The organism is Collinsella sp. HCP28S3_E9 (genome assembly GCF_052065455.1).
Taxonomy (GTDB): domain Bacteria; phylum Actinomycetota; class Coriobacteriia; order Coriobacteriales; family Coriobacteriaceae; genus Collinsella.
Genome location: NZ_JBQHTZ010000002.1, coordinates 171,813 through 220,055, shown reverse-complemented (window position 1 = coordinate 220,055; position 48,243 = coordinate 171,813). Strand labels below are relative to the sequence as shown.

Annotated in this window: 34 protein-coding genes and 1 tRNA gene (1 of these 35 cut by a window edge); 22 read left to right on the top strand and 13 right to left on the bottom strand. The window is 58.3% G+C overall.

The features are described 5' to 3' along the window. A partial coding sequence (locus ACTNA2_RS02085; protein ID WP_441048463.1) for an IS256 family transposase occupies positions 1-920 on the top strand: 920 nt, incomplete at its 5' end. Positions 921-1,099: 179 nt separating this feature from the next. Here the strand turns inward: ACTNA2_RS02085 and ACTNA2_RS02080 are convergent. From ACTNA2_RS02080 to metK, 6 genes are all read right to left on the bottom strand, one after another. Next, positions 1,100-2,314 (bottom strand): ABC transporter permease, encoded by a 1,215-nt coding sequence (locus ACTNA2_RS02080; RefSeq protein ID WP_441048462.1) that lies wholly within the window; start codon positions 2,312-2,314, stop codon positions 1,100-1,102. Beyond that, the gene (locus ACTNA2_RS02075) at positions 2,311-3,084 is read right to left on the bottom strand and encodes an ABC transporter ATP-binding protein (protein WP_427717357.1); all 774 of its coding nucleotides are present in this window, start codon (positions 3,082-3,084) and stop codon (positions 2,311-2,313) included. The genes ACTNA2_RS02080 and ACTNA2_RS02075 overlap by 4 nt, the downstream gene beginning before the upstream one ends. Then, the gene (locus ACTNA2_RS02070; RefSeq protein ID WP_441048461.1) at positions 3,084-4,517 is read right to left on the bottom strand and encodes an efflux RND transporter periplasmic adaptor subunit; all 1,434 of its coding nucleotides are present in this window, start codon (positions 4,515-4,517) and stop codon (positions 3,084-3,086) included. Before ACTNA2_RS02070 ends, ACTNA2_RS02075 begins: the two co-directional genes overlap by 1 nt. A 129-nt stretch (positions 4,518-4,646) precedes the next feature. Beyond that, a complete protein-coding gene (locus tag ACTNA2_RS02065) occupies positions 4,647-6,104 on the bottom strand; it encodes a L,D-transpeptidase (RefSeq protein ID WP_441048460.1) in 1,458 nt (485 codons plus the stop codon). Positions 6,105-6,520: 416 nt separating this feature from the next. After that, complete coding sequence (sdaAA, locus tag ACTNA2_RS02060) at positions 6,521-8,128, bottom strand: L-serine ammonia-lyase, iron-sulfur-dependent, subunit alpha (RefSeq protein ID WP_441048459.1); 1,608 nt, start codon at positions 8,126-8,128, stop codon at positions 6,521-6,523. 343 nt (positions 8,129-8,471) lie between these two features. Next, positions 8,472-9,752 (bottom strand): methionine adenosyltransferase, encoded by a 1,281-nt coding sequence (metK, locus tag ACTNA2_RS02055; protein ID WP_427747377.1) that lies wholly within the window; start codon positions 9,750-9,752, stop codon positions 8,472-8,474. Between the two features lie 326 nt (positions 9,753-10,078). Here metK and gltX point away from each other — a divergent pair, with 326 nt between their 5' ends. The 5 genes from gltX to ACTNA2_RS02030 all read left to right on the top strand — a co-directional run bounded on the left by gltX (position 10,079) and on the right by ACTNA2_RS02030 (position 17,331). After that, the gene (gltX, locus tag ACTNA2_RS02050; RefSeq protein WP_441048458.1) at positions 10,079-11,554 is read left to right on the top strand and encodes a glutamate--tRNA ligase; all 1,476 of its coding nucleotides are present in this window, start codon (positions 10,079-10,081) and stop codon (positions 11,552-11,554) included. 88 nt (positions 11,555-11,642) lie between these two features. Further along, a complete protein-coding gene (gene priA / locus ACTNA2_RS02045; RefSeq protein WP_441048457.1) occupies positions 11,643-14,096 on the top strand; it encodes a replication restart helicase PriA in 2,454 nt (817 codons plus the stop codon). An 18-nt stretch (positions 14,097-14,114) separates the two neighbouring features. Then, positions 14,115-14,651: a peptide deformylase gene (gene def, locus ACTNA2_RS02040; protein WP_441048456.1), complete on the top strand. Its 537-nt coding sequence runs from the start codon at positions 14,115-14,117 to the stop codon at positions 14,649-14,651. A 362-nt stretch (positions 14,652-15,013) separates the two neighbouring features. Further along, entirely contained in the window at positions 15,014-15,934 is a 921-nt protein-coding gene (gene fmt, locus ACTNA2_RS02035) for a methionyl-tRNA formyltransferase (protein ID WP_441048455.1), read from the top strand. Further along, entirely contained in the window at positions 15,931-17,331 is a 1,401-nt protein-coding gene (locus ACTNA2_RS02030; protein WP_441048454.1) for an RsmB/NOP family class I SAM-dependent RNA methyltransferase, read from the top strand. Before fmt ends, ACTNA2_RS02030 begins: the two co-directional genes overlap by 4 nt. A gap of 460 nt (positions 17,332-17,791) precedes the next feature. Here the strand turns inward: ACTNA2_RS02030 and ACTNA2_RS02025 are convergent, their stop codons facing one another. From ACTNA2_RS02025 to glgB, 7 genes are all read right to left on the bottom strand, one after another. Continuing rightward, on the bottom strand, positions 17,792-18,028 hold the full coding sequence (locus ACTNA2_RS02025; protein WP_154518065.1) for an FmdB family zinc ribbon protein: 237 nt from the start codon (positions 18,026-18,028) through the stop codon (positions 17,792-17,794). Positions 18,029-18,116: 88 nt separating this feature from the next. Then, complete coding sequence (locus ACTNA2_RS02020; protein WP_441048453.1) at positions 18,117-21,413, bottom strand: 4-alpha-glucanotransferase; 3,297 nt, start codon at positions 21,411-21,413, stop codon at positions 18,117-18,119. 219 nt (positions 21,414-21,632) lie between these two features. Continuing rightward, positions 21,633-24,050: a glycogen synthase GlgA gene (gene glgA / locus ACTNA2_RS02015; RefSeq protein ID WP_441048452.1), complete on the bottom strand. Its 2,418-nt coding sequence runs from the start codon at positions 24,048-24,050 to the stop codon at positions 21,633-21,635. Positions 24,051-24,140: 90 nt separating this feature from the next. Beyond that, positions 24,141-25,268 carry a glucose-1-phosphate adenylyltransferase subunit GlgD gene (gene glgD, locus ACTNA2_RS02010; RefSeq protein WP_441048451.1) on the bottom strand — a complete coding sequence of 376 codons (1,128 nt, stop codon included), beginning with the start codon at positions 25,266-25,268 and terminating at the stop codon, positions 24,141-24,143. Between the two features lie 4 nt (positions 25,269-25,272). Beyond that, on the bottom strand, positions 25,273-26,421 hold the full coding sequence (locus tag ACTNA2_RS02005) for a glucose-1-phosphate adenylyltransferase (RefSeq protein WP_427747384.1): 1,149 nt from the start codon (positions 26,419-26,421) through the stop codon (positions 25,273-25,275). A 105-nt stretch (positions 26,422-26,526) separates the two neighbouring features. Beyond that, positions 26,527-28,953, bottom strand: coding sequence for a glycogen/starch/alpha-glucan phosphorylase (locus ACTNA2_RS02000; protein WP_441048450.1), 2,427 nt, complete (start codon positions 28,951-28,953; stop codon positions 26,527-26,529). A 94-nt stretch (positions 28,954-29,047) separates the two neighbouring features. Next, positions 29,048-31,333 carry a 1,4-alpha-glucan branching protein GlgB gene (glgB, locus tag ACTNA2_RS01995; protein ID WP_441048468.1) on the bottom strand — a complete coding sequence of 762 codons (2,286 nt, stop codon included), beginning with the start codon at positions 31,331-31,333 and terminating at the stop codon, positions 29,048-29,050. A gap of 331 nt (positions 31,334-31,664) precedes the next feature. Between glgB and ACTNA2_RS01990 the strand changes: the two genes are divergently transcribed. The 16 genes from ACTNA2_RS01990 to ACTNA2_RS01915 all read left to right on the top strand — a co-directional run. Further along, entirely contained in the window at positions 31,665-32,354 is a 690-nt protein-coding gene (locus ACTNA2_RS01990; protein ID WP_441048449.1) for an HAD family hydrolase, read from the top strand. 9 nt (positions 32,355-32,363) lie between these two features. Further along, positions 32,364-33,032 (top strand): thiamine diphosphokinase, encoded by a 669-nt coding sequence (locus tag ACTNA2_RS01985; protein ID WP_441048448.1) that lies wholly within the window; start codon positions 32,364-32,366, stop codon positions 33,030-33,032. Between the two features lie 254 nt (positions 33,033-33,286). Then, positions 33,287-33,362: transfer RNA gene (locus tag ACTNA2_RS01980), tRNA-Ala, on the top strand. Positions 33,363-34,150: 788 nt separating this feature from the next. Continuing rightward, positions 34,151-34,696: an antiterminator LoaP gene (gene loaP / locus ACTNA2_RS01975; protein ID WP_441048447.1), complete on the top strand. Its 546-nt coding sequence runs from the start codon at positions 34,151-34,153 to the stop codon at positions 34,694-34,696. Between the two features lie 103 nt (positions 34,697-34,799). Beyond that, complete coding sequence (locus ACTNA2_RS01970) at positions 34,800-35,513, top strand: sugar transferase (RefSeq protein ID WP_441048446.1); 714 nt, start codon at positions 34,800-34,802, stop codon at positions 35,511-35,513. After that, positions 35,513-36,265 carry a WecB/TagA/CpsF family glycosyltransferase gene (locus ACTNA2_RS01965; protein ID WP_441048445.1) on the top strand — a complete coding sequence of 251 codons (753 nt, stop codon included), beginning with the start codon at positions 35,513-35,515 and terminating at the stop codon, positions 36,263-36,265. Before ACTNA2_RS01970 ends, ACTNA2_RS01965 begins: the two co-directional genes overlap by 1 nt. Positions 36,266-36,267: 2 nt before the next feature. Beyond that, entirely contained in the window at positions 36,268-37,485 is a 1,218-nt protein-coding gene (locus ACTNA2_RS01960) for a nucleotide sugar dehydrogenase (protein ID WP_441048444.1), read from the top strand. Positions 37,486-37,527: 42 nt separating this feature from the next. After that, positions 37,528-38,622: a non-hydrolyzing UDP-N-acetylglucosamine 2-epimerase gene (wecB, locus tag ACTNA2_RS01955; RefSeq protein WP_441048443.1), complete on the top strand. Its 1,095-nt coding sequence runs from the start codon at positions 37,528-37,530 to the stop codon at positions 38,620-38,622. A gap of 35 nt (positions 38,623-38,657) precedes the next feature. Beyond that, on the top strand, positions 38,658-40,484 hold the full coding sequence (locus tag ACTNA2_RS01950; protein WP_441048442.1) for an alginate lyase family protein: 1,827 nt from the start codon (positions 38,658-38,660) through the stop codon (positions 40,482-40,484). Between the two features lie 13 nt (positions 40,485-40,497). Then, entirely contained in the window at positions 40,498-41,814 is a 1,317-nt protein-coding gene (locus tag ACTNA2_RS01945; protein WP_441048441.1) for a hypothetical protein, read from the top strand. Then, complete coding sequence (locus ACTNA2_RS01940) at positions 41,804-42,838, top strand: glycosyltransferase (RefSeq protein WP_441048440.1); 1,035 nt, start codon at positions 41,804-41,806, stop codon at positions 42,836-42,838. Before ACTNA2_RS01945 ends, ACTNA2_RS01940 begins: the two co-directional genes overlap by 11 nt. A gap of 48 nt (positions 42,839-42,886) precedes the next feature. Next, positions 42,887-44,233: a hypothetical protein gene (locus tag ACTNA2_RS01935; RefSeq protein ID WP_441048439.1), complete on the top strand. Its 1,347-nt coding sequence runs from the start codon at positions 42,887-42,889 to the stop codon at positions 44,231-44,233. After that, complete coding sequence (locus tag ACTNA2_RS01930; protein WP_441048438.1) at positions 44,223-45,269, top strand: glycosyltransferase; 1,047 nt, start codon at positions 44,223-44,225, stop codon at positions 45,267-45,269. Before ACTNA2_RS01935 ends, ACTNA2_RS01930 begins: the two co-directional genes overlap by 11 nt. Beyond that, positions 45,259-45,996 carry an acyltransferase gene (locus tag ACTNA2_RS01925; protein WP_441048437.1) on the top strand — a complete coding sequence of 246 codons (738 nt, stop codon included), beginning with the start codon at positions 45,259-45,261 and terminating at the stop codon, positions 45,994-45,996. The genes ACTNA2_RS01930 and ACTNA2_RS01925 overlap by 11 nt, the downstream gene beginning before the upstream one ends. Then, on the top strand, positions 45,968-47,476 hold the full coding sequence (locus tag ACTNA2_RS01920) for a lipopolysaccharide biosynthesis protein (RefSeq protein WP_441048436.1): 1,509 nt from the start codon (positions 45,968-45,970) through the stop codon (positions 47,474-47,476). The genes ACTNA2_RS01925 and ACTNA2_RS01920 overlap by 29 nt, the downstream gene beginning before the upstream one ends. After that, positions 47,476-48,243 carry the 5' portion of a polysaccharide pyruvyl transferase family protein gene (locus tag ACTNA2_RS01915; protein WP_441048435.1) on the top strand. 366 nt of this gene lie beyond the right edge of the window, so 768 of the gene's 1,134 nt are visible here — the first part of the coding sequence; its start codon is at positions 47,476-47,478; its stop codon lies beyond the right edge, outside the window. The genes ACTNA2_RS01920 and ACTNA2_RS01915 overlap by 1 nt, the downstream gene beginning before the upstream one ends.

Here is a 48,243-nt window from a genome sequence, read left to right as displayed (position 1 = left end):
AGATGGGCGTCTCCAGGCTCTCGAAGGACCAGGTGAGCGCAATCGCCTCGAGCCTGGACGCAGACATCGAGGATCTGTGCGGAAGGCCGCTCGACGGCTCGCCGGTGCCCTACGTCTGGCTCGACGCGACCTACGTCAAGTGCCGCCGCGAGGGGCGCGTCGCCTCCACCGCCGTGGTCACCGCCATCGGCTGCGATGCGGGCGGCTGGAGGCGCGTCCTTGGCGTCGACGTGGTTGACACCGAGTCTTACGACTCGTGGCTCGCCTTCCTGCGGGCTATCCGCTCGCGCGGGGCGGCGGGCGTGCGGCTCGTCGTCTCGGACGCCCACCCGGGGCTCGTCCGGGCGCTCGGCGAGGTCTTCCAGGGCGCCGCGCGGCAGCGCTGCGCGGTCCACCTCATGCGCGACTGCATGCGCGAGGCCGGCTCCTGGCAGCTCAGGCGCCGCGTGGGCAGGATCGTGTCGCAGGTGTTCCGCGGGCGCGACGCCGCCACCGTGACGGCCATGTACCACGCGGCGTGCGACATGCTGGCGGGGTGCTGCCCCAGGGCGGCGGCGGTGCTGGAGGAGGCCGAGCCCGACGCGCCGGCCTACCTCGACTTCCCGCCGGCCCACTGGAAGCGCCTGCGCACCAACAACGTGCAGGAGAGGACCAACCGAGAGATAAAGCGCAGGTCGCGCGTCGTGCAGGTGTTCCCCTCCACGGGCTCGCTGGTGCGGCTCGCGGGCGCGGTCATGTGCGAGCAGGACGAGATATGGCAGGAGTCCAGGTACTTCTCGGAGGCGAGGATGAACGAGCTCTACGACGACGGTCGCACCCGGGGGACCGACGGTCCCGTCGATTGGGCGCGGCTCGAGGCGGAGGCAAGGAAGATGCTCGAGTCCGGCCTCGAGCTTGCGGACAGGGTCGAGGCGGCATAGGATATCAACCGTATTCCAGATTCTGGGACGCCGGGCCGACTCGCTTCGGATCGGGCACTACACCAACTTTCTCGACACTACCGCCTTATCCCCTCCGAGTTGCGGTGAAATAAGGACTGAATAGGCCTTTTAACGGCTAAAACACTCCCTATTTCACCGCAACTCAGGGGGGGATTGCATTACTGGTAGCGCAGGCACTCCACGGGGTCGAGTTTTGCGGCCCGGCGGGCGGGGTAGAAGCCAAAGATTACGCCGATGCCGACGGAGACCGCAAAGGCCAGCAGCACCGTGGCGATCGAAAAACTCGGCGTTATGGTACCGCTGGCACCGAGTTCGCCAAGCACGCCGGAACCCGCGGCGAACATCGCTAGGCCCCAGGCCAGAAGATAGCCAATCACGACACCCAAAATGCCGCCGGTGATGCACAGCGCCGAAGACTCGGCCAAAAACTGTGCGGTGATATCGCGACGGCTGGCACCCAAGGCTCGACGAATACCGATCTCGCGGATGCGTTCGGTCACATTGGTGAGCATCATGTTCATGATGCCGATACCGCCCACGAGCAGCGAAATGCTGGCAACGGCGCCCATGATGAGCGAAAACGCGCCCATAAAGGAGTTGAGGGCGTCGATGGCGCTTTTCATTGAGGTCGCCGACACGCTGTCATATTCGTCGTCATCCGCGATGTCCTTCATGCTGCGCACCTTGGATTCAATCATCTTGCACAGCTCATCCATGTCCGTACCCTCGGCGGCGAGCGCCGTTACGCTGGGAAAAGACGGGTTCTCGTCGCCAAAGAGGCCCGAGATGGTCTCGCGCGGCATGTAGAGCGTGAGTGAGCCCATGGAGTCGCTGCCGCCGTCGATAACGCCGATAATCTGCACCTCGCCGTTCGACACCTTGATGGTCTTGCCGAGCGCGTCCTGTTCGTTGCCGTACAGCTGGTCCGCGCCGCCGCGGCTGATGAGCGCCACGCGTGCGCCAGATTGGGACTCAGCCTGGGTATAGGTGCGCCCCGCGACGAGCTTGCTGGCTCCCACTGCGTCGAGCATGTCGCTATCGACGCCCTGCGCCATGACGTTATAGCTTTTGTCACCGGCCTTGTACTCGGTATAGGCACTGTCCACGATACCGATCTGCTCGATCTGCGGCACCATCTTGCGAAGCTTCTCAACGTCCGACTCGGTGAGCTCTTGCGACGAATAAATCTGCACCATACGCGCGGCGTTGAGGCCCAGGCTGTTGACCAGGCTGTTTTGGATACCGCCGATAAGCGAGGTCATGGCAATGACGGAGGCGATGCCAATAACAATGCCCAGGATGGTGAGTAGGCTGCGTCCCTTGTTGGCCTCGAGGGAGTGAAGGGCTTCTTGGATAAGGTCGCACGTGCTCATGCCTTCACTCCTTTCGTCGGATTGGCGTGTGCGGAAATCATGGGCAGGTTATCAATGGCGCCGTGCAGGGTCTGCGGTGCGTGCGCGATGTACGCGCCGTCGTGGATTCGGCCGTCGCGAATGGTTACGGCACGGTCGGCCTCGGCGGCGATACCGGGATCATGCGTGATGAGCACAATGGTCTTGCCACGTTCCTGGAGTTTGTGGAAGGTCTCCATCACGAGCGCTCCGGTGGCGGAGTCCAGGTTTCCCGTCGGCTCGTCCGCCAGGATGATGGGCGGGTCGTTGACGAGGGCGCGCGCGATGGCAACCCTCTGCATCTGTCCGCCTGAGAGCTCGGAGATGCGGTGGTCCCAGTGGTCGACCGGCAGCGTGACGGCTTGCAGCGCATGAACGGCGCGCATCTCACGCTGAGCCCGCGGCACGTTGGTGTACGACAGCGGCAGCATGACGTTTTCGATGACCGATAGGCGCGGCAGCAGGTTAAAGCTCTGAAAGACAAAGCCGATGCTCAGGGCGCGGACTTCGGTGAGCTCGTCATCGTCGAGCTCCGCCACGTTGAGGCCCTGCAGGTAATAATCGCCTGCCGTTGGCTTGTCCAGGCAGCCCAGGATGTTCATGAGCGTTGACTTGCCCGAGCCAGAAGGGCCGGTAATGGCCACGAATTCGCCGGGATTCACTGCCAGGCTCACGTTATGCAGGATATGGGCGCAGCCGGCCTCGCTCTCAAAAATGCGATGCACGTTGCGGATGTTGATGACGGGACGCATTACAAGCCCTCGTCGGCAGACATGCTGCCAGAGTCGTCGCCGTCGGCCGTCATGCCTGCGCCGGTGTCCACGATGAGGGTGTCGCCGTCGCGCAGCTTGGTAACCGGTACGTCTGCGTTGATCTCATTGCCCTGGTCGTCGCGCTTGACCTGCGTCTTGCCGACCACGGCGTCGTTATCGTTTTGCGTCACAATGGTCACCTTCACGCGGCGCATCTCCTTGCCTTCACCGTCGGTTGCCACGTTGACGTAATAGTGCTCGCCATCCTCGGTCATGAGCGCCATGGTCGGCACCATCACCACATCGTCGAGCTGCTCGGTTACCACCGAGACCTCGGCGGTCATGCCCGGCTTGAGGCGCGCGTCGGGCGCGTCGATCAAAATATCGACGTTATAGGTCACGCTACCGCCGCCACCGTAGGTGGAGTCGGAGTTTGCCACCGAAGCGATTGTCGTGACCGTTCCCTGGCTCACGATATCGGGAAAGGCCGGATAGGTAACGTTGGCGCTCTGGCCCACTGCGATCTTGGCGATATCCTTTTCGCCCACCTGAACGGTGACCTTCATCTTGGAGAGGTCAGCGATCTGCATGCACTGCTTGCCGCCGGTCGTATCGCCTTCGCCCATAATCATGCCGCCCGTCACCGTGGCGCCGACCTTGGCGTTGAGCTCGACGATGCTGCCCGAGCTGGGCGCGGTCACAGTGCGCTCGGCGGCTTTGGCGTTGGCCTGGTCCAGGGTCGCCTGGGCCGAGGCCAGGTTACGTTGGGCGCTCGAGATGGCGCTCGTGTCGGCACTCGTGCCGGTGCTACCGCTGGCGCCACTTGCGCCTGCCGCATCTGTGTCAGTCGCCGGAGCGGCTTGGGCGGCAGCTACCGCTTTCTGCGCGTTGGCGAGGTCTTCCTGTGCCGCCGCCACCGCGCGCTGCGCCTCGGCAACGTTGCGATCGAGCTCGTCATTTTTAATGGTCATGAGCACATCGCCCTCGTTAACGGACTGGCCGGCTGATACGTTGATCGATGCCACCGTGCCGTCGACAGAAGGGGAGACCACCGAAGCCGAGATAGGCTTGAGCTGGCCTTTAGCCTCGACGGTGGTCGTAAATGTACCCTCGGTGACCATGTCGGTCACCGGCCCGTTGGTACCTGCGGGCCGTGCGTTAATGACGAAGGTTACGACAACGGCGATGAGCACAATGGCGGCCACGACGCCGGCCGCAATGCCGCGTCGGATGAGCTTTTTGCGCCGACGCTCGGCACGCTTCGCCTTGAGTTTGGCGTAGGCCTCTTCGTCAGAAATCTCGGTTGCATCGCTTGTGCTGCCGTTTTGCTGTGTGGCGCGCATGTTTGTTATGAGGGGAAGCGTTTCGGTGGCACCCTCGGGCGCTCGCTCGGTATCATTCGGTCCCGGGGTGATGGTGGGGACATTCGACATGGCGTCTCCTTTATAGAAAGTTCTTCGATAAGTATATGCGCCCGTCGCGAGAAGCGGGCGCATATGGCGGATTCTTTCGGAACTGTTAGATTGGAGCGTCAGTTCCCCGTTGTGCGAAGGCGTGTTTCCCTATGAGTGCACGACCACGCATAGGCCTACGTTGATGCAATCGTGGAGTGCCTTGGCATCGGCCAGGCGCAAGTTGATGCAACCGTGGCTGCCGCACCATTTGTACGAATTTGGGTCGTCAAAGCTCTGATCGTTTTGCCATGTTGCATCATGGAAACCAACCATGTTGCCTTCAAACGGCATCCAATATGACACGGGGCTTTCGTATTTTGGTTTTCCGGTCTTTGGGTCTTTGGCACCGATGAGCTTGCTTGCGCCGTCATTGCTATTGATCTGCCAAACGCCCTCGGGAGTGGCATCCTCTCCCGGTTTGCCCGAGATAAAGTTGGCTTCCCACACGATATTACCGTTCTCGTCATAGTAGCGCGCGTGCTGCTCGGACAGGTCGACGTCGATATACGCCTTCCAGTCGGGCTCTCCCTTTGCGGTATAGGTGTCGGCCTTCTGGGAGTACTTAATCTCGATTTCGCCGGTCTGCTTGTTGTTAATGGCGTCCTCGACCTGCTTGGCGAGTGCGTCGCTATCGACGGACCAGCCAAAGTCACCGCCCTCGACGGCACATTCTTTGCCGTCGGCACGCGTCCACCAGCGGGTGGTGCCCACGGTATTAAAGCCGTTGGCGAGCTCGGCTGCCCAGCTACCGATCTGCGACGTATCGAGTGTGGGGTTGGCCGGATCGGCAAAGCTGATCCACTGCAACACGGAGCTGCCGTCGACCTTGCCGGCATCCTCGCCGTTGAGCTTGAGGGTCACGTTGACGCCCAAGAAGTTGTTGGCGGCATCGCATGCGGCCTGAATCTGATCATTGGTCAGCGTTTCATTGAGCGGCTCATAGGCATCGTTGCCGAGCTTGGAAAGATCTACGGTCTCGGCCAGCGAGGCAAGCTCGAGCTCGGCATACTTAATGACATGCTCGCGGTTGAGTTTTTCGTTGGAGCGCGCCTTCTCGACGGTAAACTTGCCGGCTTGCTCGTCATAGGAGCTATTGGCCTCGAACGTGCCCGAACGGCCCTCGTTAAACTCGTCAATGGCGGCGCCCAGATCCTCCTCAAACTTCTTTTGGTCAAAGGTGTCAGAGAGCATGGACAGGTCGACGTCTTGTTCAAGATCGACTTCGTTGGAGGTAGCGGTTGTTTTGGTCTTGCCGCTTAAGGATTCCACAAGGCGGACCGGCCATATAAAGGCTTCGTTGCGGCTGATGATTTCTTTTGCGGCAGCTTCGCCGTCGACGATGGGTTCATCGGACTCGGGCTGATAAGTCCAGTTAAAGTCATCGCCGGTCACGGTGAGCTTATAGTGCTTCCATGCTGAGTTGACCTTAGTGGCAGCAGACGAAGCGTTGGAGAACGAGACGTCGACGCCGGCAATGGTGGTGTTGGGGTAGGCTACCTGCGAAAATGCGACAACGCCAACAATGTAAACGACAACAATGAGGCCCAGAGCAACGAAAAGGGTCATTTTGGCCCCGGATTTTTTCCCGTTGGCGTGGTTCTCTGACCCACGGGGGCCCTTGTGATGGTTTTGCGTGTGTGAAGGCGCGTGCTTAGTCGCTTTATTGCTCTGACGCTGCTGATACGCATGAGGGTTCTGGCGCTGTGAGGTGTTTCCCGAACCATGCTTTGTGCTACGCGTTGGCGTAATGGGGCGCGGCGACTGGACGCCGTCGGTAGGCCTAGAAGGCTGTTTAGGATCGGGAATCAGTTGGGTGCGGTCGTTTTGCGACATCGTATGCATATCCTTCGAATTTCGCCTTGCGGCTCATCGTGTTTTTACTGGGCTTGCATTATAGCGATTACCTAGTTGTTTGTGGTATTGAAACGGTGGCATTGGCAAGAGGTTGGACATTTGTCCCACCTCTTGTTTTGGACTGGTCTTTATCCGCACACACCGCATTTAGCGCAAGCCGAAAGTGCTGCGGGAGCTTGTGCGATGCCGCCCTTGGCCGTCTCGCGCAGCGTGGCCGGCAACGCGTGGCCCACCGAGAGCATCACGTGTGCCATCTGGTCGAAGGGCACAAGGCTTTTGATACCTGCAAGGGCGAGCTGCGCCGAGCTAAATGCGGCCGCCACGCCGATCGCGTTGCGGTTTTGGCATGGCACTTCGACAAGGCCGCCCACGGGATCGCATACAAGACCAAGCAGATTGCTCAGTGCGATAGAGCTAGCGTCGAGTGCCTGCTCGGGCGTGCCGCCCAGCATCTGGACTAGCGCGGCAGCGGCCATGGCGGCGGCGCTGCCCACCTCAGCCTGACATCCGCCTTCGGCACCGGCGACGCAGGCACTTGTGGTGAGGTTGAGACCAATCGCGGCAGAGCAGTAGAGTGCGTCCATGACCTGTTCGTCATCGAGCTGTAGATGGTCGGCGAGCGCCAACACGCAGCCGGGCACGACGCCCGCAGAGCCGGCCGTGGGGGCGGCGACGATGACGCCCATCGTGGCAGAGCGCTCAAGCACAGCCATGGCGCGGGCTACGGCTTCGGTTTGGACGGCGCCCATCAGGTTTGTGCTCAGATCGTTGCGGCGTGTTGCGTCGACGAGTTTTGCCTCGCCGCCGATAAGCCCGCCGAGCGAGCGCTGCGGTGCGGCGATGGGCGCCGTTGTCTCCTCGCGCATGACCTCGAGTACGCGGCGCATGGCGGCGACGGCGTGCTGCTCGCCGGTCAGGCGGGCTTCGCGTACGGCCATGACGGCGCCAATGTTGAGGCCCAGTTCGGCGCAGGCGTCGAGGAGCTGTTCGCCATCGTCGAAGATTTCCTTGGCGGAAACGCCGGGGGAGAGCGATGAGGCCGAGCCGGGAAGCTCAATGAAGGTGGCGTAATCGACATGGTCGAGCATGCGTAGCATGGGAACGACGATGTCATCGGGGGTGCCGTCGGTCTCAAAGACGGAATAAGCTTGGCCGCCTACCTCGGTGCGGTAGGTGCGGCAGAAGGCAATGTTTACGTGTGCGTAGGCGAGCTGGTTCGTGAGCGCGGCGAGAACGCCGGGGACGTCCTGGTGCGCCACAAACAGGGTGGAATACATGCCCGAGATATCGACGCCGACGCCGTTGATGCGGCTGATGCGCATCTTGCCGCCGCCAAGGCTCTCTCCGCGGACCTGCGCCGTGGCGCCCGTGTCATCGACCATGTCGATGTCGACGGTGTTGGGGTGGATGGAGGCGTCGTCGCCCTTAATGTCAAAGTGATAGCTGAGGCCCCGCTCGCGCGCGAGGTCAAAGGCCTGCTTGATGTTCTCGTCGTCGGTGTCGATGCCCAAGATGCCCGCGACGAGTGCGCGGTCGGTGCCATGGCCGCGGTAGGTGTGGGCAAAGGAGTTCCACAGGCCAAAGGTGACCTTGGTGATGCGGCCTTCCAGCAGGCTGGCGGCAACCTGGGCGCAACGCAGGGCGCCGGCGGTGTGCGATGAGCTGGGGCCGACCATGATGGGGCCTAAGATCTCGAATGCCGAGGTCGTAGCTAGTGTTTGCGGCTTGCCTGCCATGGCTGCTCCTTTTCTATACCGTCGTCCCGAGGGGCGGGGCATACGCTGTCCCGCCGTTCCGAGGGCTTTAGTATTTGGTCGCCTGCTCGGACAGTCCTGCTCGCACGGAGAGCACATTAAGTGCTCTCCGGCTCGTGCGGAACTCGCGATCGACCAAATACTAAAGTCCTCGGAACTTAGGATACATGGTTGGAGTCGCTCTGCTGCAAAATTTATCGGCCTGTGACCTATTCCATGTCCCAGGTCGGCTCATCTTCACCACCTTTAAATAAAAAAGAGGTACCGGTTGTTCCGGTACCTCTTTTTGGTGCGTTTTTATTTGGCTGTGGTTTTTCTCGTTAGCTTACAGGCCGCAGGCTGCTTTGAGTTCGTCGATGCGGTCCGTTTTCTCCCAGGTAAAGTCGGCGTCTTCGCGGCCAAAGTGACCGTAGGCTGCCGTCTTTTCATAGATGGGGCGACGCAGGTCCAGGTCGCGGATGATTGCGCCCGGGCGCAGGTCAAAGGTCTTCTCCACGGCCTCGACGATCTTGTCCTCGGCAACATGCGCGGTGCCAAAGGTGTCGACCATGATCGACAGCGGCTTGGACACGCCGATGGCGTAGGCCAGCTCGACCTCGCAGCGATCGGCCAGGCCGGCGGCGACTACGTTCTTGGCGACCCAGCGAGCGGCGTACGCGGCAGAGCGGTCGACCTTGGTGCAGTCCTTGCCGCTAAAGGCGCCGCCGCCGTGACGGCCGTAGCCGCCGTAGGTGTCGACGATGATCTTGCGGCCGGTCAGGCCCGTGTCGCCCATGGGGCCGCCCACGACAAAGCGGCCGGTGGGGTTCACATAGATATCGGCGCCATCCCACGGCATGTTCTCGGCATCCATGACGGGTGCGATGACATGCTCGATGAGGTCGGCCTTGATCTTGCCCATGTCCTCAACTTCGGCAGCGTGCTGCGTGGAGATGACGATGGTTGTGACCTCCACGGGCTTTCCGTCCTCGTAGCGCACGGTGACCTGGGTCTTGCCGTCGGGGCGCAGATAGGGCAGGGTGCCGTCGTGGCGCACGGCGGACAGGCGTTCCGCCAGGCGGCTTGCCAGGTAGTGCGGCATGGGCATGAGGGTCTTGGTCTCGTTGGAGGCGTAGCCAAACATCATGCCCTGGTCGCCGGCACCGATCAGGTCGATCGGGTCGGTGGTAGCGCCGGTCTGGGTCTCAAATGACTCGTCGACGCCCTGGGCGATATCGGGGGACTGCTCGTGGATGAGGCTCATGACGCCGCAGGTATCGCAGTCAAAGCCAAACTTGGCGCGGTTGTAGCCGATGCGGCGGATGACGCCACGGGCGATTTCCTGCACGTCGACGTATGCCTGGGTGCGAATCTCTCCGGCGACGATGACGGTGCCGGTGGTCACGAGGGTCTCGCAGGCGCAGCGGACGTTTTCCACGTTGGCGGGCACGCCGTTGGGCGCAATATAGCCCTGCTCCTGCAGCTCTATTTCTTTAGCGAGGATTGCGTCGAGGACGGCATCGCTGATCTGGTCGGCAATCTTATCGGGATGGCCTTCGGTCACCGACTCCGACGTAAACACAAAAGACCCCTGCTGGGGCGGGATGGAACGAAGTTCTTCTGACATGATTGTCCTTTCGAATAACGTGTCCCAGCGACCGTTACCATTCCGCTGGGCTCTGTATGCAGGGGCACATCATAGCGCGTAAATCCAACATTCACACCCTTTCCGCACCTACTCATGAGGTAGCTAATTTGGGACGGGGCTTTTTTAGCTACCCCGGCTGATTGTTTGCTGGTTTAGCCGATAGCCTGCCGGGGCAGCTAAAAAAGCCCCGTCCCAAATTAGCTACCCGGCTTCGATGACTGGGTCGGTGCCCTTTGTGCGGAGGTGGGCATTGTTGCTTTATACTGGTGCGGTTAGACATCCATCCTGCAATCGAGGAGATTTCCATGGCATCAGACGTTCGCGTCCGCTTTGCACCCTCACCGACGGGCAAGCTGCATATCGGCGGCGCCCGCACCGCTATCTATAACTGGGCTTTTGCCCGCGCAAACGGCGGCACGTTCATCCTGCGCATCGACGACACCGATCCCACCCGCTCTACCGACGAGAACACGCAGATCATTCTGCGCGCTATGCGTTGGCTGGGCCTGGACTGGGACGAGGGCCCCGAGGTTGGCGGCGACTTTGGCCCCTATGCCCAGACCGAGCGCCTGGACCTGTACAAGCAGGCCGCCCAGAAGCTTTGGGACGAGGGCAAGGCCTATCCCTGCTTCTGCACCAAGGAGCAGCTCGAGGCCGACCGTAAGGCCGCTCAGGAGCGTAAAGACCCCTTCCAGGGCTATCAGCGCCGCTGTCGCGATCTCGATCCCGAGGAGGCACGCCACCGCATCGAGGCCGGCGAGCCCTACGTCCTTCGCATCAAGGTGCCCGAGGACCGCGGCGATGTCGTCATCCACGACGCCGTCCACGGCGAGGTGACCTTCGACGCCAAGGAGCTCGACGACTTCGTCATCTTCCGCTCCGATGGCACGCCCACCTATAACTTCGCGACCGTCGTCGACGACGCCATGATGAAGATCACCCATGTCATCCGCGGCGACGACCATCTGTCCAACACCCCGCGCCAGGTCATGGTTTACGAGGCCCTCGGCGCGCCCGTTCCCACGTTCGCCCACATCTCCATGATCTTGGGTGCCGACGGCAAGAAGCTCTCTAAACGCCACGGCGCCACCTCGGTGGAGGAGTACCGCGACGCCGGCTACCTGTCCGACGCGTTCGTTAACTACCTGGCGCTGCTCGGCTGGTCGCTCGACGGCGAGACCACGATCATCCCGCGCGATGTCCTGGCCAGCAAGTTCTCGCTCGACCGCATCTCCAAGAACCCCGCGACCTTCGACCCCAAAAAGCTCGACTGGGTCAATGCCGAGTACATCAACAACATGTCCGACGCCCAGTTTGCCGACGAGGTCATGATCCCCGAGCTGCACGAGGCCGGCATGATCGAGGGTAACATCGAGTACGGCGAGGACTGGATCGACGCGCTTGCCGCCATCGTCAAGCCGCGCACCAAGATGCCGGTCGACGCCGTGACCGTCGCCGCCCCCATCTTTGCCACGGCCGAGACGCTCGAGTATGACGAGAAGTCTGTCAACAAGGGTTTGGCCAAGGAAGGCATGGGCGCCATTCTGGATGCCGCCAAGGCCGCGCTCGAGGGCGTGGATGAGTGGACGGCTGCCAACATCGACGCCGCGCTTGAGCCGCTGCCCGAGCAGATGGACCTCAAGAAGCGCGTGGTGTTCCAAGCTGTGCGCGTCGCCGTCTGCGGTAACATGGTGAGCCCCCCGCTGGGCGAGACCATGGCGCTCGTCGGCCGCGACGACTGCTTGGCGCGCATCGACCGCGCCCGCACGATGGCGCTGTAGCAGCTGCGTAAACGCATGTTTCTGAGCCCCGTTCACCCGAGCGGGGCTCTTGTTTCTAAAGACGTATGGGATGGGAGGTACAGAGACCATGGCCGAGCAACTGTCGCTGTTTGGTTCGCCGGAACCGGATGAAGCTCCGAGGTCCGCGGTCCCTGCCGCCGCCCCGGCGCAGCCCGAGCTCGCACCCGAACCCGTCTCCGCCTACGCGAGCGTGGTCCTCGACATCCCGACCCGTGCGCTCTCCGAGCCCTTCGACTACGGCATCCCGCAGTCCTTTGCCAACGATGCCCAGATCGGGTCCACGGTCCTGGTCCACTTTGGCAACCGTGCGGCCGCGGGCTATATCGTCGATATCGCGCCCGGGCTGGGCGACCTGCAAGGCAACGACACTCTCGACCCCTTGCGCATCAAGCCCATCGAGGCCATCCTCAGCAAGCCGCTCTTTACCGCCGAGGCTGCACGCATTGCGCGCTGGATGAGCCACGAGTACGTCGCGACGCTTTCCGAGTGCCTGCGTCTGTTCTTGCCTCCGGGAGGCAGCCCGCGTGTCGTGAAAGGCGATGACGGCGTGTGGGCCGTTGAGCGCCCCGCCGTAAAACCCATCCAAAACCGTTGGGTCATGCTCACGCCCGAGGGATTCGACTACACGCCGCCCAAGGCAGCGGTCCGTCAGCGTCAGCTCATCGACGCGCTCCAATGCGGCCCGGTCACGACGCGCGACCTCAACCTGCTCTACAACAGCATGTCGGCGACTATTAAAGCGCTCGAAAAACGCGGCGTCGTGGTGGTGGAGGAGCGCCGCGCCTGGCGTGGGTGTAGCGAGCAGACCACGTTGTCCTCGGCAAGCGGCAAGGCGCCGGTCTCTCTCACCAACGGCCAGCAGCAGGCGCTCGCCCAGATTGAACGCGCCCGCCTTGATGCCCATGGCGACGTGGTCCTTGTCGATGGCGTCACCGGTTCCGGTAAAACCGAGGTTTACCTCTCGGCGATTGAGCGCGTGCTGGCGGCCGGCCGTTCGGCCTGCGTGCTCGTGCCCGAGATCTCGCTGACGGCCCAGACCGTCGGCCGCTTCCGCTCGCGCTTTGGCGAGACGGTCGCGGTCTTCCACTCGCGTCTTTCGGCCGGCGAGCGTCTGGACCAGTGGGATATGGTTGCCAGCGGTGCCGCGCGCGTGGTCGTGGGCGCCCGCTCAGCGCTCTTTTGCCCGCTCAGCGATCTTGGCCTCATCATCATCGACGAGGAGCACGAGACCAGCTACAAGCAGGGCTCCAGCCCGCGCTACCATGCGCGCGAGGTGGCTGCCGAGATGGCGCGCCGCTATCGGTGCCCGCTCGTGTTGGGCTCCGCCACGCCATCGGCCGAGGCCCTCGACCGCTGTCGCCGCGGTATGTACAACGGTGCCACCTGGACGCGCGTCGAGATGCCCGAGCGCCCGGGACACGCCGTGCTGCCCACGGTCCGCATTGCCGACCTACGCCGCGAGTTCGCGCACGGCAGCCGCTCCATGTTCTCTAAACCGCTGATGGAGGGCTTGGAACGCGTGGTCGAGCGCCGCGAGAAGGCCGTACTGCTGCACAACCGCCGCGGTTTTGCGCCGTTTTTGATGTGCCGTGAGTGCGGCTGCGTCCCCACCTGCAACCACTGTTCTACCGCGCTCACGTACCACGAGCGCACGCACACGCTGCAGTGCCACACCTGCGGATCGTCCTGGCGCGTGCAGCCCTATCCGGCGCCCACGAGTCGTTGTCCCAAGTGCGGCAGCCGCTACCTGGCAAAAATGGGCCTGGGTACGCAGCAGATCGAGGACGCCCTACACCAGATACTGCCCGAGGATGTCGCCATCATTCGCATGGACGCCGATTCCACACGCGGCAAGGATGCGCACAAAAAACTACTCGAGCAGTTCGATGCCGCCGATTGTGCGGTACTGCTGGGTACCCAGATGATTGCCAAGGGCCTCGATTTTCCCGAGGTCACGCTCGTGGGCGTGGTCAATGCCGACTTTGCGTTAAAGCTGCCCGATTTTAGGGCGGGGGAGCGCGCCTACGATTTGCTGGAACAGGTCGCCGGTCGAGCCGGTCGCGGCGATCGTCCCGGCGAGGTTATCATCCAGACGTATCTGCCCGAGGACCCGGTCATTCGCGCCGTCGCCGAGCACGACCGCTCGATCTTTACCGACTACGACCTGGACCAGCGCCGCGACGCCCTGTATCCGCCGTTCGTGCGTCTTGTCAACATTTTGGTGTGGTCGGCGAATCGTGATAATGCGCAGGACTACATTGGGCGCATAGCAAAGCTTCTCAAGCGCCGCTGGCATGCCGCCGCGCCTGACTTTTTGCGGGCCGGAAGTGTCGTGCCGCAGGTGCTGGGCCCCGCTTCGTGTGTAATCGAGAGAGCCAAAGACCGTTACCGCTTCCATCTGCTTGTAAAGTCGCCGGTAGGGTACCATGTCTCTGATGATATCGACGCCTGCCTCAAAGAGGTGGGCTCCGTGCGCGGCGTGAGCGTGAGCGTTGACGTCGACGCCTATGATTTGATGTAACAACCCGAAAGGATGGCCATGGAAGCCAACGGAATCGTATTGTCGCCTGACCCTCGTTTGCGCCAGGAGTGCGCCGTCATCGATGAGATCACCCCGGCGATTGAGGCGCTTGCCGAGAAGATGAAGAAGATGATGTTCGACAACGGCGGTTGCGGCCTGGCTGCCCCGCAGATCGGCGAGCTCATCCAGCTCGTCACCATCGACTGCGACTACACCGACAAGAACGACTATGACCCGTACGTGCTCATCAACCCTGTCATTGTTGAGCAGAGTGACCATCTGGTGCCGTTTAGCGAGGGCTGCCTTTCCATCCCTGGCATTAGCTGCGAGATCGAGCGTCCCGACCATGTCGTTGTCGAGGCATACGATCTGGATGCCAACCTGATTCGCTATGAGGCCTCGGGCGACCTATTCTGCGTGTGCCTGCAGCACGAGATCGATCACCTGCACGGCAACACCATGTTCGAGCGACTCAAGCCGATGCAGCGCATCAAGGCCGTCAAGGAGTACCAGGACGCCCTGGCCCGCGGCGCTCGACCGGGCGAGACGGAGTAGGTCCCACCGTCCCCTTCCGCCGCAGGGCTTAGGTTTTGCTCCATGCTCAAACAGTCCTGCTCGCACGAAGAGCACATTAAGTGCTCTTCGGCTCGTGCGGAACTGCGCGTGGAGCAACAACCTAAGCCCTGCGGCGGAAGGGGACTGCGTTTTCGTGCTCCTTTTCGCTCGGGTGCCGTCGGGCCAGGGAGGGGCGTCTTCGCTGATAATTGCTTTGTCGGAAGAGCTGCTTTTATTGCGGCTCTTTCTTTGGTTTTGGGTATATTTGTTCTTGTTGAATTGTTATTGCGGATGGGCTGGCGACTTGGCTTTCCGCTGTTATTTGTAGCCGTCTCGGTTTTGTTTGAGGGGAGACGTTCTTTATGCGTATTGTGTTTATGGGTACGCCCGATTTCGCGGTGCCGTCACTTACTTCGCTTGTTGAGGCTGGGAATGAAATTACGCTGGTAATTACGCGTCCCGATGCTGTTCGCGGGCGTGGTAAAAAGCTGGAGCCGTCTCCTGTTAAGGCCAAGGCGCTTGAGCTTGGTCTGCCCGTTGTTGAGGCAAATCGTATGACGCCGGATGTTATTGATCGGCTTAAGGCTGCTGATGCCGATATTTTCTGTGTGGCTGCCTATGGCTGCATTTTGCCCGATGAGGTGCTGCATATGGCGCCGCTCGGTATTGTGAATGTTCATGCTTCGCTGCTGCCCCGTTGGCGTGGCGCTGCTCCCATTCAGCGTGCCATTCTTGCTGGTGACGAGGTTGCCGGCGTTTCCATTATGCGCATTGGGCATGGCGTGGATACGGGCGCTTATTGCGCGCAGGTGTCGACCTCGGTTGCCGGTAAACATGCCGAGGCGCTCACGATGGAGCTTGGTGAGCTGGGCGGCAGGCTGCTGGCCGATACGCTTCCCTCGCTTGCCGATGGCTCGGCTGTTTGGACTGAGCAGGATGAATCACTCGTCACGCATGCTGCCAAGATTTCCAAGCAGGAGATGCGTCTGGATCCGCAGATGGGGGCACTTGATTGCGTGCGTCATGTGCTTGCCTCTTCCGACACCGCTCCCGCTCGCTGCGTGATTGCCGGCAAGACCGTGCGCGTGCTCGATGCCGCGCCGGCAGATGTATCGCTTGGCGAGGGGCTCGTCGCTGTTCAGGCCAAGCGCGTCTACCTGGGCCTGTCCGATGGCGCGGTCGAACTGCTCGAGGTTAAGCCCGATGGTAAGCGTGCTATGGCTGCTTCTGCCTGGGCTGCCGGCCTGCAGGGTGCGGATCTTTCGTGGGGTGTTTTGTCATGAGTAAGCTTTCCCCCGCGCGCAAGCTCGCGCTTGATGTTTTGATGGAGGCCGATCGCCGCGGCATGTACGCGCGCGACGTGCTCTCGTCCCGCGCCTCGGCCAAGGCCATCGACCAGCGCGATTCTGCTTTCGCTGCTCGTTTGGCACTGGGCGTTGCAGCCACCCAGGGCATTTTGGATGAGCTGCTCGACCAGTTTCTCGATAAGCCCAAAAAGGTTGCGCCTCGTGTGCGCATGGCACTTCGCATCTCGGCCTTCGAGATGCTCTACCTGCATACCCCGGGTCGCGTTGCGGTGAGTCAGGGCGTTGAGCTCGTGCGCAGCGGTGCTAAGTCTGCCGCCGGTCTGGCGAACGCCGTGCTGCATAAGGTTGCGAACAACGTCGAGGACTTTGCCACTGCGGCGGATGCCGATGAGTCCGAGCGTCGTTTGGTTCGCCTATCTCGCCTGATGGGCATGCCGCGCTGGCTGTGCGCTCGCATTATGGCGTCGTTCGATACACCCGAGGGCGCGCTCGGCTTTGCCGGCAATCTGGCGCCCGCGCCGCTGGCTTTGCACGAGAATGCCTTTGCAGCCAAACCCGATCCGTACATTTCGCAGCTTGTGGCACCCGTGTTCCCGGGTTGCCATGCGCCGGTCGACGCGCAGGCCACGGTTGCGTCGGGTGTGTTTGAGCGCGCAGCCGCCGTGGCCTCGGACCTTAACGCCCAGCTCATCGCTACCGCGGCGACGCGTCCCGGGCGTTGTCTAGAGATTGGCGCCGGTCGTGGCACCAAGACCTATGTGATGATGTGCCAGGCCAAACGTGCCGGTTACGACCGTCAGCACACCGCACTCGATTTGCACGACCGCAAGTGCGACCAGAATCTCGCACGTCTGCATAAGGCGGGTATTACGGGTGTTCGTACGGTGTCGGGCGATGCCTGCGAGCTCAATGAGGTGCTCACGTCCTTTGACGCGATGCTTGGCGAGCCTGCCCTGTTCGACACGGTGTTTATCGATGCTCCGTGCTCGGGCACCGGCACCATGCGCCGTCATCCCGAGATACCGTGGCGCCTTGCCGAGGGCGACATTACGACTGAGTTGCCCCGCCTGCAGCTGACGATGCTCAAGGAAGCAGCCGCGCGCGTGGCTGCCGGCGGTGAGCTTATCTATGCCACCTGCTCGGTCTTCGACGAGGAGAACACGCAGGTCGTTGATGCCTTCCTAGCCTCTCCCGAGGGCGCCGGCTTTAGCGTGGCACCGCTTTCCGAAGCCCAGATTCTGCAGCTCCCCGAGTACGACCATGCCAAGAGCCTCGTCACCCTGCGCCAAAACGCTCGAGGCCTCTTCCAAAGTGTGCCCGTTAATGCGGACTCCTACGACGGCCACTTCTGCGCCAGACTGGTCCGCAAGTAAAACGGATTCCAAGGGTAGCTAATTTGGGACGGGGCTTTTTTAGCTGCCCTGGCCGTCAGTCGGCCAAACATTTGCGCCATCAGCTGGGGCAGCTAAAAAAGCCCCGTCCCAAATTAGCTAAAGAGTGGGAAAAATAGCCCCTTTTCATACTTGCTGCTATCAAAAGTAGAGCGGATTACGGGGCAAGATTGGTGATGCCTGACCACAGCAAAAATGGCCTAAATAAAACCGCAGGTAGATGGTTTGTTGAAATTTGCAAATTACCGGAATGGATAGAGGTTGCCAATTCGGCCCCGTAATCCGGCAGGGTTTTGAAATGTTACAAACTTAGCATCAGCCCGAAATCCGATCTAAAGAAAAGTTGCGGTGAAATGGATCCTGTTTGGCCGTTGAAAGGGCTGATTCAGGAACTATTTCACCGCAACTCATCAGGAAGCCTGGGTGTCGGGACCGCTTGTCGCTAGTGGTTATGTGGGCAGTCGGCGCAGCAACCGCTTGTGGCGCTGGTGCTGGACCCGCCACTGCGCTGGTCGGTGTTGTAGAAACCGCTGCCGTCGAACTTAATGCCGCTGGCCGAGAACGTCTTGGATGCCGGGGCGCCGCAGCTGGGGCATACAACCTCGGGAGTCTCGGACATGGGGTGCTCAACCTCAAAAACGTTGCCGCAGCTCGTGCACTTATATTCGTAGCGCGCCATAATACTTCCTTTTCAGCACAAAGCGGGCAGATCGCTCTGCCCGCAAAAATTCAAACGTTTGTAACTGTACCCTATATCGGGGGTTTTATCACGCTTCGCCCCAGAATCTATGGGTGCTGCGCAGGAGCTTCGCAGTTTTCTCTTCGGCCTCCGCAACGTCTGCCTCTTGTGCCTGCCACGTCCAGTTGCCTGTGGCTACTCCCGGCACGTTCATACGTGCGTCGTCCCCCAGCCCCAGCACATCCTGCAGCGGCATCATCACCAGGGGGGCGTCGCTTGCGAGCGCGTCGCCCATCAGCTTGGCCGCCACCTCAGCACCGCTCGTCTCGTCGCCGCCTGCAAAGGAGCGCGTGCACCAGCCAGCGAGCGTCGAAGTGTCGTGCGTCGAGGTGTACAGGATTTTGCCCGGCGTGGGATGAATTCCACAGCGAACGTCGTAGTCGCTAAACTCCAGTACGTCCATGCCGGGAAAACCGCAGGTCGAAGCCATAGCTCGAACGCCAGGCGTCAGATAGCCCAGATCTTCGGCAATAAAATTGAGCGGACCCAGCTCGTCGTAGGCGGTCTGGAACAGGTCCTTGCCCGGACCAGCAAGCCAGCGGCCGTCGGCACAGGCTTTGCCAGCGGGAATGCTAAAGTAGTTGTGGAAGCCCAGGAAGTGGTCCAGGCGCACGCGGTCGTAGAGCGCGAACGCTCGGCGCAGGCGATCGAGCCACCAGCGATAGCCGCTCTCCTTCATGTGATCCCAGCGGAAGGTGGGGTTGCCCCACACCTGACCTTCGGGCGCAAAGTTGTCGGGCGGCGCACCGGAGATCTCGATTGCCTTGCCGGTATCGGACAGCCAGAAGTTCTCGGGCTCGCTCCACGCATCTGCCGAATCGTCCGATACATACATCGGGATATCGCCGATGACCTCGATGCCCTTCTTGTGCGCATAGTTCATGAGCTCGCACCAAGCCAGGTCAAAGCGGTACTGCATGTAGGCCTGAAGCTCGGCCTCGTCGTGGAAGCGCTTGTCGTCGATCAGATGCTCGTTGTAGCGCGCGACATCTGCCGGCCAATTGTGGCGCGACTCGCCCTCAAAGTATTTCTTAACGGCCATGTAGACGCAGTACTTCTCGAGCCAATCGGCATTGCGATGTTTAAACGCGGTGTACAGCGGGTCGGCATCTTCGCCACCGTGGGCCTTCCAAGAAGCGAAGTCGGCGGCCAGCTCCTCGTGACTCTCGGGCAGCAGGTCGATGTTACCCGCAAAAGCCGAGGGTCCGGCATAGGGGGAGCGGAAGAAATCCGTCGGGTTGACGGGCAGGACCTGCCAGTAGCGCATGCCCATGGCGGCCAGGTGGTCGATAAAGCGGCGCGTGGGTGCGCCGATCGTACCCGGCTTGCCATCGTCAGTCGGCACCGAGGTGATGTGGCACACGACGCCCGCACCATGATCGAGCGGCTCCTGCAGGCGCCTCTCGGCATGGTGATAGATGATCGAAGAGCCCAGCGGGTACAGGTCGAGCGTAACCGTGCCGTTGTGGATCTCGCACTCGTGGCCGCTGATCACGTCGCTCGCGCATTCACCGAGCGCCGGAATCGTCACGCGGTGCGAATTGCGCAGGCTGCGATTGATGATAACGGTCGCAGCCTCGCCGTCTTTGCCCGTGCGGGTGTAGGCTAGGACGTCGTCGTTAAGCGCGAAGGCCTTGATCTCGCCGTCAACCATAAACGGCAACGCGCGGCGCAGGGCGGATGCGTTCTTCACGATGGCCAACGTATCGAAATCGTGGAGCTGGTCCTTAGTCGGCAGGGTACGGCGGTTGCCCGGATCGGTGAGGCCCTCCAGGCCGTACTCATCGCCATAATAGATCGAGGGCACGCCGGGGAAGGTCATCTGCATGAGCGTCGCCAACCAAAAGCGCCTCTTGGCCAGGTCCATGGAGTTCTCGTCCAAGCGCCATTTGCTACGCTCGCTCTCGGGTAGCTGCGACTCGTCGGGACCACCGCCGAGCACCGAGATAATGCGCGGACGGTCGTGGCTCGAAAGCAGATTGAGTGCGCAGGCAAGTGCCTCGCGCGGGTAGTTCTCGCGCAGTGTCTCGATGTCCTCGGCAGCCTGATAGGCGTCCTTGTAGCCCATCAAATAGCCGATGACCATGTCGCGGAAGGGGTAGTCCATGGCGGAATCGAGTTCGGAGCCCTGCAGATAACGGCGCAGATGGCCATAGCTGATCTTGTTGGAGGCGTCCTCCCAGACTTCGCCGAGCAGCAGCGCATCGGGCTTCTCTTCGAGCACGGCGGCCTTGATATCGGCCAGGAAGTCATCGGAAAGCTCGTCGGCCACATCGAGTCGCCAGCCGTGGGCACCGGCGCGCAGCCACTTGCGAATGACGCCGTCCTTGCCCAGAAGCTTTTTACGCACGAGCTCGGAATTCTCGTTGAGGGCGGGCATGTTGCTCACGCCCCACCAGCAGTCATACGAACCGTCCTCGTGGAAGGTAAACGCATCGCGCCACGGGGAGTCCTCGCTCTGCCACGCGCCGACGCCGGGATAGTTGCCGTAGCGGTTAAAGTAGATCGAGTCGTCGCCCGTATGGTTGAAGACGCCGTCCAGGATGATGGAAATGCCGAGCTTCTCGGCCGCCTCGCACAGCTCCGTAAAGTCCTGCTCGGTTCCCAGAATCGGGTCGATCTTGGTGTAATCGGCCGTGTCGTAGCGGTGGTTGCTCGCGGCCTCAAAGATCGGGTTGAGGTAGATGGCCGTAAAGCCCAGCTCGGCGATGCGGGGCAGGTCATTTTGGATACCCTTGAGCGAGCCCCCGTAAAAATCCCAAGTCTTGATGGAGCCGTCCTCGGCACGCTCGTACACAGGCGGCTCGTTCCAGTCCTCGACCATGCGACGCTGGATTCCCTTACGCGGTTTTTCGACCTCGGCCAGCGTGCGTTCGCGCCAGTTTTCGTCGCGGGCGTAGCGGTCGGGGAAAATCTGGTAGACCATGCCGTGCTCGTACCAGGTGGGACGGTTTTCGCGGTGCTTGTAGACGGTAATCTGGAAGGACGGAACCTCGGCGTAGTCGTATACAACGCCCTCGCCGCCGGTGCGACCCTGCGGCGCACCCAAGCGGACCTCGGACTGGCCTTCGATATTGCATATAAAGCTGTACCATACAAGACAGGGCTCGTCGCAGTTGAGCTCACCGGTAAAGATGCCATCGCCCTTGTGCTCCATGGGGATCAAGGTCTCTCCGATGCCGTCGACCCAGGTGCGCAGGGTGAGCGTTGCCTGGTTGGGGTCGGCATCCTCCAAAATCACCGAAAGCGAAACGGAAGTTCCAGTGGTCACAGCGCCAAAAGGAGTGCGAAACTGCGTCAGGCGGCTGTTGTGTATCAATCTCATAGTACGGTCCAGTTCTATACAATCATGGCCAGCGGGTCATGGGCTTAACGCACAGTGCATAAGTATATCCGTTGCACTTTAGTTGTATAAACTACAGTCGCTTACTATCGGCGAACGGTTGTCCTAGAAAATCGTTTTACCAACTATCTACAGAGTAGGGGCGCCCGGTTGGAGCGCCCCTTGTTTAGGGTTTTTATTAGGTTTTAGATCGTCTGTGGGCTAGTGGCGCTTGCGGGTGGCCGTTGCCTTGCGGACGGAGGTCTTCTTGGTCGGAGCCTTTTCCTCGGCTGGAGCGGCGGGGGAGACCGGGGCCTTCTTGGCGGGTTCGGTTTTTGCCGTAGCCTTCGGAGCGGTCTTGACCTCGGCGGCCTTCGGTTCCGGCTCGGCCTCTACTGCGGGTTTGTCCTTGGCTTTAGCCTCTGCCTTGGGAGCGGCTGTCTTGGTCGTAGCCTTTTTGGCCGTTGTCGTGGCGCGCTTGCGTGTGGTGGTCTTGGCGGCCGGCTTTGCCTCGACCGTTGCCTTGGCCTTGGGCTCGGAGGGTGCCTCCTCGACCTTGACGGCGGGCTTTGCAGCAGCCTTCGGGGCCGTCTTCGCGGTGGCCTTCGTCGTAGCAGCCTTGGTCGCCGGCGACTTCGTAGCCGTGGCCTTCTTGGCGGTCGCGGTCTTGGTCGCGGTCTTGGTCGCGGTCGTCTTCTTGACAGCGGTCTTGGCCGGAGCCTTTGCCGCGGTCTTAGCCTCGGCAATGGTAGCCTCAGCGGTGGCCTCGGCCTTTACCTCGGGAGCGGCCTCGGCTTCGACGGCCTTCTTGGCAGCGGCGGTCGTACGCTTGCGCGTGGTGGTTGCCTTGGCAGCGGTGGTCTTGCTCGTAGCGGCCTTCGTGGTCGTGGCCTTCTTAGCCGTTGTCTTGCGGGTCGTCGTCTTCTTGGCGGCAGGCTTCGCCGTGGGCTTTACCTCGCCATCGTCAGCCGGCTTCTCCTCGGCCTTGGGTTCCTCGGCCTTGGGCTCCTCGGCCTTGGGCTCCTCGGCCTTGGGCTCCTCGGCAGCAGCGGGCTCCTTAACGGGTGCCGCAGGCTCGGCCTCAGCGGCAACCGGCTCCTCCACAGCCGCAGCAGCCTCCACAGCCACCGGCTCCTCCACAGCCGCAGCAGCCTCCACTGCCACCGGCCTCTCAATCTCTGGGTGCATAAAGAAGTACAGGTCCAGATACTTATCGGCCGAACGTGTCCAGCTAAAGTCCTGGCTCATGGCCTGCGTGACCAGCTGATCCCAGGCCTTGCGGTTATCCCAGAACAGGCGAGCCGCGCGGAACACCGCGTCGCCCATCTCGTCGCCGTTAAAGTGACTAAATGAGAAGCCCGTGCCCTCGCCGGTAAACTCGTTGTACGGTTGCACGGTGTCCTTCAGGCCACCGGTCTCGCGCACAATGGGCAGGGTGCCGTAGCGCATGGCGATGATCTGCGACAGGCCACAGGGCTCAAACTTCGAAGGCATCAGGAACATATCGGCGGCGGCGTACATGCGCTGCGAAAGTGCCGGGTCAAACTCGATACGCGCCGCCATGGTGCCGGGGTATTTGCCCTGGAAGTAGCGCAGGCCGTCCTCGTAGTCGCGGTCGCCGGTACCCAGCACGGCCACCTGAACGCCACCGGACAGGATGCGGTCGAGCGCGTACATGACCAGGTCCATGCCCTTCTGTCGCGTCAGGCGCGTGACCATCACCATAAGCGGGCGGTCGTCGCGAATCTCGAGCCCCAACTCCTCCTGCAGTTTGGCCTTACATACGGCCTTCCCCGCGCGGTCATCAACCGTGTAGTTGGCGGCAATGCGCTTGTCGGTCGCCGGATCAAAACCCACAACGTCAATGCCATTGAGGATACCCTGCAGAGCGTACGAACGCTCGCGCAGCACGCCGTCCAGGCCCTCGCCAAACTCGGGCGTCTGGATCTCGCCCGCATAGGTGGGGCTCACCGTGGTGATGGCATCGGCATAGTGCAGCGCGCCCAGCATATAGTTAATGCTGCAGGCGTCACAGCGCAACTGCGTGGCGGCTGCCGGAATATGCGCCATACCCAGTATGTCTTCCATCACGGTGTCGCTAAACTGGCCCTGGAACGCCACATTGTGGATCGAGAACACGGTCTTGACGCGGTCGTACAGCGGCAGGCCTTGGTAGAACTCTCGCAAGAACACGGGCGCCAGCGCCGTCTGCCAGTCGTTGCAGTGCAGGATGTCGCACTCAAAGCCTTCGGGCAGGTGCTGCAGGCTCTCGGTGATGGCCTTGGAGAAAAACGCGAAGCGCTCGCCGTCGTCAAAGAAGCCGTAGGGATAGTCGCGCGCAAAGTAGTGCTCGTTGTCCACGAACATATAGGTGACGCCGTCGTGCTCGAGCTTCTCCAACCCGCAGTACTCGTTGCGCCAGCTCAGGCTCACGTAAAAGTCGGCAAAGTGCTCCATCTGCGCCTTGTACTCGTCCTTGATGGTGGCGTACTTGGGCACCATCACAATGACTTCGGCGCCAGCGCGCACAAGTGCCGCAGGCAGCGAGCCCGCCACGTCACCCAAGCCGCCGGTCTTAACAAACGGCGCGCACTCGGCCGAGGCAAACACGATCTGCATCTTTTTGCTGGTTTGTGCCATTATGTCTCCCATGTTGCAATTCGAGAATAGTCGCCTGGCGCTAACCGGGCGACTATTCTACAAGTTACGTGCGATTATGTGGTGCCAACGTTAACGAGCGATGGTGGTATCGGAAGTTAACGGAGCCTTGCCCAGCACCAGGATGTTCTCGGGCGTACCGCGAAGCTCGGTGTTGGTGGGAACCACGTTGTTCTTGTCCAAGATGGCGTTCTCAACACGGGCGCCGCTCTTGATGATGCAGCTCTGGTTGATGATCGAGTTGGTCACCGAGGCGCCTTCCTCGATCACAACGCCGCGCGACAGGATCGAGTTGCGCACGGTGCCCTTGATGATGCAGCCGGCCGAGATGATCGAGTTGCAGGCGTGGCTGCCGGTCGCGTAACGCGAAGGCGGCACGTCGTGGGCCTTGGTCAGGATCGGGCGCTCGGGGTCAAAGAGCTGATCGGCCACGGTCTGGTCGAGCAGGCCCATGCTGCGACGATACAGCGACTTCTCGCTAAACACGCCCACGACCTCGCCCTTGTACTCATAGCTGCACACGTCGATGTTGCCAAAGTCGCCCTGGAGCGCCTCGAGCAGGTCCAGATAGTCGGCGGCTTGGTAGTGGTCGATGATCTCGAGCAGCGTCTCGCGGTTGACGATGCAGCAGTCCATAGAGGCGTTGTCGCCGTACGCGACGCCGGAGCTCACGCCCGTCAGGCGGCCGTTCTGGTTGATATCGAGCTTGGTCTCGTCTTCGACGTTGTGCGTGGCCTTGCAGTACACCACGGTCATCTGGGCACCGGATTTCTCGTGCGCCTCAATGATGGTGTTGAGGTCCATGTTAAAGATGACGTTGGTGCCCATCATCACAACATAGGGCTTGTCCGAGCGCTGGAACAGCGTCTTGTTGGAGATGATGTCGCGGAGCAAGAAGCGCATGCCGCCCTTGGTGGTGCCATACGCGTTGCCGGGCACCATGAACAGGCCGCCCTTCTTGCGGTCCAGGCCCCAGTCCTTGCCCGAGCCCACGTGGTCGATCAGCGAGCGGTAGTTGCCCGGCATGACGACGCCGACGGTCTTAATGCCGGCATTCATCATGTTGGACAGCGGAAAGTCGATCAGGCGGTAGCGGCCCAAAAACGGAACGGACGCGATGGGGCGATCCTTGAGCAGCACGCTGCCGTAGGTCGAAGAGTAGTTAGCGGTGATATAGCCGATGGCCTTGCGATTGATCATCGGATTATTCCCCCTTCCCGACAACGACGTCATTTCCAACGACGGCCGTATCCTTGGTGGTATCGACAGAGCCGAGCTTCACGCCCTCTTCGACCGTGGAGTTCTCGCCCAAAATAGCGCGGCAAATGTGCGCGCCGCTCTTAACGTGCGCACCCGGCAGCAGCACGGAGTCCTCGACCACGGCGCGCTCCTCGATGATGACATCGGTCGAAAGGATCGAGTGGCGAGCGGTGCCGTAGATCTTGCAGCCATTGGAGACCAGGCAGTCGTCCAGGCGACCGTCCGGGCCAATGTAGTGCGGCGGACGCGTGGTGATGTTGGACATGATGGGGAAGCTCTTGTCAAACAGATCGAACTCGGGGTTGTTGCCCAGCAGGTCCATCGAGGTCTCGTGGAAGCTGGCGATGGTGCCAACATCCTTCCAAAAGCCGTGGAACTCGTAGCTGTACAGGCGCTTGTCCTCGGCGAGCAGCTTGGGGATGATGTCCTTGCCAAAGTCGTGGCTCGAGCGCTGGTCCAGAGCGTCCTCCTCGAGCGCCTTGACCAGCACGTCGGCCGAGAAGATGTAGATGCCCATGGACGCGAGGTTCGAATCGGGCTTCTCGGGCTTCTCCGTGAACTTGGTGATGCGGCCGTCCTCGGGGTCGGTGGTCAGGATGCCAAAGCGGCTGGCCTCCTCCCACGGCACGGGCATAACGCTCACCGTGAGGTCGGCGTTGTTCTCAATGTGCGTCTTGAGCATCTTGCGGTAGTCCATGCGATACAGATGATCGCCCGAAAGAATCAGGACGTACTTGGGGTCGTTGGACTTGATGTAGTCGAGGTTCTGCGTGATGGCGTCGGCCGTGCCCGCATACCATGCGCCACCGGTTTGCGTCTCGTACGGCGGCAGGATCGACACGCCACCGTCGCGGCTGTCCAGATCCCACGCCTCGCCAGAGCCCACGTAGGCATGCAGCAGATAGGGACGATACTGCGTCAGAACGCCCACCGTGTCGATGCCCGAATTGGAGCAGTTGGACAGCGAAAAGTCGATAATGCGGAACTTGCCACCAAAGCTAACCGCCGGTTTAGCGATCTTTTGGGTGAGTGCCCCCAATCGGCTTCCCTGTCCTCCTGCGAGGAGCATCGCGATGCATTCTTTCTTACTCATCGGTTTCTCCTTCTGTCATCGATGTTCCTAAACCCATTAGCGACGGGCGCGGCGCTCGGACGCGCCCGTCGAGTAATGCCGTGCGGCAAAGGGAACTCGCGGCCTTTAAGCGTGCCAGATCTCGTCGCGGTACTCGCGAATGGTGCGGTCGCTCGAGAACCAGCCGCTCGAGGCGGTGTTGAGCAGGGCCTTGCGGTTCCAGGTCTCCTGGTCGCCATAGCTGCCCGTGAGCTTCTCCCATGCATCCACGTAGCTGCGGAAGTCTGCCATGACCAGGTCGGGGTCGTTGTTGTTCATAAGCTCGTTGTAGATGCTCTCAAAGTTGCCCGAAAGGCCGGCAAACGTGTTGTCCTTGAGCTCATCCATCACGCGGCCCAGACGTTCGCGATCATTGTTGAGCGTATCCCACGCAAAGTAGCTGTTCGATGCCCAGAGCTGCTCGACCTCGGGAGCGGTCAGGCCAAAGATCGCCTCGTTCTCGCGGCCGGCCAAATCGGCGATTTCGATGTTGGCGCCGTCGAGGGTGCCCAGCGTAATGGCGCCGTTCATCATGAGCTTCATGTTGGACGTGCCCGAGGCCTCCTTGCCAGCTGTGGAAATCTGCTCCGAAATCTCGGCGGCAGGGTAGATGAGCTGTGCGTTGCTCACGCGGAAGTTGGGGATAAAGCAGACCTTCATAACTTCGTTGACGCGCGGGTCGTTGTTGATGACCTCGGCCACCGAGTTGATCAGGCGGATGGTCTCCTTGGCAAAGGTGTAGCTCGAGGCAGCCTTGCCGCTAAAGATAAAGGTCGTCGGTGTCACGTGGAAGTTGGGATTGGCGATGCGACGGTTGTAGATGTCCATCACCTTCATGATGTTCATGAGCTGGCGCTTGTAGGCATGAAAACGCTTTACCTGAACATCGAAGACGGTGTTGGGGTCAATAACCAGACCGGTCTCTGCCTTAACGTAGGCGGCAAGACGCTCCTTATTGGTGCGCTTGGAGGCACCCACGGCCTTAAGGAACTCGGTGTCGTTCTGAAAACCTTTAAGTTTCTCAAGCTCAAAGGCGTCCTTCAGCCAGCCGTCGCCAATGGCCTCGGTCACGAGCTTGGCGTAGGTGGGGTTGGCCTCGGCAAAGAAGCGACGGTGCGAGATGCCGTTGGTCTTGTTGTTGAACTTCTCGGGCGTCAGGGCATAGAAGTCCTTGAGCACATTGTTCTTAATGATATCGGAGTGAATCTTGGCCACGCCGTTGACGCTGTGGCTGCAGATCACGGACAGGTTGGCCATGCGAACCTCGCCGTCCCATAGGATGGCGGTCTGGCGCAGACGCTCCTGCCAGCCTTCCTGCGTCGTATCGAACGACTCATGCCAACGACGGCTGATTTCGTCGATGATCTGGTACACACGGGGGAGGAGCTTGGAGAACGTGCCGATGGGCCACTTCTCCAGGGCCTCGGGCAGGATGGTGTGGTTGGTGTAACTCACGACCTGCGTCACGATGTTCCAGGCGTCATCCCACTCGAGCTTCTTCTCGTCGATGAGGATGCGCATGAGCTCGGGGCCGCACATGGCGGGGTGCGTATCGTTGGTGTGGATGGCCACAAACTGCGGCAGTAGCTCCCAGTTCGCGCCGTGTTCCTTCTCAAAGGTGTCGAGCAGGCTATAGATACCGGCCGAGACAAACAGGTATTCCTGCTTCAGACGCAGCAGACGGCCGTGCTCGCCGGCGTCGTTGGGGTAGAGGATGGCGCTGATGGCCTCGGCCTCGGCGCGCTCGGCGTCGGCCAGGGCGTAGTCGCCGCGGTTGAAGGCCTCCAGATCGAAGTGCTCCTCGACCGGCTCAGCGGCCCAGACGCGCAGCTTGTTGACGGTCTCGCCGGCATAGCCCACCACGGGGATGTCGTAAGGGACGGCCAGGATGTCCTGCGTGTCCACGGTTCGATAGAACGTGCGGCCGTTCTCCTCAAAGCCCTCGACGCGGCCACCAAACTTAATGGTCACGGCCTTATCCTGACGACGGACCTCCCAGGGATAGCCGTTGGTGAGCCACTCGTCGGTGGTTTCGACTTGGCTGCCGTTGACGATCTCCTGTTTAAACAGGCCGTAGCGGTAGCGCATGCCGTTGCCGTAGCCGGCAATGCCCTCGGCTGCCATGGAATCCAGGAAGCATGCGGCCAGACGACCCAGGCCACCGTTGCCCAGCGCCGGATCGGGCTCCTGGCTCTCGATGACGGACAGGTCAAGGCCCATATCGTCGAGCGCCTCGGCGACCATGTCGCGCACGCCAAAGTTGAGCAGGTAGTTGTCGAGCAGGCGGCCGATCAAAAACTCGATCGAGAAGTAGTACACGCGCTTCTTGCCCTCGGCGGTGGCGCGGGCGTCGCTCTTGGTGGCAACGGTGCGCGCCTTTTCGGCCACGAGCTTGGCCAGGGCGTTAAAGCGATCCAGGTCGCTGGCGGCCTCGACGCTCTTGCCGCTAATGCTCATGACGGCATCGCGATAGAGCTCGGTAAACTCCTGCTTGTTGTCGAAGATCTTATTCATACGTTCCTTTCCCCCGGGGATGTTTCTCCCGGAACGGTTGTGACTTGTATCCTACGCCCCGCTGGGACGGGTAATTACAGCTGTAACGGCTTTGTTACGCATCCTTAGGTGACGACTTAACAGAAGCAGACTTGGCTTTGGTAGCGGCCTTTTTGGCAGTCGGCTTCTTGGTCGCGGTAGCCTTGGCAGCGGGCTTTGCGGCGGCCTTAGCCTTAGCCTTGGCCTTGGTCGTCGTAGCCTTCGCCTTGGCCGGAGCCTTCTTGGCGGCCGCTGGCTTGGGCTTCACCGAGGACGCACGCTTGCGGGTCGCCTTCTTGGGCTCCTCGACCACGGGCGGCTTATAGCTGCTGGGGCCGCGACGCTTAAGCACCACGCCTGCCAGGCTGGGCACCTTAATCTCGATGGAGTCCATCTGCCCGTTCCAGGGATAGGGCTCGCTCGAGCAGGTGTAGGGCTCCTCGCCAGCATAGCCGCTGCCGCCAAACTCGGGACGGTCGGAGTCAAAGATGACCTCCCAGTCGCCCTCACGCGGCACGCCCACACGGAAGCTCTCGTAGGCCGCCGGGTCAAAGTTGATCAGGATCACGAGGTCGTCATCGACGTTTTCGCCCTGACGCACAAAGCTCACGATGGACTGCTTGGAGTTGTCCGCGTCGATCCAGGTAAAGCCGTCGTCGTTGTAGCCGCGCTCGTACAGGGCGGGCTCGGCGGTATACAGGTGGTTGAGCGCCTTAATGAACGCCTGATGGTGTGCATGGGTCTCATACTGCTCGGTCAAGAACCACTGAATAGATTCGTAGTAGCGCCACTCGATAAACTGGCCGATCTCGTTGCCCATAAAGTTGAGCTTGGCACCGGGGTGCGTCATCTGGTAGAAGGCGAGCGTGCGCAGGCCGGCAAACTGGCGCCACCAGTCACCCGGCATGCGGCCGATGAGCGAGCACTTGCCGTGCACGACCTCGTCATGGCTCAGCGGGCAGATAAAGTTCTCGGTAAAGGCGTACATGATGGAGAACGTGAGCAAGCCATGGTTGCCGGGGCGCCACGGAAAATCGGTCTGCATGTAGTGCAGGGTGTCGTTCATCCAGCCCATGTCCCACTTGTAGTGGAAGCCCAGGCCGCCGTCCTGCGGCGGATAGGTCACAAGCGGCCACGCGGTGGACTCCTCGGCCATCATCATCACGTCGGGGTAGTGCGCCTCAACAGCGCAGTTGACCTGACGGATAAACGCGCTGGCGTCCAGGTCCTCCTCGGTACCGTACTTGTTGAACTTCTTTTGGCCAGGATCGTCAATGCCAAAGTTGAGGTACAGCATGCTGGACACGCCGTCCATGCGAATGCCGTCCACATGGAAGTTCTCGATCCAGTACAGCACGTTGGAGACCAAGAAGGAGCGGACCTCGCCGCGGGCGAAGTCAAACTTGTGCGTGCCCCAGTTGGGGTGAATCTCGTGCTCAAACAGCATGTGGCCGTTAAAGGTGGCAAGGCCGTGGGAGTCGGCGCAAAAACCGCCGGGTACCCAGTCCATAATCACGCCGATGCCCGCCTCGTGGCACGCATCGATAAAGTGCATGAGCTGCTGCGGGTTGCCGTAGCGTGACGTGGCGGCAAAGTAGCCGGTCGTCTGGTAGCCCCAGGAGCCATCGAAGGGGTGCTCCATAAGCGGCATAACCTCGATATGCGTGTAGCCCATATCGCGCACGTAGTCCACGAGCTCCACCGACAAGTCGTCGTAGGTGTAAAACTCGCCGCGCTGCGCAGGGAAGGGGTCCATGGGACCGGGGTAGTTGCCGTACTCGTCTGGCTCACCCTGTGGCTCGTCTCCGTGGCGCTTCCACGAGCCAATATGCACCTCGTAGATGTTGAGCGGCTGCGACATGTGGTTCTGGCCGGCGCGGCGCTTGAGCCACGCGGCGTCGTTCCACTGGTAGCCATCGAGGGTCCACAGCACGCTCGCCGTTCCCGGAGGGCACTCGGCCTTAAAGGCGTACGGATCGGCCTTGTAGAGCTTTTCGCCCTCGTTGGTCTCGATGAGGTATTTATAGAGCTGGCCCTGCTCGGCGCCAGGAATAAAGCCTTCCCAGATAGCGCTCGTGTGTACGGGCACCAGCGGGTTGGCTTGTTCGTCCCAATTGTTAAATTCACCGATAACGTGGACGCTCTTAACGTCGGGCGCCCAAACGCAAAAACGCCAGCCGCGCGTGCGCTGCTGCGTGTCGGGATGCGCGCCCATCTTTTCCCAGCTGCGCTCCCACATTCCAATGCCAAACAGATAGACATCGTCCTTGGTGAGCTCCGGTGCGTGCGGGGCGGCTTTACGGGTAGCGGGCTTTTTGGTTGCTGGCTTTAGCTTTGTATCGCTCACGTTTGATCCCATCATGACGCGGCAGCGTGTTGCCTTGGTGACTAGATGCGAAAGGTCCAAGGCTGCACGAATCGAAGGGACGGCGATAGCTCTATGAGTCGTCCCACCTCGCGTGCACGGTGGAACTTTCGGCAAAAACCACAATAACACCTGTCCGTTAGTTTTATGGACGAAAGTGGATTTACGGTGGCGTTTAATCGGTGAGCGCCATGTTTATGCCACTGACAGAATTGCGATGGTAAAACTCTTGACAGTTTTACCAATTAGGGTTTCAAAATTTTTAGATTTACGTTTGGTAAAACGTTTTTAGCAGGTTGTTTACCATTTGACATTGAAAGGTTTGCGAATGAACCACAAAGCCGCCTCTAATGTTGCTTTTATTTTTGATTGCGACGGCACACTGGTAAATAGCACCCCCGTTTGGGGCTATGCGCAGCCCGAACTATTGCGGCGTCACGGCATTGATGTAACGGTTGACGATTTTGCCCAGTTTGAGCATTTGTCGCTCGAGGACGAGTGCCAGGCCTACCACGACACGTGGGGCATTGGCGAAAATGGCGAGGAGCTGTATCGCGAGCTGAGCGACATCCTGATCGATGGCTACTCCAAGGTACCGCCGCGCGAGGGGCTCCTGGCATTTTTGGAGCAGGCGAAATTGGCCGGCATTGCTATGTGCGTGGCCACGTCCACGCCGGCCGAGTTGGTGCAGTCCGCACTCGTGGGTGCGGGGCTCGACGCCTACATGGAGTTTATTACTACGACGGGCGAGGCGGGCCGCTCCAAGCAGTTCCCCGATGTGTACGAGCTGGCGCTGCGCCGCCTTGAGGAGCGCCACGGGTGCCAGTTTGAGCGCGCATGGGTGTTTGAGGACGCCGTCTTTGGCCTTAAGAGCTCTGGCACTGCAGGCTTTAAGCGCGTGGGCATTTATGACCCACACGGCCGTATGGAGCGCGACGAGGTTCGCGATAATTGCGATATCTTTATCGATAGCTATGAGGACCTGGACCTGGCCCGCGTGCTTTCGTTTGAGGGCTAGGCGAGGGCCGTGGCTTGTAAGGTATTAGTTGTTTGCGGCTCACCGGTGGTGGCGAGCGCGGATCTGTTGCGTGGGCTGGCGGGGGAGTGCGACCACGTTGTCGCCGTGGACCGCGGGCTCGATGCACTTCTGGGCGCTGGCCTGGGTTGCGACGTGTATGTAGGAGATGCCGACACGGTGAGCGACGCCGGCCGCGCGTTGGTCGATGCCGCCGAGGCCTTTGAGGTAGAGCGCCACGACCCCTACAAGGACTATACCGATCTAGCGTTGGCACTCGATTCGGTCCGCCGTCGCTGGCCGGGTGCCGAGGTGGTTGCGACCTGCGCCACCGGCGGTCGCCCGGACATGGCCCTGTCTGTGTTAGGGATACTGGCAGGCTACGATGATGCCCCCATTTGGATTGCCGAGGACAAGGTGGTCGCCCGCATCCTTCACGCAGGCGAGTCGTGGACCATCGAGGGTGCCGAGGGCAAAACCTTCTCCATCATCGCCATAGCCCCTGGGACAGTAGTAAGCGAACACGGCCTAGAGTGGGAGCTAGACCACAGCCCTCTAGGCCTGTTAGCTGACACGGGCATCAGCAACATAGTAAGATCCACCGCAAAGATCGAAGTTCACTCTGGCACTGCAATAGCGTATTTGTTGCGTGAGGGTTTTATCGGGACGGTGGGCGAGTAGGCAATCGCCGCGCGAGGGTTTTATCGGGACGGTTGGCGAGCAGGCAATCGCCGCGTGAGGGTTTTTCGGGACGGTGGGCGAGTAGGCAATCGCCGCGTGAGGGTTTTATCGGGACGGTGGGTTAATTGACTGATTTTGCCGAAGTCAAAATCAGTCAATTCAGCCCCGTCCCAGGAAAACCCGTAAGTAAGAAGATCAATCCAAAAAACTTCTTGCACAACCAAGGATCTTCCCCTATAGTATCTCCTCGTCACGGGGGCGTAGCTCAGCTGGGAGAGCGCTTGACTGGCAGTCAAGAGGTCAGGGGTTCGATCCCCCTCGTCTCCACCATCGTGAATGAAAAGGCCTTCGGAAAACCGAAGGCCTTTTTCATACGTGTCCACACTACAAACCAAAGTGACGCTCGCATCAACCTGTAAAAAGTTGCGCAATTACCTCCCCGTTTTGTACAAAGTTTGTTAGCCAAAACATAATAGTTTGAGCAATTCATGCCGCCAGTAATACATCTCAGGCAGTGCTCACCAATCCATACACCCCTATAAACCTGCGGCAATGTGTGCAAGGCGGCACAATATCCCCCATAACCACGGCAAGTAACCAATATGTTGCTAAACACACCCCAAAACGTATGGGCTACCTGCTGTGCTAGGATAACTAATGTTACATGAGTTCAACTGTGTTCACGGCTCCGGCAAGCCGCAAAGCGCAGGGTCGATCAGCATCCGGCCGTAACGGCGGTGCCAGAAACACCACGAACTCCAATAGCGTCGTCATGCGTATCGCATCGAATGACTTTGTGCTTGTCTATGTGCAAGCTGTTCATTCGACTCGATATTCCATGACTCATCGCAGCAGTCCTACAGCTGTTTGCGTGCGATCTAGTTTTGTTCCCGCTTGTCTGGATCGCACGCAGCCAGCTGGGGTCACGGTCATTTTGCGATACACGTCCGCGACTCTAGCAACTGCACTTATACATACCGTTCACGGTGGGGCAGAGCCACGCGCTTGTCTAACTGGGCTCAGGGTTTGAATATGGAGCGCCTTCGCGCACAAGCGCCCTGGCGAAGCCATACCTAAACCCCGTGAGCCACACGTAAGACAGCAAGGGGGTGGTGCTCGTGTGGTACGTGATCCAGGTCATTAATGGTCGCGAAAATGTAATGCGCGAGCGCATTGAGCACGTGGTGCCGGCTGGCGCCATTCAGGAGCTCTTTTATCCCCAATTTCAAACCGAGATTAAAGTACACGGCGAATGGGTCAACACGACCAAGCCGCTCTTTCCCGGTTACCTTATCTGCGACACGGCAGATCCCCGCACCGTGCAACAGTATCTGCTGCGCATGGACGACTTTGCCCGGGTGCTTTCCCAGGACGGTCAGTTTGTGCCGCTGGCAAAAGAAGAGGTCCAGCTTATTGGCAGCTTTACTCATGCGGGAGACCGCGTTGTGCCCATGAGCGAAGCCTTAAAAGACGGCGACCAGGTCGTAGTGACGGCAGGTCCGCTGCTAGGCCACGAAGGCCTTATCAAAACCATTAACAGACGCAAGAGCACTGCTTATTTGGAGCTCGACTTGTGCGGCCGACGCGTGACTACCCGCGTTGGCCTTGCCGTGCTTTCGGCCGAGCAGCGCGCAATGCGAAACCTTAAAAAGGCGATCGTCTAATTACGGGCGACTGTTTAACGGGACAGGGAGGATCCCCGGGGGCGGGGACGTAGGTTTGAAGGAAATAGTGTCAGACAAAACTGAATATTCAGAAGGAGCGCCGGTGGGGGCCGCGCTCGTTGCCCAGGCCATGAACGGCGGCGACGTGAGCATGCGCTACAAGGCCATGCAGGCCCTCAAGGACTGGGACCGCACGCGCCTGGCCTACCGCACCGTCAAGCGCGCCTTCGACATCGTGTTCAGCGGCTGCGTGCTGGTAGTCATCGCCATACCCAGCCTGGTGCTGGCCGCGGCCATCCGCCTGGAGAGCGAGGGCAACCCGTTCTACAGCCAGATCCGCGTGGGCCAGACCCACCGCGACGGCAGCCTGTCCACCTTCCGCATGTGGAAGTTCCGCAGCATGTACAAAGACGCCGACGAGCGCCTTGCCGAGCTCAAGGAGCAGAACGAGATCGCCGGCGCCATGTTCAAGATGAAGGAAGACCCGCGCGTCACCAAGATCGGCAAGTTCATCCGCAAGCACTCCATCGACGAGTTCCCGCAGTTCCTGAACGTGTTCCTGGGCCAGATGTCGGTCGTGGGCCCGCGCCCGCCTCTGCCCAACGAGGTTGTGGAGTACACCGAGTACGACCTGCAGCGCCTGGCCGTGAAGCCCGGGATCACTGGCTGGTGGCAGGTGACCGATCGAAATGCAACGGGTTTCGACGGTATGGTCCAGCGCGACCTGGAGTACATCGCCAAGCGCGGCGTCATCACGGATCTCAAGATCGTTCTACTCACTATCGTCGAGGTAATCACGGGAAGCGGGGCGTGCTAGTGTCAGCCGGCAATCGTTATCCAATTCTGAACACGTATGTAAACGCCATCTCGCTTGACGAGACGGTGGATGAAATCGAGAAGATCATCGCGAGGGGCGTGCCGACCCAGCACGTCGTAATCAACGCCTCCAAGGTCAACCTGATGGAGGCGGATCCCGAGCTCGCGTCAATCGTCAACGAATGCCCCCTGATCAACGCCGACGGCGCCTCGATCGTCTGGGCGGCGAAAAAGCTGGGGGTTCCTCTCGGGGAACGCGTCACGGGCATCGACCTGTTCCAAAGGCTTGTCGGGCTGGCGTCCGAGAAGGGCTACCGCATCTACCTTTTCGGGGCGAAGGAAGAGGTGGTCACCAAGGTCAAAGCGATTTTCGAGGACAGGTACCCGGGTATCCAGATCGTTGGCTACCGTAACGGCTACTTCACCGAGGCGGACGAGCCCCAGATCGTATCTGATATGGCCGCCTCGGGAGCCGACATGATGTTCGTCGCTTTCTCCTCTCCCAAGAAAGAGTACTGGGTCCACAAGTACATCGACCAGATCGGAATCCCCTTCGTCATGGGCGTCGGCGGCAGCTTCGATGTTGTTGCCGGCGTAACCGACCGAGCTCCGACGTGGATGCAGGAGCACGGCCTGGAGTGGTTCTACCGCTTCATCCAGGAGCCCGGAAGGCTGTGGAAACGCTACATCATCGGCAACCTCAAGTTCGTCGCCCTCACGTATAGATACAAGTTCGCTAAGAAAGGTGAATAGCAATGGTTAACGTTATCGGTCTCGGATACATCGGCCTCCCCACAGCCCTCATGATGGCCTCCCACGGCGTGGAGGTCGTGGGCACCGACTACAACGAGGAGCTCGTCGCCACGCTCAACGACGGCAAGACCACCTTCAAGGAGGAGGGCCTGGACGAGCTGTTCGCCGACGCCTTGGAGTCCGGCATCAAGTTCTCCACCGACTACCAGGTCTGCGGCACCTACATCGTCTCGGTCCCCACGCCCTACGACAAGCTCGACAAGAAGATTGACCCGTGCTACGTCGTGGCGGCCTGCAAGACTGTGCTCGAGGTCGCGCCCGAGGGCGCCGTGCTCGTAGTCGAGTCCACTGTCTCGCCCAACACCATCGACCGCTTTGTGCGCCCGCTGCTCGCCGAAGCCGGACGCGAGGACGTCAGGCTCGTCCACGCCCCTGAGCGCATCATCCCGGGCAACATGGTCTACGAGCTGCTGCACAACAACCGTACCATCGGCGCCGATGACCCTGAGGTGGGCGACGCTGTGGCGAAGGTCTACGCCAGCTTCTGCCAGGGCGAGATTTCCGTCACCGACATCCGCACCGCCGAGATGACCAAGGTCGTCGAGAACACCTTCCGCGCGGTCAACATCGCATTCTCCAACGAGCTCGCTAAGATCTGCCGCATCGGCGGCATGGACGTCGCTGAGGTCATCCGTATCGCCAACAAGCACCCGCGCGTGAACATCCTCAACCCCGGCCCGGGCGTCGGCGGTCACTGCATCCCGGTCGACCCGTGGTTCCTGGTCGGCGACTATCCCGAGACGGCCAATTTCATCCGCCTCGCCCTTCAGACTAACGCCTCCATGCCCGAGTACGTCATGCACCGAGCCCACGAGGTCATGGCGGAGCGCGGCATCACCGACGCCTCCAAGGTCGGCATCTACGGCCTCACCTACAAGGAGAATGTCGACGACGTCCGCGAGTCCCCGACGCTGCAGATGCTCGAGTCCATGTCCGAGCACCTCTGCGCCGGCTCCGTCAAGGTCTACGACCCGTGGGTCGAGCGCGACGAGGTCCCCGGCCAGGTCCATTCCATGGAGGAGTTCCTGGACGGCCTGGAGATGGTGATCGTGATGGTCGGCCACTCCCAGGTCAAGGACAACCCCGGTGTCTTCGGCGACCGCATTCTCATTGACCCGCGCAACGTCTGCGGAGACGGCGAGAACGTTTACAAGCTCTAGGACCTAGCAAATCTTCAGGGGGAATCCGTTTTGAGGAAGGTAATGCTCGTCTTCGGCACCCGGCCGGAGGCCATCAAGATGTGTCCGCTCGTCAACGAGCTGAAGGCACGCAGGGATGAGTTCGAGACCGTCGTGACCGTGACGGGCCAGCACCGCGAGATGCTCGACCAGGTACTGCGCGTCTTCGACGTGACTCCCGACCACGACCTGGCGATCATGAAGCCGGGCCAGACGCTGTTCGACGTGACGTGCGACGTGCTGGTCAAGCTCAAGTCCGTCCTCGAGGGCGAGAGGCCCGACGTCGTCCTGGTCCACGGCGACACCACGACCAGCTTCGCCGCGGCGCTCGCGTGCTTCTACCTGCAGATCCCCGTTGGGCATGTCGAGGCGGGCCTACGCACGCACGACATCTACAGCCCCTGGCCGGAGGAGTTCAACCGCCAGGCCGTCGACATCGTCAGTGAGTACTACTTTGCCCCCACCGAGGCCAGTAAGGAGAACCTGGTGGACGAGGGAAAGCCGGAGTCAAAGATCTGGGTCACCGGCAACACGGGCATCGACGCTCTGCGCACCACCGTGCGCGAGGGCTACTCCCATCCTGAGCTCGACTGGGCCGAGGGATCCCGCCTCATCCTCATCACGGCGCACCGCCGCGAGAACCTGGGCGAGCCCATGCACCGCATGTTCCGCGCCATCCGCCGCGTGATGGAGGAACACCCCGACACCAAGGCTATCTACCCCATCCACATGAACCCGCTCGTCCGCAAGGCCGCCCACGAGGAGCTGGACGGCTTCGACAGGCTCCACATCATCGACCCGCTCGAGGTTCTCGACTTCCACAACTTCATGGCAGCGAGCCACCTCATCCTCACCGACTCGGGCGGCATCCAGGAGGAGGCCCCGAGCCTGGGCAAGCCGGTGCTCGTCATGCGCGACACCACCGAGCGCCCCGAGGGCATGGCAGCCGGCACGCTGAAACTCGTAGGCACCGAGGAGGACGTAATCTACCGCGAGTTCAGCAGGCTGCTCTCCGATCAGGCAGAGTACGAGGCCATGAGCCACGCTTCGAACCCCTATGGCGACGGTCACGCAAGCGAGCGCATCGTGGACGTGCTGAGTGGGAGGGTCAACGCTTAGTGGGCGCCTCCTGGTATCTACAGAGGCTTCGGGCTATGAGTCCGGGCGAGATTATTTGGCGCTTCGGACAGAAGCGCCTTTATTCACATGAGCGCAAGAGTTTCGCACGAAAGACACCAGTCTTCGATGTGAATGCTTATGGCAATGCTCCACAAGCTGATCTCTCACGTCTTGGCATTTGTTTAGATAACTCTAACTTTAGCGTTGGGGCGGAAATCGAGCTCTTGGGAGGATATCCCTATACCGATTACCGTAAGCGCTGGCATGCTGCATTCCAGACTCCTGGCGATTGGCCCTTTCGCCCTTCTGCGGATTATTCATTCGGTGCCGAGTACGTACCGGGTGATATTCGTACCAATTGGGAACTCAATAGGCATTACCAGTTCGCTGTGCTAGCCAAATCGTTTTACGTGACGAACGATCAGGGTTATCTCGCGGAGTTGATTGACCTATTTACGGATTGGAACAAGCAAAATCCCTTCATGTGGGGTCCTGAGTGGTCGAGTCCGATGGAAGAGTCTATTCGACTCATTAACTGGTTGTTCGCTGCGGCATTTCTGGAGGCGTCTGAAGATACCGACGCATCCGAGCTTCGTAAGAGACTCTGCGTTGGCGCTTGGTGTATGGCAGCGCATGTGCGCAAGCACTACTCTCACTATTCGTCTGCCAATAACCACACCATTGTTGAGGCGGCGGGCGTTGCGGTTGCGTCTGTCGTTTTTGGCCAAAGAAATTGGTTGGAAGAGGCGCTTGCACTCCTTGAAACAGAGGTTGCGCTTCAGACCCATGCTGATGGAGTGAATAAGGAACAAGCTCTCCACTACGAACTATTTGTAATGGAAGCACTTTGCCTCGTTTCCCATGTACTGAATGCGGCGGGGCAGAAGCTACCTAAGTCAATCGAATCACAGTTGCATTCGATGGCTCGGTATGCCCGTGCATGTTGTGTTTGCAAGGGAAGTTATATTGAATTTGGCGACGATGATGAAGGAGCAATCCTTAACCTTGAGTCGTGTAAGCAATGCTATCCCGAATATGTTCTGGCTCTGGTCTCCCTTGAGATTGGAGATGGCGCTCGGTATGCGGAAGACGTTGCCTGTTGCGAAACGTTAGATTGGCTCTATTCGCAAGAACAGGTTTCGGACGTTATGCAGTTGCCGCCAGTTGCGAACGCCTCCGTTGAGAGCTTTTGTGAAGGCGGTATCACCATCGTTCGCTTTGACGAGGGTCGGGCTGTGCTCGCGTTTGATCACGGTCCGCTGGGGTTTGGGCAACTTGCCGCTCATGGCCATGCCGATGCCTTGAGTGTGCAGCTATATGTTGATGGTGAGCCCGTGCTCATTGATCCTGGCACGTATGTCTACAACGGTAATCGGGAGGCACGCTATCGGTTTCGATCCACGAGTGTACACAATACTGTCAGTATCGATAACAGATGTCAGTCCGAGGCCTTGGGTCCGTTTCTTTGGGGCCGCAAGGCGAATGTATCGGCCTTCTCCCTCGAAACATCCGAAGGCGATATTTGCATGTCGGCTAAGCATGACGGTTATGCGCCCGTGATTGCTCTTCGTTCGGTAAACGTCGCTGGGCCTAAGGTTACTATCTGCGATTCGCTTTCCGGTGATTTTGGCTGTTATGGCGTAGCGCGCTTCCATTTTCCAAATGACGAAATTGCGCTAAACAATGGAGGGGCTGAATACGCTTTGGAGTCAGGAAGATTTGTCCGGTTCGAATTCGATGCATCCTTCAATAGTTGCCCTTTTAAGTTTTCCGATTCATACGGCTCGCTCTCGGATGGGACTGTAGTTGACGTCCCTTTCGACAGGGCGATGAGCACCGTTATTACTATCAACGAGAGATAATGAGGTTGGCATTATGAATACCGATAAGTTGAAAAAGATCTATGAGGCAATGCCAGAGGCCTTTAGGAGCGCCTTGGCTGTACCGATCCATCACGGATTGGTGGGGAATAAAGTATTCCTTTCGCAGATGCATGAGCTTCAGGCCGCAGAAAAAATGAGCGATGAGCAGATTGAAGATCTCCAGCTATCGAAGTTGCGCGACTTGTGTGCCTACTGCTATGAAGTGAGCCCATTCTATCGAAAGCGATTTGACGGCGCTGGCGTCGATCCGAAAATAGTGACCTTTGATTCTTTCAGCACCCTACCTCTTCTGGATAAAGAACAGGTCCTTGCAAACTATGAGGAGATAAGTATTCCGATTTCTGGCGAGGGATCCTACTCTGCTGAGACTAGCGGTTCATCGGGTCGACGTTTGGTTGTTGTTAATTCCAATGAGTGCTTTTACCGCGAGAATGCTTTCGCGATGCACTTCTACGGAAGCATTGGCTACGATTATAAGCGCAGCAAGTTTGCATATTTTGGTGGAGATGGCGCAACCCTTATAACCACAAGCCCGCTTTATCAAATGATGCGCTGTAATACCAAGCTGCTCAATGAGAGCAACCTTGCTGAGGCGGTGAGAGCTTTCGATTCATTTGGTCCCGATTACCTTCGCGGCCTTACTTCCTCGGTTAGTTATTTCGCGCAGCTGATAAATCAAACTGGTATGAAGTTAAAAAAGAATCCCAAGGGCATCTTCCTTCAATCGGAGAACGTACACCCCTATCAACTCCGTCAGTTTGAGCAGGCTTTTGGGTGTCCTGTACGCATTTCTTACGGTTCGACTGAGAGAACGGTTTTCGGCGAGCAAATTGGTTGGGATGGCGATGAACCGGTATATAGGTTCAATAAGCTTTATGGACTGACCGAGATAGTTGATAAGCATGTAGTTGGCACTGGTTTTGTGAACAGGCGCATGCCATTGCTTCGCTATGAAATTGACGACACGGTCCAACCTTGCGGTGAGGGCTACACGATTCTTGGACATCGCCATGTTCCGGTTATCGGTAAGAACGGTGAGCACATTAGCACGGCTTCTCTCTGTGATCTCGGAGAGAGCGCTTCTGAACTTCTATCGTTCCAGTTTGTTCAGGATGAGCCTGGCAAACTGCGTCTAGACTATATCGTATCCGAAGACCTTACTGTATCGCAGAAGGATGCACTCTTGCGCAGTCTTGACGCTAAGTTTATGGGTTGTGTCGAGTCCGAACTCAAGCGCGTTGACAGTCTTCAGTTAACGCCGAGAGGCAAACGTACCCTCATGATTCAAAGGTTGAACGTTGAACAATAAAGTTGCTTTTATAGGAGAATTTCCTCCTCCTTATGGTGGTGTGACCATAAAGGATGCTCTTCTTCGTGACGAGTTCTTTAATGGTGATGATTTTGAGACTTTCGACCTTTATGCTTTTAAGCGCGCCCCCCTTAGGTTCGCGTTACTCTGCGTTTCCCTTCTTCGATTCATTTTGGGTGCCGATAGAATTGCCTTAGGGATTGGCAGTAATTCTCGTCTCGATCATTTGCTCAGAATCATTTCCATTGCTAAAGGGCGATCTTTCCTCGAGAACGTTACGATTTTCATGATGGGCAGGGAGCTTCCTGAGTACCTTGCCGCCAACCCGGGTCGATTAGGCGACTTTTCTTCTGTTCGTTGCATATATGTTGAAAGCAATTCCCTGATTACCGAGTTTGCTGGCTTAGGTTGCTCGAACGCTCGCTACTTGCCGAATTTCCGAAACGGCGATGGGGCTTGTGAGCCTAAACCCGTGGGGGATGCAGTCCATTTCGTATTTTTTGCACAAGTGAGACCTGAAAAGGGCATTGATACTCTTGCGGATGCGGCGCTCACGCTTAATGCAGAAGGGTATGCAGATAAGTTTTACATCGATGTCTTTGGTAGGGTTATCGATGACTATAAGACGGACTTCGAACACTTGGTAGAGCGTGTGCCAAACATGACCTATAAAGGTCTCGTCGATGCCGCTTCTGTAAATATTTACTCCATCCTCAACCACTACGATGCTGCAGTTTCTTCCTCATCTTGGCGGGAGGGAATGAGCGGATCGAACATCGAGTGCAAGTTTGCCGGAATAGCGAATATCGTGAGCGACGCTGGGTTCAATTCGGAGTGTGTTCACGACGGCGTTGACGGTATTTTGGTTAAACCCCGAGATGTTGTCTCACTCACCGCTGCAATGCGCAGCGTTATTGAAGACCATGACTTATTGGGATTGCTGAAAGAAGAAAGCTACAAAAGCCGTACTGAATATGAAGCGAGTGCATGGAAACGGGAAGTAATCGAAATCGTTTGCTCCTGATGATTTATAAGCCTATTTCCCTTTCGACACTCTTTGGATGGTGGTTGCATGGATAACACCCTTGGGGATGCGGGTAGCAATCTCTCTTCTGCTCGCCCCCGTGCATGTTGCTCCAACAGAATATTGAATTACAGGTTCACGATGGCAGACTTTCTTGCCATCGAATTTGTTCTACTTTTTGTAGTTAATTTTCTTTCGAATATCGGCCGCATCCCAAGTGCGCTAACTTACGTTTTCGACGTGGTAAATATCTGCATCCTGTTGGCAAACATCCGACTAGTAGGTGCCAAGACCAAAGGTGAATGGTTTTTCAATCTTCCAGTGATTCTCTTTGCTGTTGTGGCATTGGCTTCTGGATTGGTGAACTTGATCGCTCCTCAGTTTGTAATCTGGCAAGCAATCTCTTTCAGCCGCATTTTTGTTTGGATTTATCTCTTCCGTATTTTCTGGGACTTGAATTATTTGAAATCATTCATGGGTTTCATTTACAAGTTGCAATTCTTTAACGTGTTCTTTGTTTTAGTCCAATACTACGTTATGGGATTGTTCCAAGACAATATTGGCGGCCTGTTCGGGGTCGAGAGAGGCTGTAATGGCATTCTCAACGTTTATCTTTGTATCGTTGTCACTTGGGGTCTTAATCTCTATCTTGCAAAGAAAGGGAAATTGATCGGGCTGATCTTTACTGTCCTATCGTCTCTCCTCATAGCCGCCGTTGCGGAGCTAAAGTTTTTCTTTGTTGAGTTTCTTCTTATCGTTGGGCTCTCTATAATGTTTGCGCGTTTTTCCCGAAAAACCGTATTTTCGATTGTTGCTATAGCTTTGTTAATATCTGTTGCACTTGGCATTTTTGCGCAGATTAATCCTCTTCAGTATAAGACTCTTGTTAACATTGATGAACTTTTGACTGAGGCCGACAATTCTAACATTGAGACGGGGTATGGCATCTCGAGACTGAACGCCTTTGCGCAAATCAGCGAGCAGTTTTTCAAAAACGATCCTTTTACCATGTTTATTGGTTTTGGATTTGGCAGCGCTAGCCAGTCATCGCTACCGTTCTTCTGCGCACCGTTCTATTACTTTTATGGCTGGCTAAATTATTACTTTTTAACATCTGCGATGGTTTTTATACAGCTAGGCTATCTCGGCGTAGCTCTTTTCTTCGCCCCACTTATTCTTCTTGGCGTGGAACTGCTAATTAACCGCGGACGACTTGCGAAAACAAATTGCCTCGGTGACGGTGGATTTGCCTTTGTGCTTTGTGCTCTTTTCCTCCTCAACTGCTTGTATAACAACACGGCGGTTACCTTCCCCTCTGCGCTATGGTCTCTGTCTGCCTGCATTGGCCTTTTTACTCTTTCATCGATTCGCGGGGGGCAGGCCCATGAGCAATAATCCGGCGGTCAGCGTTATTGTTCCAATGTATAACGTTGAGAAATATCTTCCCCAGTGTGTTGACAGCCTTCTCTTTCAAACTCTCGATAATATTGAGGTAATTCTTGTTGACGACGAGTCACCTGACGGGTGCGGCGCAATTGCCGAAGCATACGCAAAGCAAGATCCGCGCGTTAAGGTTGTTCACCGAAAGAACGGTGGTCTTGGTCCCGCGAGGAACAGCGGAATTGAGGTGGCTACAGGCGATTTTGTTGGCTTCGTTGACTCAGACGACTGGGTTGAGCGAGATATGTATGAACGTCTGTATGAGGCTGCCATGAATCATGAGGCTCAGATAGTCTTTTCCGAGCTCAAGCGGGTCGTCCATGGAACGCCGATGGGGTGGTCAAACCATCCCTTTTGTGGCGTTGCCCTACGCGGTGATGATGAAATATTCCAATTGAGGAGATCTTTTTACGGCCCGTTGCCAAATAGGCTTAAGGACGATCCGGTGCCCGTCTCTGTATGCCCCAATATTTATAGGCGAAGTTTGATCGAGGCGAACGGGATTAAGTTCCCGGCAATTCGTAGTGAAGACATCTTGTTTAACGCTGCTGTCTGTAGGGTGGCGTCTTGCGTGGCGGCCATCGATGGCGCCCCTTATTGCTATCGTAAGGACGATCAAGAATCTATAACAAATACCTTTAAGGCTTCAACAATTGAAAGCTTTTTCGTCTTCTTTGATGCTCTGCTAAGTGAAAGCCAAAAAGAGTCCCCTAATCATTTCAAAGAGTGTGAAAAGAGGGTCCGAAGAAGAGTAATTGATTACTCGAGGGGCATTCTGATCAAGATTGCTTCTTCGAATCTTGATTGCAAGGAAAAAAGGAAGTGCGCAAGAAAGGTTTTGAACAGCCCATATCTACTTTCTGCTTGTAAAGCATTTCCTTTTTGGCTTCTTCCCCCTGCTCAGGCAGTGTTTTTTGTTGTTATGAGGTTTCGTTTTGTTGACGTCGCTTTGCTATTAGCGAGTGGAAGGAATTCATTAGGTGGGAATTAAACATACGATTAAGAGGCTGGTCTTGGGACCAAAAGCCTCTTCTACGGATTATGTTAATTATCTTCGGTCCATCGGTATGGTTATCGGTAAAAACACCGTTATCTACTCACCGAATTATTGCGTTATAGATCAGACTCGGCCTTGGATGATTGAGATTGGTGACAATGTCTCAATCACTACTGGAGTAACCATTCTGACGCACGGTTACGACTGGAGTGTCTTCAAGGGGATGTATGGGGATGTTCTCGGGAGCGCTGGGCGCGTAAAAATTGGGGACAATGTCTTTATTGGCATGAACTCGACCATCTTGAAGGGTGTAACCGTTGGCAACAACGTCGTTATCGGTGCAAACTCTCTTATTAATAAGGATGTCCCGGACAACTCAGTGGTTGTAGGCAATCCTCAGCGAATCGTGTGTGACATTGACTCCTATCTTGAAAAACGCCGTATGGTGCAGCTTGCTGAGGCGGCTGATCTTTATGGTTGTTGGAGAAAGAATTCGCCAGAGGGCAAACGGGGGGGGGGGGTACCTCCAAAGGAGATTTTCTCGGAGTTCTTTTGGCTTTTCGAGCCTCGGGCAGGGGGCGGCCTGAGCGACCCTTCATTCGATTCTGTAATGGAATTACGTGGTACGCGCGAACTTAGTTTTACGAGATTCATGCAACTCAAGCCTCAATTTGCTTCATATGAAGACTTTATTGAGCGTCTCGAAGAAATGCGTAGTTGATTTGAATAGTGACGGTGGTTTGGTGGCGACAGGTTTTGATAATCAGATTAGGAGCGCAATAGAGAGGTACAACGGTCTCTCGAAAGTTAAAAAGGCGACTCTTTGGATTACGTTTTGTAGTTTTTTGCAACGCGGTTTATCTTTTATTACGGTTCCCATTTTCACTCGACTCTTGAGCACCGCGGACTATGGCTCGGTTAGCGTTTATCAGAGTTGGGAAATGGTCGCTACTTACCTTGCTACGCTCGGGGTGACCTACGGTGGCTTTAATAACGGAATGATTAAATTTAAGGATGATCGCGAAGGCTACACTTCTTCTGTTGCAGGTCTTGTGCTCATGTTGGGCACTCTTTGGATCATCCTCTCCCGAGTTCTTTCTGGCAATGTGGTCGCACTTACGGGCATGCCGCTTACGCTCGTCTCGTTGCTGTTTGTTGAGGTAGTCGCTAAAGGCGTTTACGATATTTGGGTATCGAGGATGAAGTTCGACTACGAATATCGCAAACTTGTCCCTGCGTCACTCGTGCTTTCTGTTGCTGTACCCGCATTGGGTGTTATCTTCGTTGTAATGGCTAGCGACAAGGTTCTGGCTCGCATTCTGTCTTTCGTGCTTGTGGAGACTGCCTTTGCCGTTGTTCTTGGCGCTTGCATGCTTAAGCGCAGCAAGACGCTTTATAAATGGGAATACTGGAAGTTCACCCTTCTATTTAACATTCCTCTGCTGCCACATTATCTCTCGCAGGTTGTGCTCAGCTCTAGTGATCGCATTATGATCTCGAATATGTGCACTGCGGCCGATGCGGGTGTCTACAGCATCGCATACTCCGTGGGCATGCTCATGACGCTACTGACTAATTCTCTGAATTCGACGGTCGTTCCGTGGCTTTATCGAACGTTGGATGCAAGGGAACTGAAGAGGGTCGACAGGATGAGCGTTTCGCTTTTGGGTGCCTTGGCTCTGACCGTGATATTCGTTGATATCCTTGCGCCTGAGGTTGTAGGAATTCTTGCTCCAGGTGAGTATAGCGAGGCCATGACGCTGGTTCCTGTTATCGCTGCCAGCGTTTTCTTTATGTTCATGTACTCCTACTGTTCGAACATCGAGTTTTATTATGAGAAAACGGGTCTCGCTGCTATTGCCTCAGTGCTTGCAGCGGCGCTCAACCTTGGGCTAAATGCTGTGTTTATTCCCATGTTTGGTTATCGTGCTGCCGGTTACACGACATTGGTTTGCTATGTAGCGCTTGGAGCTACACACTATGCTTTTTCCCAGCGCGTTACTCGAGACAAGACCGGTGCCTCCGCGCTCAATGGAATTGCGATCTGGGGTCTGTCCTTCGTTTTTGTCGGCGTCTCCCTTGTCCTTCCCCTTCTTTATCCTCATCCCATCATTCGTTACGTCGTTTTTGCTGTCGCTATGGTCGCGGCGTTCCTTTGCCGCAGGGCCATCATCGAAAAGATTAAGGAGTTTAAGGCCTAATGACATCCTCGTCTCAGACAACTATTTATGTATCGACAATTATCGATTCGCATAATTACGGAACTGTTCTTCAGGCTGTGGCCACTCGTGATGCACTTGCATGCTACGGGCATCCTGTGTTCATTGATTACTGCCGTCCGCATTGGACAACTAAGGGTTGGATTAAGTCCTACATGGGCAACACGAACCGAAGCGTACCTGGGAGACTTGTGCGGCTCTTGGCAAACGCCCCTGTTCGGCATAAGTCCTCAAAACTGTTTCGCTCTTTTGTTGAGCGTGAGCTCGAGCTCTGTTCGTCGAGTCCATATCTCTCTCAGGGAGAGGGGCTTGACGCGAATGCTATCTACTGCGTCGGCAGTGACCAGACCTGGAACATCGAGTGCAACTACGGTATCGACCCTGTGTATTTCCTGGAGAATGTTCCGGATGGTTGTCGTAAGATATCCTTCTCGGCGAGTTTCGGTCGGCCCAGTCTTGGCCCTGAGGAATTAGAGCTTACGAAGCCCTTGCTTTCTCAGTTTGAAGCCATTTCGGTTCGCGAGAGCTCAAGTGTTTCCATCTTGGAGAACATGGATCTCAAAGGTACGGCGTTAAAGGATCCCGTGCTGCTCTGCCGGCCAGAGCTATGGCATGAACTTGCCGCAAGTGTTCCGCGCAAAGAAGAGGACTACATTCTTGTCTATATGCTTAGCGAGAACCCCGAGATGTGCTCTTTCGCCCGTAAGCTCGCCGAACACGAGGGAATTCGAGCCCGGATTGTCACATTC

What these genes read in the sequence shown, in the direction of transcription:
- ACTNA2_RS02080 (WP_441048462.1), bottom strand. Translation starts at nt 2,314, where the DNA reads ATGAGCACGTGCGACCTTATCCAAGAAGCCCTTCACTCCCTCGAGGCC.
- ACTNA2_RS02075 (WP_427717357.1), bottom strand. Translation starts at nt 3,084, where the DNA reads ATGCGTCCCGTCATCAACATCCGCAACGTGCATCGCATTTTTGAGAGC.
- ACTNA2_RS02070 (WP_441048461.1), bottom strand. Translation starts at nt 4,517, where the DNA reads ATGTCGAATGTCCCCACCATCACCCCGGGACCGAATGATACCGAGCGA.
- ACTNA2_RS02065 (WP_441048460.1), bottom strand. Translation starts at nt 6,104, where the DNA reads ATGACCCTTTTCGTTGCTCTGGGCCTCATTGTTGTCGTTTACATTGTT.
- sdaAA (WP_441048459.1), bottom strand. Translation starts at nt 8,128, where the DNA reads ATGGCAGGCAAGCCGCAAACACTAGCTACGACCTCGGCATTCGAGATC.
- metK (WP_427747377.1), bottom strand. Translation starts at nt 9,752, where the DNA reads ATGTCAGAAGAACTTCGTTCCATCCCGCCCCAGCAGGGGTCTTTTGTG.
- gltX (WP_441048458.1), top strand. Translation starts at nt 10,079, where the DNA reads ATGGCATCAGACGTTCGCGTCCGCTTTGCACCCTCACCGACGGGCAAG.
- priA (WP_441048457.1), top strand. Translation starts at nt 11,643, where the DNA reads ATGGCCGAGCAACTGTCGCTGTTTGGTTCGCCGGAACCGGATGAAGCT.
- def (WP_441048456.1), top strand. Translation starts at nt 14,115, where the DNA reads ATGGAAGCCAACGGAATCGTATTGTCGCCTGACCCTCGTTTGCGCCAG.
- fmt (WP_441048455.1), top strand. Translation starts at nt 15,014, where the DNA reads ATGCGTATTGTGTTTATGGGTACGCCCGATTTCGCGGTGCCGTCACTT.
- ACTNA2_RS02030 (WP_441048454.1), top strand. Translation starts at nt 15,931, where the DNA reads ATGAGTAAGCTTTCCCCCGCGCGCAAGCTCGCGCTTGATGTTTTGATG.
- ACTNA2_RS02025 (WP_154518065.1), bottom strand. Translation starts at nt 18,028, where the DNA reads ATGGCGCGCTACGAATATAAGTGCACGAGCTGCGGCAACGTTTTTGAG.
- ACTNA2_RS02020 (WP_441048453.1), bottom strand. Translation starts at nt 21,413, where the DNA reads ATGAGATTGATACACAACAGCCGCCTGACGCAGTTTCGCACTCCTTTT.
- glgA (WP_441048452.1), bottom strand. Translation starts at nt 24,050, where the DNA reads ATGGCACAAACCAGCAAAAAGATGCAGATCGTGTTTGCCTCGGCCGAG.
- glgD (WP_441048451.1), bottom strand. Translation starts at nt 25,268, where the DNA reads ATGATCAATCGCAAGGCCATCGGCTATATCACCGCTAACTACTCTTCG.
- ACTNA2_RS02005 (WP_427747384.1), bottom strand. Translation starts at nt 26,421, where the DNA reads ATGAGTAAGAAAGAATGCATCGCGATGCTCCTCGCAGGAGGACAGGGA.
- ACTNA2_RS02000 (WP_441048450.1), bottom strand. Translation starts at nt 28,953, where the DNA reads ATGAATAAGATCTTCGACAACAAGCAGGAGTTTACCGAGCTCTATCGC.
- glgB (WP_441048468.1), bottom strand. Translation starts at nt 31,333, where the DNA reads ATGATGGGATCAAACGTGAGCGATACAAAGCTAAAGCCAGCAACCAAA.
- ACTNA2_RS01990 (WP_441048449.1), top strand. Translation starts at nt 31,665, where the DNA reads ATGAACCACAAAGCCGCCTCTAATGTTGCTTTTATTTTTGATTGCGAC.
- ACTNA2_RS01960 (WP_441048444.1), top strand. Translation starts at nt 36,268, where the DNA reads ATGGTTAACGTTATCGGTCTCGGATACATCGGCCTCCCCACAGCCCTC.
- wecB (WP_441048443.1), top strand. Translation starts at nt 37,528, where the DNA reads ATGCTCGTCTTCGGCACCCGGCCGGAGGCCATCAAGATGTGTCCGCTC.
- ACTNA2_RS01950 (WP_441048442.1), top strand. Translation starts at nt 38,658, where the DNA reads ATGAGTCCGGGCGAGATTATTTGGCGCTTCGGACAGAAGCGCCTTTAT.
- ACTNA2_RS01945 (WP_441048441.1), top strand. Translation starts at nt 40,498, where the DNA reads ATGAATACCGATAAGTTGAAAAAGATCTATGAGGCAATGCCAGAGGCC.
- ACTNA2_RS01935 (WP_441048439.1), top strand. Translation starts at nt 42,887, where the DNA reads ATGGATAACACCCTTGGGGATGCGGGTAGCAATCTCTCTTCTGCTCGC.
- ACTNA2_RS01930 (WP_441048438.1), top strand. Translation starts at nt 44,223, where the DNA reads ATGAGCAATAATCCGGCGGTCAGCGTTATTGTTCCAATGTATAACGTT.